The sequence below is a fragment of the Mycolicibacterium sp. CBM1 genome, assembly GCF_054073305.1.
Window position 1 is genome coordinate 167261 of sequence record NZ_JBSXPP010000005.1, and the last position, 55812, is coordinate 223072.

A 55812-nucleotide genomic window follows, 5' to 3' on the forward strand; every position below is an offset into this window, starting at 1 on the left:
AGTTTCGTCCGCGGTGCGAGCGCCTGCACAGCCTGAGTCGACGGGAACCGCGCAGCCACGGTCCAGTCGTAATGGACTGCACGGTCGCCGTCGATCCAGCCGATGTTGTTGGTGCCTTCCGGCGCACCGGGAATCGTTCCGGCACACCCAAAACTGCCCAACCCCCAGATGCCGCAGTTCTGTCCGGTCGGTGCGACGAACCAGACACCGCCTGGCTGCACGAATCGCCCAGCTTCGGCGTTGTCGTAGTAGCGGATGTCGGGGAACGGATTCGACGCTGACTCCGCTGCGCCAGGGGTGTCGACGGGTTCCGCCCACGCCGATGGCACACCGTGCAGCGTCATCGCCACTGCGATCAACGTCGCGCCGACGCTCCTCCAGCAGAACTTCATCGCGCCTTCCCTTGCTGAGATTTGCTGCGGGCCTATGTGATACGTGGTGTGATGCCGTAACAGCTGGCATTGCCCAGGTCCAGGGTGTTCTGGCAGAGCACCTTGCCCTGATAGATGATTCGCACGGTGACCCACCGACCCGGCGCTGCGGTTGAACGCCAGTCTGCGCGCACCTGGCTGCCGGTCGGCGGGGCGGCCCGCACGGCCGGCACCACCGCCTCGACCCGCCACGGAAGTGACGCCTGCAATGCCCACAGTCGACCCGTGGCATCTTGGTACTCGATGTCGGCAATCTGGACATCGTCAGAGGCAACCTCGTAGGTGACCAGGTCCACGGCACCGGCGATCGGGGGGTACGCGAGCAGACCCGCGACCGGCAGCAAGGCGGAACCGATCCGCGCGAACGTGTTCACGAGCCCACCAGAATCGCGACCACCAACACGTAACCTGTCTGCTCCTCGACCAGGAGGCTGGTCCCGATGGCGGTGTAGGCGCAGTCCGGGATGGCCCTGTATCCCTCCAGCAGAGCACCTTTGATCGCGTCGGCGGCGGTGTGCCCGGCTCCCTGCAGTGCGATCGCCTTGTCGGTCTGGATGCCAAGATCCTTCAGGATTGCCCTCGGATGCGTGTCGTCTGCCGGAATGTCGAAGCTGCTGTGACTCAGATAGGCCTGGGTCGAACGGTTTACAACGTCCGCCGCGTGGGCAACGGTGTCGTTGTGGCGCAACGGACCACAGGATGAGGCGCTGCGCGCTACCGCGACTGCCTGATCGAATTCGGTTGCGGCGCCGGCCACCGCCGCAGGCGCCGCGAGGGCTCCGGCAAGGACGGCGATGCTGACTTTGACCGCCGACAGCACTCCGCGTCGACGTCGACGTACCACGGCGGGTTTCCCCCGATCCTCAGCGACAGACATGAGACCGATTGATCTTGCTGCCCCAGTGCTGCATCCGTAAGTAGGAGGGCCCGGTGAACCACGTCGGTTGCCGTGCTTTGAGCCCGTTGGCGACGTTGGACATTTGCTGCCACAGACCATAGAAGCTGTCGCCCTGATAAAGCGGGAAGTACAAGTCGCCGGCATGGTTGAGACTTTGCGTGAGTGTTTGGGCGCGCGGGGTGAGGAACTGCAGCGACTGGTCGAGGTTCCCGACGACGATGGCGGTTTGCTCGGGCACGCCGGGTCCGTCGAAGTTGCCGTTGTTGCGCACCACCGCGTCGTTCAGCCCGGCGATCTGGCGCTTGATGATCTCGTATTGCGCCGTATACCACTGACACATCTCGCGCTCGGCGTTGATCTCCACCACAGTGACCTGATCGCGCGTCTCGTCGAATGGGAAGGGCCACATCGGCTGCCACGCATCGGGCACCGGAGTCACCACCGCCAACGGCTGGGGCCGCTCGAACTGAGCAATTGCATCATCATCCTGCGCGGGATCGGCAGCGGCAGCGCCGCCGGTGCTCAGGGCGGCACATGTCGCGACGAGGACGGCCACGGCAGCGCGAACACCGCACCGTCGGTCCGGGGTCACGCGCTACCTGCCCAACGCGGCGTCCACACCGCCGACGTCGGTGATCTGCCAGCCGTTCCTGCTGTCGATCGTGACGTTGTAGGTGGCCGTCGACTGCAGCCCTTCGGGCGCTTGCATCGTTTTGGTGAGAACGCTGACGAACGCATCGACGGTGTAGATGCCGCCGGCGCTCGAACGCACCTTGGCAGCCAGCGGTCGCGCCGTCGACTTCCACTGCAGCGGAGCCAACACCTGCTCCATGGAGTCGGCGGCCTTGGCCAGCTTGTCCTTCAACTCCGGTGAGGTCCCGTTGACCAGCTTGGTCTTCCACCCGGCGAAATCCTGATAGTTCATGTCAGCGGCGTTGACGGCGTAGTCGATGGCCACTGTCTCGGCACGGTCCCGGTTGGCCGCTTCCCGCGCGTTCGCGTCGAGCTGGCCCTCGGCATCGACGTACAGCCAGCCCAGCACAGCCGTAGCGGTGATGAGCAGGACCATCGCCGCACCGATGATCAACCCGCGCAGCGAGATCGCGATCTGCCGAGGCTTCTTGACAGGAGTGGACTCGGTCTCTGCGGCTTCCTGCGAGTCGGCTGCATCGTCCGTCGCGGACGGATCTTTCTCGGTGGCGACATCGGTGTCGACTACGGACATGGCATTTCCTCTTTCGGGTTCTGAGTCGGGTTGCGGGACGGCGCCGATCTAGCGACCGGGAATGGTGACATGAAGTGTGATCGCCCCCTCTTCGGGTGTGCCCGCCAACGCATTGGACAGAATCTGCGCGGTGTCGAAGTTCATGAGCGCGCCGCCAATTCCGCTGAACTGGGGCAAAAGCGCTTGTGATATGACCTTGATGTCGCTGCCCCGGTCGTCCAGGAACTTCTGAATCCGATCCAGGTATTTCTGGAACAGCTGCATGTTCTGCGGGTTGTTCCAGGCGACCGTCTTCATCATCCCTTTCCATACCCGGGCAAGGTCGAGGCCGGCTGTCCGCACGGGTCCGCCCGCGTCGGCGAGCTTGGGTCCGACCCACCCCGCGTTCTGGAGAAGTGTCTGAAAGTTCGCCAGCACCTCCGCGCCCCTACCGTTCAGGCCGCTCAACATGTTTCGGGTGAGCACGCTGGCGCGGGACAGGTTCGGCAGGACCTCGCCTGGTTCCGGCAGTGCGGCGTCCGCCTCGTTCAGGATCCGCTTGAGCTGCTGGGGATCCATCTGGTCGAGGACCCGGACAACCGTGGTGGCGAACTGCGAAATCGACGGTGGGGCAATGACCGACTGTGTCGCGATGTGCTGGCCGTCGGTGAAGAACGGCGCCTGCGTGCTCCGTGGCCTGAAGCCGATGAAGGCTTCGCCCAGTGCCGACAAGTTCTCTAGGCGTACCTCACTGTCGACCGGGATCTTCTGACTGCCTTCGAGATAGAAGTCGACGGTGGCGGCGTCTATCGATGCCGACACCGCGGTGACCTTGCCGATGACGGCGCCGCGCAACAACACACTGGACCCGACGACCAGGCCTTTGACATCTGGGACGTCCATCGACAGGTTGATCCGATGATCGGGCGGGCTCACGCGCAGACCGAAGGATCCGATATATGCCGATGCGACGGCGATGATGGCCGCAAAGGCACCGAACGACAGGACGTTCTTGACGGTCCTCACGGCATCGCCCCCAAGATCCGCAGGACATCCTGGACGTTGTTGATCATCTCGGCACCGTCGGGCCCCTTGATGGAGGTGATGTTGATCGCCGGGTTCTTGTCGGCCGGGAGGAAGTACTTGGTGAACAGTCGTCGCCAGCCCTCGGCTTCGTCCTCGACACCCCACTTCGTGTGCTGGACCGCACCGACCGCGTCAGCAAGTGAATTGAGCATCGGCACCAGCCAGTAGCCGCCGCTGTAGATACTTCCGATCGACGGAAGCACGGTTCCGATGTAGCCCGCCACCTGGGTGGCTCGGTCGAAGCCCAACATGCCGGCCGGGGAGAACCAGTAGCTGTAGATCGGCAGGTGATTGTGCGTCACCTGCCCGGTTCCCGAAGCGCCCTGCAACCAGAGGTCGACTGTGTCCATGTTGTTGGACAGATCCGACAGATCGACGGCCACTCGGCTGACCAGCTGACGCAATTGTTGACGATCCGCGGGAGTGACCCTGTTGACACCGATGATGCTGTTCTGCATCCGTTGAATCGATCCGCTGCCGACGAAGTTCGCCAGGTTGGCGATGGTGTCTTCCAGTTGCGGAGGCGAGGTCGTGTGGTCGAGCGGAACCCGTCCGCCAGGAACCAATCCCGGCGCCGGCCCCTCATCCGCGGGCGGTCGCTCCAGGGCGAGGTAGATATCGCCCAGAACCGTCGATTGCTGCAGGGTTGCGCGAGTGTTCGACGGGACAACTACCGTGGGGTCGATCTGAGCGGTGACGTCGACATGGTCTCCCCTGAGTCCGACCGAGGTCACCGTGCCGATCGTGGTCCCGCCCTGGACCACCTTGGCTCGCTCGGGCAGATTGAGGATGTTCTCGAACTCGATGACGATCGGATAGCCGCCGCGGCCAATGCCGCCCGGTTGTGGCAACGAGTTCACCGTGATCGACGCGCACGACGTGATCGTCAGGGCGGTGCAGATGCCCACGATTACGGTTGCCACGCGAGCGCCCCTCATGAGCGGCTCGCTTGCTGGAGCACGTACTGCAGCAGCGCCACGTCCACCGCGTACGGTTGGCCGTGCACGTCTGCGCAGCTGCCTGGCATCGACGCGTTCATCACACCGCACAGCGCCAACCCGTCAGGTGCTCGGACCCGGAACATCGGCGGGCGGTAGGCGATGTTGAAGATGTTGAACTGACGGTTGTTGTACTCATTGGCCAGCGAATTGATCCACCAGGGAACGCCGTCGAACAGCCCCGCCAGCGCGTTGGCGTGCGGAGTGACCTTCCGGACTGCGGCACTGACCGAGTCCAGGGTTATCTGCGTCTCGTCCCCCAGCCTGGTCTCCAGCACCGCAACCGACTCCAGAAGTGGCCCGAGGGTATCGACGTCGTCGCCGGCGAGACGTGCAGTGCCGTCGAAGGCGACGGCGAGGTCACTCGTCGTAGAGGGCAGGTCCGTCAAGATCTCCTTCATCGGACCCCTGGCATCGACCAGGGCCGTAGTCAGGTCGGCGACGTTGCGAGTGATCGAGCCGAGATCGCTGATGGCCTGGTCCGGGCTTGCGGCCAGCTGGGAGGTCACCGTGAGGAGATTCCCGACCCGCTCGCCGTTGTTGTGCACCAACCGATCCACGCCCTTGACGGTGTCTGCGATGTTCGTCGAGCCGCTTTCGTTGATCGCGTTGAGCAGGGTGTCGGCCGAACCGATCACCTCCGAGAGCGTCTTCGGTGAGAACGAGCGGTCCAAGGCGATGCAGTTCGCCGCATTCAGGCGTGGTCCGTCGTGGTAGTTGCCCACCAGCTCCAAGGACCGGTCCGCCAGGATCGACGGCGAGCGCACGACCGCCTTGACATCTGCGGGAAGGGCGCGCTGCTCTGTGATCGAGAACCCGACGCGCACCTGCGCCGCCCCGGGCGATATGGACGTGATCTTCCCTATCGGATAACCCATTTGGGTGACCGGGTTGCCGACGTACAGGCCGACCGTGTCGGACAGGAACGCGCAGAAGTCCGCCCGTTGGCTGTGCTGGCTGGAACACGCCGAACCGGCACCGCCGACGACAATCGCTGTGATCGCGGTGATCGCCCCAGTGCTGATCACACGTCGGGACAAAGTCGTGGTCATCAGCAGGGACTCCCCGGAAGCGGGATGCACAGGTCGGTGGCCAGCAGTTCGGGCCGTGCGTTTTGTGCGTTCAGGACGCGCTCGATCTTGTCCCGCACCCGGCGCAGCCGGGGAACGATCCGGCTGTTGTTGTCGGCCCAGCGCCGCACCCGGTCCTGCCACTCGCGGACCTTGAGAATGAAGTCTTCGCGGTGATTGACCCAGAATCGTCCGTACGGCACCAGGAACGCATCGGCGATGTCCCCCATGCCCTTGAGCGCCCCGGCAAAACCCTTGCCGTACAACACCAGCGTCTGCTCGAGGATCGCCAGCTTGTCGACCAGCTCGGTCAGCTTGCCCCGATAGTTGCTCAGGGCCTCGATGTACTCGTCGGACAGATCGAGGATCTGCGAGATCTGCCCCCGCTGCCTATCAATCGTTTCGGTCAGCGTGGTGCCGGCATCGACCACGGCGGTTAACGCATCCAGATTGGTGCCGGTCAATCCGGCCTGCAGTTCGTCGAGGGACTCGCGGATCGGCCTGGGGTTCACCCCGTCGGTGACCTTGGTGGAATCGGCTAGCGCACGCATCAAGTTGTAGGGCATCACCGTGCGCTCGCGGGGAATGACCTGCTGCCCCAACGGTTTGTCGCCGAGCGAGATCAGGTTCACGTAGTAGCCGCCGACGACGGTCAGCATGCGCACCTCGATCTGCGATTGATCTCCGACGAAGGCTTCCTTGTCGACAGTTGCGCGTACCTTGACCTGATCGGCCTCCAACGACAGGTCCTTCACCTTGCCCACCGTGACCCCCGCGATTCGCACGTCCTCGCCGGCTTTGATCGAGGCCACGTCGTCGGTGTAGAAAGCAATCGTCGTGCGCCCTGGGGGATTGACGTAGACGGCGGCGGCCGTTACGGCGAGCACCGTCAACAGGACCAGGGCGCTGACCCCCCAGAACATCGGATTGTGGAATCTGCTCATGGGTTGCACAGGATCACCCGCTGTCCGTTGAGTAGGACGTCCATGGTCTCGGGCAGCTGAGCGCGCCCCCGAGAGCAGGGCAGCGGGGTGTCCGGGCTTTCCGCGGGCTCGATATTGTCCCAGATCACCGGAACCCGCTTGAAGGCATCGCTGTAGTCGTCGAACACCGTAATGGCCCGATCCAGCCCTTTGTCCATGTCCGCCGCACCGGCGCGGAATCCGGCGTTCTCGAGGAGGCGAACTGCAGCGGAGGTGAACGCCGGACCGTAGAGCTCCGATTTGCGGAACTCATCAAGCACCGAAAGTGCCGAATCCACCGGCCTGTTCAGCCAGTCGAGGACCTGAACGAGGTCACGGGAATGACCACCGAAGGAGGTGGCGACGTCGTTCAGGTTCTGCATCAACGTGGACACCACCTGCTGGCGATCGGACACAAACTCGGTGAGTTTCCGAATGCTGTCGAGCATCGGTCCGAGCCCGCCTCCATCGCCCTGGAGGAATGATGCGACATTGTCGGTGAAGACGTCGATGTCCTTCGGACTGAGTGTGGCAAGGACCGGCTGTAATCCATTGAACAGTCTGGTGATATCGAACGACGGCCGCGTCATGCTCAGCGGGATGTGACTCACCAGCGAGTCTCCCGGGTCGGTATCCTCGGCGGCCTTGGAGACATCGACATACCGCAGTCCGGTGAGCGCCTGGTACTTGATGGCCAACCGGGTTTTGGGAACCACCGCGTAGCGCCTGTCCAACGTCAGGTCCACCTCGGCGACACTCTGACCGGCCGTCCGCACCAGCCGCACGGACGCCACTTTCCCGACCCGCAGACCCCGGATCCGGACGTCGGCGTCGACGTGCAGACCGGAGACGTCGGTGAACTCGGCGGTGTACGAGCGGGTCTCGCTGGCGACCGGCTGTCGCAGGACGTTCACGGTCACCACGAAAACCACGGATGTGAGCGCAGCGACCAGGGCGAAGCGCCACAGCGCGGACCAGGGTTTGATCATGGTCCCCCCATCGCGTTGACCGGAGCCTGCACGCCGGGAATCTGGTCGAGCACGATGTGCACCTGCAGTGCGCGCTGATCCGGGGAACCCGCGTAGAGCTTCTCGAGACGGGTGCGCAGTTCGGTCAACATATCGGTGACGCCTGCGGGTGTCACCAAACCCGGAATCGTGTCGGTGATGGTCTGAACCAGGTTGACCGCGGGACCGAGATCTCCACTATGTGAGGAGAGCAGTTTGCCGAGTGCGCCGAAGAACGACCCCGACATGACGTCAAGAGTGACCAGCGTGCGGTCTTTCCAGAACTGTTCGGTGACGGGTTGTCCGGGCTCAGCCACGAAGTCTTGGCCGGGCAGAGCGGCCTTTCCCGACACCCCGAACGTCACGTACTGCGAGTTGACGGCGTTGGCGGAGACGGTGGCGTTGTCGACGAACGACGGGAATGCCACGCTGATGCCCGCGGCGTTCCTCAGCAGTTGTTCGGTACTGACACTCTGCACGTGGGACAGCGTCGTCGCGGCGATCAGCGATGATTCGATCAACGGGTTGAGTCCGTCGGTGTAGCTGGTGGCCTTGTTGACGACATCGACCAACTGCGGTGTGATGACGCCGTTGGTGACCTGTCCCAGTTGCGACAGCATCGCCGGCAGTGTGAAGTTGCCGACCGGCAGCGTGCTGATGACGACACCGCTGCGCAGCGGTTGCCCACCCTCGCCGGGAATGATGTTTATGCCCGTGACGCCGAAGTAGTTGGCGGGGCGGAAGTCGACGCTGAAGGTGTCGGTGAGGTCCTTGTTGGGCGCCGACTCCAGATCGGCGTCGAGGTGCACGTTGCCGCCGGGTTTTACCGATACCTCGGTGACCTTGCCGACTGGCACACCGTGCATCAGTAGCGGAGTGCCCGCCGCGACCCCCTGTCCGACGTAGGGCAAGTCCATCACGATGGAAATCCGGCCACTCGGGGCCTTGGCGAACGGGTTGGCGAGGACCAGCAGCAGAATCCCCAGCAAGCCCAGCACGACGCCGACACCGATGATTGTCAGCCTGCGATTCTCGGCGTCTGCCGTCATTCGGAACAACACTGCGGCCCCTACCCCGTGAACACGAACTCTGGTCGCAAGCCCCACAGCACGATGGTCGTGGTCAAATCCAGGACCATGATCGTCACGAGGCTCGCTCGGATGGCTCGACCGGACGCTTCACCGACGCCGACAGGGCCTCCGGAAGCGAAAAAGCCGTAATAGCAGTGGATCAGCGTGACCGCGGTGCAGTAGATGCTGGCCTTGAGCAGCGCGGCACCGATGTCGGGAAAGGTGAGGAACTGGACAAAGTAGTGGTCATATGTGCCCGCCGGCTGGCCGTAGAACGTGGTGATGACCGTGACCGAGGTGTAGAAGCTGACAATGAGGGTCAGCAAGAATCCCGGTACCACGCATAGCAATCCACCGATGACGCGGGTACCGACCACGAAGGGAATGGCTCGTAAGCCCATCGCCTCGGTGGCGTCGATCTCGTCGGCGATCCGCATGGACCCGATCTCGGCGGTCATTCGGCAGCCCGCCTGGGAGGCGAACGCGACTCCGGCAACCAGGGGCGCCATCTCGCGCACGTTGCCCCACCCGCCGATGATGCCGGCAAGGGCGCCCAAACCAATGAGATCGAGCGTGGCGAACGCCTCGATCGCGACGATGGCGCCGACCGTGATACCGAGAATGGCCAGCACGCTGATGACACCGCCGTCGACGACGATCGATCCCCGGCCCCAGGCCAGGTTGTTCATGACCTGCAGCGTTTCGCGCCGATACCGGCGGACCGTGATGGGAAGCAGCCACACCGTCTGCGCGATGAACGTCGCCCACTGCCCGGCCACCCGGAACGGTTCAAGCAGCCGTCGCATCCGCACCACTAGGAAGCTGAAAGGTGCTGAAGGAACTGCTGATCCGCGCTGCACCGAGGCGGCCACTAGGCGACCGCCATCGGGAAGAACATGGCCTGCAACTGCGTGATCACCAAGTTGACCACCACGATCAAGATGACATTCAGCACCACCGATGCGTTGACAGCGTCGGCCACACCGCGTGGTCCCCCCTTGGCCTCCATCCCCCGCTGCGACGACAGGACAGCGACGATCGCGGCGAAAACCAGGCCCTTGCCCATGGTGAACCACAGGTCGACCATCTTGGCGAACGAACCGAACGACAGCCAAAAGCTCCCGGGGGTAACGTCATTGACGACAGTGGCGATGAGGAAGGCCGCACCCACCCCCATCGCGATCACGATGACCACCAGAATGGGGGTGATCAGGATTAGTGCCAGAAACCTCGGCACCACCAGCCGGCGGACAGGATCGATCCCGAGTGTCCGCAGCGCATCGAGTTCCTCCCGGATCGCTCTGGCCCCGAAATCCGATGCGATCGCCGCGGCCGCCGCACCGCCCATCAGAAGACCGGCGGTCACCGGGGCGCCCTGCCGAAGCACTGCCACCCCTGTCGCCGACCCGACGAGCGAATTGGCACCTACCTGGTTTACGAGGCCGGACAGCTGTACGGCGACCATCGCTCCGAACGGAATGGCCATCAGGATCGCGGGCAGTGCCGTCACCCGCAGCAGGGTCCAGGCCTGGACGATCGTCTCGCCGAACGGCAACCGCAGCGTCAGCGTGTCGGTGACGGCATACCTGAACACCGCCCCCGCCAGCAGCACACCCCGGCCCGTCGTGGCCGCACTGCGTACCGGAATGGCGATGATCCGCGAGGCGGCCCTTGCCGCAGACGACAGGGCCGCGGCCGCGGCGGAGCGGGAGCGCGCGCCGCGGGGACCGGACGCCACCGGCATCACCGCCACGTGCTCGACCGGCTTCAGTTCAGGCACTGACGCGAATGGCCTGGGTCGGGCAACGCTTGGCGGCGAGAACCACCGCGCTGTGCAGGCTTGCGTCAGCCAGGTCGGTGCTCAGGCGCGCCTGCTCGTCGTCATCCTCGAGCAAGAACACCTCAGGCGCCACACCGACGCAGACGCCGTGACCTTCGCAACGGGTGTAGTCGATTTCGATCTTCATTCGGCTGTCTTCCTCAAGACTCCGGCGTGAACGTGGCCGGGAGCGCCCCGATGGAAGCCGTTTCGGTTCCATGGAATTCGTACTTCGCAGCGCCCGGATCGACGAGCGTGATGTCCGGCAGGCGGCGTAGCAGCTCCTCGACGGCGACGCGCAATTCCATCCGGGCGGTCGGGGCCCCGGGACACGTGTGGATGCCGAAGCCGAAGGTGAGGTGCCGGTTCTTGCGACCGAACTTGCGGTCCACATCGAACTCCTGGGGATTGTCATACACCTTCGGATCCCGGTTCGCCGCAGCCCAGCACTGCTGGATGAAGCTGTCCTTGGGGATCTGCACACCGCCCAGTTCGACGTCACGAGTGGCTCGCTTGTAGAGACCGAAGAAGGGCGTGTGCAGCCGCAGGGTCTCCTCGACGGCGTTGGGGATCAGGTCGGGGTTCTCCTTGAGCCGTTCGACCAGTTCCGGCCGCCTGAGCACCTCATACAACAGGCTGCCGAGCACGGCGACGCTGGTGCCGTGCCCGGCAATGAGGAACGAGTTCATGATTTGGCCGATTTCCAGCGGCCCCAACGGTTGACCGTTCAGCTCAGAATTGGCCAGATCGGTGAGGAAGTCATCCTTCGGGTTCTCCTTGCGCGCCAGTACCTCACCGGCACCGAACATCGCGAAGTCCATGAACGCCTTAGCGCCCTCTTCGGGATCCTCGAAGGCCGCGACAAGCCGCAGCGTCATCTCCCGCACGGTGGCCCGCTTGTCCAGATCGAATCCCATGATGCGGCACAGCGCGTAGAGAGGAACCTCCTCGCAGAATTCGGCTACCAGATCACACGAACCCTTCGCCGCAAAGCCGTCGATCAGGCGGTTGATGTCTTCACGGATCCCTTCCTCAACGCGTCCAGCCGTATCGGCGTTGAACGCCTTGACAATCAGCTCCCGCCACATCGTGTGTTCCGGCGGGTCGAACTCGAGCGGGGGGAAGGGCGGACGATCGGCGACGGGGAGCACCGCCGACGGGGAGTAAGAGAAGGCTTCCCAGTCGCTGTGGATGTGCTTGACGATGTCGTAGTCGAGCGCCAGGTAGAAGCCTCCCAACTCATCGCTGTGCGGCACCGGGCATCCCGCTGCACGAGCGCGTTCGAAGAGATCCAGGGCCTCGTCGGGAGTAGAGGTATAGCTGCTGTAACCCGACAGTTCGTCTTTGAGGTCCTTATCGACCAATTCGGACATCGTTGTCTCCCTTTCGTTGTGGGTCGCGGTGAGCACACACGCACGTCGCGTCCGCAATGCCGGCTGAGCCACATCGGAGTCGCGCGGGCTCTTGTCGATGCCCGTCGCCAGGCGCTCCGCAGTGGGTTGAGTCACATACTAGGCATAGCGTTGACCGAGAATCAATGACTTAGAGTCGAGCGCTTTCGCCGCGGGGTCTCGACTCCCCGTCGCGCCACTTCCGAAATCTCCACATGGTGCGGGGATGCGCCCGAATCAACCCGGGGCGGCCCGCCATCGCCCACCGGATCGCGGACGCGCCATTTCCTTGACATGAAGTCAATGAACCGCTGTAATGGCGAGGACGCGCGTGAGGGCGTCGAGACAAGTTGAGCCGTTGCTCGGTCCACCGCATCGGTGACGGACACACCTGAGTGCGGGGATCCCCATGACACAACTCCTCCATCGCGACAACGCGAAGGCGACCGACACCATCGAACTCATCGTTCGCGAGGTCATTCCGGTGGCCGAGGATTGCATCGTCCTGGTGCTGGAAAAGACTGACAGCGGCGAACTCCCGGACTGGACTCCCGGCGCCCACATCGATCTGGTCCTGGGTGACGACCTCACCCGACAGTACTCCCTGTGCGGTGACCCCGCGGACAGATCCCGTTGGCGTCTCGGTGTTCTTCGGGAACCCGAGAGCCGCGGCGGTTCACGCTTCATCCACGACACGGTGCGTGAAGGTTCCACTTTGACAGTCCGGGGTCCACGGAACCACTTCCCCCTGGTCACGGCCGACCACTACCTATTTGTCGCCGGCGGCATCGGGATCACGCCGATCCTCACCATGGTCGCGGCCGCCGAATCCCAAGGCTCACAGTGGCGTTTGTTGTATGGCGGACGCCGCCGCGAGTCGATGGCCTTCGTCGAGGAACTCGCGGTGTACGGAGACAGGGTGCGAATCTGCCCGCAGGACGAATGCGGACTGCTCGACTTGGCGGCCTACCTCGACGATGCCCCCGCAGATGCGGCCGTGTACTGCTGTGGCCCCGAGCCGTTGATCGCCGCGACCGAGGCGATCTGCAGTGCCAAGGGACTTCCGTTTCACGCTGAGCGGTTCTCCCCCAAGCCTGAGGCGGCCGGCGTGGTGAACGAAGAGTTCGAGGTCGTGTGCGCGGAATCAGGAGTCACCGTTACGGTAGCCGCGAATTCGACCATCCTGGCCGAGGTTCGCAAGGTGGGAGTCGAAGTTCTCAGCTCCTGCTCCGAGGGAACTTGCGGCACTTGCGAAGTCGACGTGCTCGAAGGCGTCCCAGACCACCGGGATTCCGTGTTGACGCCTGAGGAACGAAAGAGCGGCGAGTCGATGATGATCTGCGTGTCCCGATGCGTGGGCAAACGGATCGTTCTCGACATCTGAGGTGTTCCCGACCATCGGCTACCCAGCGACCGATGCCGTGTGGAGGTTCGACCCACCCGTGGGCGGGCCGAACCTCCACACGAACGTCAAAGCATGTCGGGCTCGACGACTCCGGGTTCGATGCCGAGCAGGTGCCGTCCGGCCTGCTCGTAGCTGATCTGCGGGTTGAAGATCACGTGCCGAGAACCGGTCGCAAAATCACGCCAATAGCGTTGCGCTGCAGCAGTGGTCGCAAATCCGGAAGATCCGCCGAGATCCATCAGCCGCTCTATCGCGTCATGAAGAAGACGGATGACCAACGCTCCTGCGCCGCGAGCTTCGGTACGTTCCTCGATCGACTGAACCCGCCCTTCGGCGGCGGCCTGGTCGATCCGGAAACACGAACCGTCGACCATTCGCTTAGCGGCCTGGATCAGCGTCGCGGCCTCACCGATCGCCGCGTGGTAGGCCGACGAGTCGCTCTTGTGGGCGTACACGCTGTAGAGGATGGGACTGCCGCTCTTGCCTGCCACGACCTCAAGCAGTCCTTCGGCGCAACCGACCAGGACTCCGAGCGCCTTGGCCCGCAGAATCGGGTAATTGACCCAGTAGTCGCTCGCCACCCGATCCGCCTCGGCGACGGTCGCCGGCGGCGCCACCGCGATATCCGAGAAGGCAGCGATCATGGTTGCCGGGACGCGGACGTCATTGGCGACCACCGTGTCTGATCCAGTGCCCTTCATTCCGGCAACCTGCCAAGTGTGGTCGATCTGCACATCCGACATCGGCATGACCGCGAGAACCGGGAGCTGATCCGGCGAGAGTGCCGGGACCATGGTCCAGGCGGCGTGGTGGGAGCCGGTGGCATAGCTCCAACGCCCGGTGAGTCGGAAGGAGTCACCGTCAGCTACCAGGTGCCCAATTCCGTTCTGCGGTGAACAGATTAGCGGCACTCCATCTGCGAACATCTGCTCCTGGATTCCGGCCGGCAACTTGGAGGCGAACCAGAGACAGGAGTTGTAGATGGTGTAGACCCACGCTGTTGACGGGCAACCCTTAGCCAGTTCCGCGGCGACGGCGGCCATCGATCGACTGGACTGCGCCAGACCGCCCACTCGCGAGGGGCCGGCCATGGCGAACACACCGATCTCGGTCAGTGTGTCGATGACCTCCTTGCTCAACTCGCTGTTGGCTTCATGTTCGTCGGCCTTGCTCTGGAGTAGCGGGCGGACGGCTTTGGCGCGGGCGACGAGCTCTCCTGCCAAATCTTCTCGAAAACCCGTCAGCGAGGCAGCGTCCGGTTTAATGGCCTGGTCGATCGACATCACTCAAATACCTTTCTTGGTGGGAATCCAGGGGCGACCCGGCACACGACGTTGGAGTCACGTCGCCGCCAGTTGTCGAAGAGAGCTGCGATGGAAGACGATCGGTTCGACCGCCGTGTCGAGACCGTCGGGAAGGTGTAACTCGTTCACCCGCAAAAGCGCGATCACGTGATCACCGGCCGGGATCTGCTCCTCCAGCGTCACATCGAGCCAGAGCGCCGAGCCGACAACGAAAAGCACTCCGTTCGAACGTGTTTCGGTGATCACGCCGGAGAATCGGTCGCCATCCTTGGCGGCGAGCACACGGACGATCTGATGGTGCTCAGCACTGAGCAAGCTGATGCCGAGGCGGGACTGCTGCGCCAACCTGGGCCACGTGGTCGACGTGTTCTGTACGCAGAACGCCACCAGCGGCGGCTCGAGGGACACCGGCATGAATGTGCTGGCGGCCATTCCGATTCGCTCGACGCCGGTGTCAGCACAGATGGCCACAATCGAAGACGGAGCGTGTGCGAAGGCGCGCCGCAAGGTACCGCTGTCAACGCGCCGGTCGCTGTCGTGCGCTCCCATTCAGCCTCCCGAGTCGGGCGAGTGCGTCAGACCAGGCCACGACTTCGCAGCCTCGCGCCTCCGACTTCAGCTCTCAGCCGGTGTCGCAGGTCACAGCTTAATCATCGTTGACTGTATGTCAATGACTTTGAGTCGACAAATGGCAGAGGTGGCATCCAGGCGTGAATGCCGGGCGGGCTGTCCGGGAGGCTGCGTCGGACCGGAGGCCGGTCGGGTATGCCTAGGCGTCGCCGTGCAACTGGGCGATCGCCTTCTCCACCGGCGCTTCCAACGTCGGGTCGAGTTGAGCGGCGCCGCGCAGTGCCACAACGGTCTGCTCGAACAGCACGTCGGCGAGCGCCGTGACGTCGAACGGGTGGCCGTTCTCGTGCCAGAAGGCCGCAACCGCATCGACTGCTGCAGTGGCCGCACCGAGCATCATGCGCAACGCCGGCTTCTCCGGATCCAGACCGAGCACGACACAACCGCGGGCGATCTGTTGCCATCGCTGCTCTTCGAAGAACGACCACGCTTCCGGGTCGGCTCCCCGGCCACCGAGTACCAAGCGGGTTGCCAGTCCGCGGTGGCGCGCCAGGTAGGCGAACTGGTTGTAATAGCGCTGCCGCATCTGGATTCCGGGTGGTAACGCGGGGTCGGCCTGATGGGCGGCCTCGAACTCGCGCGCCGCATCCTCCATCGCCGCGAGGTACAGCCCGCGCTTGTTCTTGAAGTAATGGAATAGCAGGCCGTGTGCAACCCCGGCCGTGGCGGCGATGTCGCTGACGGCGACGGCGTCGTAGTGCTGGGCCGAGAAGGCCTCCACGGCGACGTCGAGAATCTTGCGACGGGTCTCTTCTGCCTGAATCTTTCGGGCCGACGGTTCCTCTTTGGCGCCCACGATCACCTCTCCGCCTCGGACCCGCACCGTTTGCGGTCAATCCTGGTTAGCAGCCCAACCGCCTCTCATCAAATCACAATCTCTCGACTTCGAGTCATTGACTACAAATCAATCGAGCCTTAGTGTGAGCCTGCGCACGTCGAAGGGGTGCATGAGTGGGCATCGCAGCGGAAGCCGCCGCACACCGACTCGCCTTCCCGGATGGGTCCAGCTCCCGGTGTGTGCGCCCGACGCACCAGCAATCACCTTGGAGACCACGATGACAGTCCGACCTCGTCTCGCGCACTTCGTCCTGCAAACAACCCAACTGCCAGCGATGCGCGACTGGTACTTGAAAGTGCTTGGTGCTCATGCTGTCTACGAGAACGCCTCGATGTGCTTCTTGACTTTCGACGAGGAACATCACCGGGTGGCATTGTTGGGCCTCCCGCCGGGCGTGCTCGCCGAGCGCACACCGCTGACGACAGGGATGGCGCACTCGGCGTTCACCTTTCCGGCCCTGGGTGATCTGCTCGACAAGTACTTGGAGTTGAAAGCCGTAGGTATCGAGCCGCGGGTGCCGGTGCAACACGGACTGACCACGTCGTTGTACTACCGCGACCCCGACGGGAACATGGTCGAACTACAGATCGACAACTTCGCGACTCCGGACGAGGCAACCGCCTACATGAACGGCCCCGAGTACACAGAGGATCCGATCGGCCCCAGCTTCGATGCCGAAGAACTGAACAAGCAGTTCCGCGCCGGCACTCCGGAATCGGAGCTCATCACCCGGACTTGGGCCAAGAGCACCAAGCAGGTCAACCCCTTCGAACTTCTCACCACGGCCTGAGCAAGGAGCTGACGAGACCCATGCGCTTGATCAATCTCGATGGCCGACTGGCCCTGGAACGCAACGGGCTGGCGATCGACGTCGAGGGCACCAGCGGAGGACAGTTCTCGAATGAATTTCAGGACGCGTTGGACCGCTGGGATGAGTTCCGCTGCTGGGCGGGCACTCTCGGCAAAGCCGAAGGCCGGTCTTTCCAGCCGTCCGACCTGAGGGCACCTGTGGGCACGCCCCGGCAGATCTTCGCCATCGGCCTGAACTATCGCAGCCACGCCGAGGAATCCGGGCTGGACATTCCGGACAGCCCGATGGTGTTCACCAAGTTCGCCTCCTCGATCACGGGGCCGTACGACGACATCGTGATGCCACCGGGGTCGGTGGACTGGGAAGCCGAACTCGTCGCCGTGATCGGGCGGCGGGCCGAGGGCGTATCGGTGGCTCGGGCCTGGGACCACGTCGCGGGGCTGACTGCGGGTCAGGACCTCTCCGAGCGCGACCTGCAGGTGAAACCGCCGGCCCCACAACAATTCAGCCTCGCCAAGTCCTACCCCGGGTTCGCGCCCCTGGGTCCGGCATTGGTGACTCCCGACGAGTTCATCAACCCTGACGACCTCGACATCCGCTGTTCGATCGACGACCAGCAGGTACAGCAGGCCCGCACCGGTGACCTCATCTTCACTGTGCCGGCCCTGGTCTCGTACCTGTCGGGGATCCTCCCTCTGCTTCCCGGTGACCTGATCTTCACCGGCACCCCGTCCGGTATCGGGTTCGCGCTCACTCCCCCTCGCTATCTGCGCCATGGTGAACACCTACAGACCTACATCGAAGGGATCGGCACCATGCGGCACCGGATGGTCGCCGCCGGAGAATGCGGATGACCGCCAACCCTGAGATCCGCGACCGCGCGGTGCTCTGGGAACCCCCACCGCGGATGCTGAACGACAGTCGCATGGCCCGCTACGCCCGAGCACTCGTCGATCGGGGAACTGTCCAATCGTGCGACTACCACGACCTGTGGCGGTGGTCGACCACTGATCTCTCCGGCTTCTGGCGGTCGATCTGGGACCAGTTCGACATCCTCGCCGACGGCGACCCGTCCCGCGTGCTCGTCGACGAGTCGATGCCGGGAGCGAGGTGGTTTCCCGACGTCGCGATCAACTATGCCGAGAACATGCTGCGGGGTGCCGCCGACCAAACCATCCTGACCGCCCTCTCCCAGACCCGTGATCCGATCACCATGACACGAGGGCAGCTCAGAGGGCAGGTCGCGCGCGCGGCCGCCGGGCTGCGGCGGCTGGGTGTCGAACCGGGCGATCGCGTCGCCGGCTATTTGCCCAACATTCCCGAGGCCTTGATCGCGATGCTTGCCACCACGAGTATCGGCGCGATCTGGGCGGTGTGCGCACCCGAGTTGGGCGTGGATAGTGTGCTCGACCGCGTGAGGCAGTTGGACCCCAAGGTGTTCATCGCCGTGGACGGATATCGGTATGGCGCCAAGGATATCGATCGTTCGGAGCAGGTCGCGGCGATCCGGGACGCACTGCCGACGGTGATCGCCACTGTCGGCGTGCGCTATCTGGGCGCGGGACCCGCTGATGCGATCTCGTGGGACGACCTGCTCGCGGAGCCGGCGAAGCCGGAGTTCCACCGAGTGCCATTCGATCATCCGCTGTGGGTGCTGTTCTCCTCTGGCACCACAGGACTGCCCAAGGCCATCGTGCAGTCCCACGGCGGAATCACGCTGGAGTTGCAGAAGGCACTGGGCCTACATTCCGACCTCGGCGCCGACGACACGTACTTCGTGTACTGCACGACGACGTGGGTGATGTGGAACATCCAGGTCTCTGCCCTGTTGCTGGGCGCCGCGATCGTGCTCTTCGACGGCGACCCGGCATCTCCGGCGCCGGATAACCTGTGGCACATCGTCGAACAGTGCCGGGTGACCGTATTCGGCGCAGGCGCAGCGTTTCTCATGGGCTGCCGAAAGGCGGGGATGAGGCCCGGCGAGCGCTTCGACCTCTCCAAACTGCGGGCCATGACGTCGACCGGATCCCCGCTACCTGCGGAGGGATTCAGCTGGATCTACGAGTCCGTGGGCCCGGACATCTACCTGCAGTCCACCAGTGGCGGAACCGACGTCTGCACCTCCTTTGTCGGCGGAACGCCGTTGCTGCCGGTTCGCGCCGGTGAGATCACCGCCCCTGCGCTGGGCGTCTTGGCCCGCGCGCTCGATCCCGCCGGCAATCCCGTCGTCGAGGAACTCGGAGAGCTCGTCATCTCCGCACCCATGCCGTCGATGCCCGTGTGCTTCTGGAACGATCCGGGCGGCGACAGATATCGCTCCGCATACTTCGACCATTACCCTGGCCAGTGGCGGCACGGCGACTGGGTCACCTTCAACGTCCGCGGCGGCTGCGTGATCAGCGGCCGATCCGACGGCACGCTCAACCGCGGCGGCATTCGCCTGGGCACCAGCGAGTTCTACTCCGCGCTCGAAGATCTTCCGGAGGTCCAGGACAGCCTCGTCGTGCACCTCGATGATCCATCTGGAGGCATGGGGTCACTGCTGCTCTTCGTCCAGCTTCCCGGCGGCACAGCTCTGGACGACGAGCTGCGGGGGCGAATCAACACCCGCCTGCGCCAGCGTCTTTCGCCGCGACACATTCCCGACGACATCATCGCGATACCGGAGGTCCCCTACAACCTGACCGGCAAGAAGCTCGAAGTCCCGGTCAAGCGGCTGCTCATGGGCGCAGCCCGCGACACGGTGGTGTCCGACGGTGCGGTCCGCAGTCCTCGCGCACTGGACATCTTCGAAGAACTCGCCCGGCGTTTCACTCCGGCGCATTCGTGATCCGCCCGTCTTCCACAGAGAGGCAAGAAACATGTCAGACACCAAGATCCCCGTCCTCATCGTCGGGGGCGGCTCATCGGGTCTGATGACCTCGATCATGTTGTCGTCCTATGGGATCGACCACATCCTCATCGAGCGACACGAGGGTACGTCGATTCTGCCGAAAGCCCACTACCTCAATCAGCGGGCGATGGAAGTCTTTCGCCAGTTCGAGCTGGCCGACGACGTCTACGCGCTCGGGTCTCCGGTCGAGAACATGTCCTCCGTCGTCTGGCAGACCACCCTCGCCGGTGACGGACCGTTGCAGCGCAAGACCTTCCACAAGATGGACTGCTTCGGCGGCGGCGCCCTCACCGCGCAGTACTCGCAGGACAGTGCGTGCCCGTCGACGAATCTTCCGCAGCTGCGCCTGGAGCCCATCATGCGCCAGCACGCGGAGAAACGCGCCGCGGGCAGAGTGCTGTTCAACCATGAACTCACCGAGATGACCCAGGATGACGACGCCGTCACCGCCACTATCCTCAACCGCGCAACGGGTGAGACCTTCACCGTGACCGCCGACTACCTCGTCGGCGCCGACGGCGGAAAGACCGTCGGCCCGATGATCGGGGCGACGATGATCGGCGCCCACGACCTCCTCGACATCGTCACCGCTCACTTGAAAGCAGATCTGTCCCAGTGGTGGGAGGACGATGTCCTGATCGCCCACTTCATCAATCCCGAGGCGGGGTCGTACCCGTCCGGAGGGAACATGGTGCAGATGGGCCCGACCTGGGGCAGACACTCCGAAGAGTGGGCATTCCACTTCGCGTTCCTGCCCACAGACGACTCTGATCTCGATGAAGGAGCGATCTCGGTCAAGATTCGGGAGCTTCTCGGCGTGGGCGACATACCCCTCGAGATCCTGCAAATCAGCCACTGGTCGGTGCAGGGCTCGGTCGCCGACAGGTATTCGCAGGGAAGGGTTTTCCTCGTCGGGGACTCCGTCCACCGGCACCCGCCCACCACCGGCCTAGGCATGAACACCTGTGTACAGGATGCCCAGAACCTGGCATGGAAGCTCGCTGCCGTGATCAAGGGGCATGCCGGACCCGCGCTGCTCGACAGCTACGGAGTGGAACGCCAGCCGGCCGGGATGCGGATCGTCGACTGGGCCCTGTTCACCATGCAGAACCATTTCGTAGTCGACGCGGGCATCGGACTGCTGCCCGTACCCGTTCCGCCGGAGATGCATCGCGGGGTGTTCGAGATATTCTTCTCCGACACACCTATGGGGGCGTCTCGACGGGCGCGTTTCGACGAGGTCGTCAAGACGCAGCGCACCGAGTTCCAGGCCCATGATCTTGAGATCGGCATCTGCTACCCCGCCGGCGCTTTCGTGCCCGACGGGTCGGCCTCCCCTCCGGTCGATCCGATGGGCTCGACCTATCATCCGACCACACGGCCCGGCCACCGGTTGCCCCACGCCTGGCTGGAACACGCCGGAAGCCGCGTCTCCACTCACGACCTGACTGGCAACGACGGTCGGTTCGTCTTGATCACCGGCCCGCAGGGACAGGCATGGGCGGACGCGGCCGCCGAAGTGGCGGACCGATTAGGGGTAGCCATCTCGGTTGCCTCGATCGGACACGAGTACCACGACATAGACGGTCAGTGGGAACGCGTCAGTGAACTCGGTTCTGATGGAGCGATTCTGGTGCGTCCCGACAACATCGTGGCCTGGCGGGGCCCATCTCCCGTCCCCGCCGCCGCTGAAGTGCTTGCCGGCGCCTTGGGCGCTGTCCTGTACCGCTGACATCAGCGGTGAAACCCCAACCCATTGGAGAGGAAACGATGACCCACCCGAATCTCAAGCCGGATTTCGACGAACCCATCGGACTGTTCGGCAGTGATCCCCAGGCTGTCGCCGAAATCGCCGAGATGGAGAAGACGCTCGAGCGCGTCTACAACAACGAGTGGCTGAAAACCTACGACGCCCCGCTGGAGTACTACGCCGACGGCCCCGATGTGAGTTTCATCGACATCCTCTCGCCCGGAGAGTATTTCGGTGATGACGTGCGGAAGTGGTTCAACTACATCAGCCCGCAGTTCGTCGGCGACTTTGGTCTGATCAACATGCGGGTCTACGCAAAGAACGACGTCGGATTCGTGTACATGAACCAGACGTACGCGGGCAAACTCGAAGATGGTTCGGAGTTCGTGTGGAAGATGCGTCAGACCGACGTCGTCGAGAAGATTGACGGCGAATGGAAGATCCTGCACACCCACCTGTCGTTCGCGGCGGTACCGGAGGCCAAGCACCCCGACCGCTGGCAGGTCGACCGCGAGTACCCGAAGCGTCCGCCGGCCTGGGAGGTCAGTGAGACGCTAGCCGGGGGTTAGAGACGGTCCTGCCGCACCGACCCGTCGAGAGCCACACCAGAAACGCGTTCGCCATCGAGCGTCGCGCCGAAGTGACCAACGGGGGCTAGCAGACTCCTAGGCGCCGAACACCGGCAGCGGTTCGCGGGACTTGGCCAGCAGGTCGGTGACGACGGGGCCGAGCTCGGCGGGATCCCAGCGGGCACCCTTGTCGACCTCGGCGCCGCGGGCCCAGCCCTCGGCCACCCGGATGATGCCGCCTTCCACTTCGAAGACCCGTCCGGTGACATCCTTGGATTCGACACTGCCGAGCCAGACCACCAACGGTGCGACGTTCTCCGGCGCCATGGCGTCGAAATCCTTGTCCTGGGTGGACATCATGTCGGCGAACACGGTCTCGGTCATCCGGGTGCGCGCCGACGGGGCGATCGCGTTGACCGTCACGCCGTAGCGGCCCATCTCGGCGGCGGCGACCAGCGTCAGCGCGGCGATACCGGCCTTGGCGGCGCTGTAGTTACCCTGCCCGACGCTGCCCTGCAGCCCCGCACCGGAGCTGGTGTTGATGATCCGGGCGTCCACCGCCTTTCCCTCCTTGGACAGCCCGCGCCAGTAGGCGCCGGCGTGCCGGGTGGTGGCGAAGTGGCCTTTGAGGTGCACAGCGACGACGGCGTCGAACTCCTCCTCGCTGGTGTTGGCTATCATCCGGTCCCGCACGATGCCGGCATTGTTGACCAGGACGTCGAGCCCGCCGAAGGTGTCGACGGCGGCCTGGATCAGCGCGGCGGCCTGCGCCCAGTCGGCGACGTTGGAGCCGTTGGCGACGGCCTGCCCGCCGGCGGCGACGATCTCGTCGACGACGCCCTGGGCGGCACTACCGCCGCCTGCCGGAGAACCGTCGAGGCCGACGCCGATGTCGTTGACCACCACACGCGCGCCTCCGGCGGCAAACGCCAGGGCGTGTGCGCGCCCGATGCCACCACCGGCACCGGTCACGATGACCACCCGACCGTCGAGCAAACCCATTCCCGTTCTCCCTTACTTGCTCACTTGTTGGCACTCGAGGCGGACAGATAGGCCGGCGGCTCGCCGCCGCCATGAACCGCCATCTTGGCCCCGCTGATGTACGAGGCGGCATCGGACGCGAGAAAGGCTGCCGCCCAGCCGATGTCGACTGGTTTGGCCAGCCGACCCAGCGGCACGGTGGCCGCGACCGCCGCCTGGGATTGGGCGTCACCGTAGAAGAGTTCGGCCTGTTCGGTTTCCACCATCCCGACCACGAGAGCGTTCACCCGAACCTTGGGCGCCCATTCCACCGCCAGCGTGGTGGTCAGACTTTCCACTCCGGCCTTGGCCGCGCTGTAGGCCGCGGTGCCCGGTGACGGCCGCCCCGCGCTGACACTGGAGATCGACACAATGGACCCGCCGGTCGACTGGTTCTGCATGACGGCGTTAGCGGCCTGCGAGACATGAAGCATGCCAAGCAGATTCAGCTCCACGATCTTCTGGTGGAACTTTGGCGAGGCGTCGGCGGCCAGCGCGTAGGGCGAGCCGCCGGCGTTGTTCACCACGACGTCGAGCCGGCCGTGGTCCGCCACGATCGTCTCGATCAGCGCGCCCACCGCCTGGGCGTCGCGCACGTCGCAGCTGTGGAACTCGTAGGGCAGGCCCTCGACGGGCCGTCGCGCGCAGGTGACGACGGTGGCGCCCTGGCCGGCGAAGACCGCGCTGATCCCGGCACCCACCCCGCGCACGCCCCCGGTCACCAGGACAACCCGTCCCCGTAGGCCCAGGTCCAGCTCCCCGGGAGTGTCAGCCGCGTCGGTCACTGTGCTAGCGTACCAAGCAAGTGCTTGCTTAGGTATTCACCCCGTTCAGGAAGTGGCCCAGGAACTCTGATGACCATCACCACCAGCACCGTCGAACCCGGCATCGTCGCCGTCACGGTGAACTACCCGCCCGTCAACGCGATCCCGTCGCGCGGTTGGTTCGAGCTCGCCGACGCCATCACCGCCGCGGGCCGCGACATGGCCACGCACGTGGTGGTGCTGCGCGCCGAGGGCCGCGGGTTCAACGCGGGCGTCGACATCAAGGAGATGCAGAACACCGAGGGGTTCACCGCCCTGATCGACGCCAATCGGGGCTGCTTCGAAGCCTTCCGGGCCGTCTACGAGTGCGCGGTGCCAGTCGTCGCCGCGGTCAACGGCTTCTGCGTGGGCGGCGGCATCGGGCTGGTCGGCAACGCCGACGTCATCGTCGCCTCCGATGACGCCACGTTCGGTCTGCCGGAGGTCGAGCGCGGCGCACTCGGTGCGGCCACCCACCTGTCCCGGCTGGTTCCCCAGCACATGATGCGCCGGCTGTTCTTCACCGCCGCGACCGTCAGCGCGGAGACGCTGCACCACTTCGGTTCGGTGCACGAGGTGGTGCCGCGGGCCGACCTCGGCGAAGCCGCCCTGCGCGTCGCCCGCGATATCGCATCCAAGGACACCCGGGTGATCCGGGCCGCAAAGGAGGCGTTGAACTTCATCGACATCCAGCCGGTCAACGCGCGATACCGGATGGAGCAGGGCTTCACGTTCGAGCTGAACCTGGCCGGTGTCTCCGATGAGCACCGCGACGCGTTCGCCGGGACATCGAAGGGTGAAAAGGCGTGATCCGGCGGGCAGGAGTGAAGCGACAGGGGACGAAGTGGTAGACAAGCGAACAACTCTCGACGAGGCCGTCTCGGCTGTCGAAAGCGGGATGACGATCGGCATCGGCGGCTGGGGCTCGCGACGCAAGCCCATGGCCTTCATCCGCGCACTGCTGCGCACCGACGTCACCGACCTGTCCGTCGTCACCTACGGTGGCCCCGATCTCGGGTTACTCTGCTCGGCCGGCAAGGTCAAGCGCGTCTACTACGGCTTCGTCTCCTTGGATTCGCCGCCGTTCTACGACCCGTGGTTCGCCAAGGCCCGCACCACCGGTGCGATCGAGTCGCGGGAGATGGACGAGGGCATGCTGCGCTGCGGCCTGCAAGCCGCCGCCCAGCGACTGCCGTTCCTGCCGACCCGGGCCGGGCTGGGCAGCGACGTCCGGGCGTTCTGGGGCGAGGAGCTCAAGACCGTCACCTCGCCGTATCCCACCGATAGGGGCTTTGAGGAGCTCGTGGCCATGCCGGCGCTGAACCTCGACGTCGCGCTGGTGCATATGAATCTCGGTGACGCCCAGGGTAATGCCGCCTACACCGGCATCGACCCGTACTTCGACGACCTGTTCCTGATGTCGGCGCGGACGCGGTTGCTCTCGGTGGAGAAGGTGGTGTCCACCGAGGAGCTGGTGAAATCCGTTCCAGTGCAGACCCTGTTGATCAACCGGATGATGGTCGACAGTGTCGTCGAGGCGCCGAACGGCGCGCACTTCACCACCGCCGAGCCGGACTACCGCCGCGACGAGAAGTTCCAGCGCCACTACGCCGAAGCCGCGGCATCCGAGGAGGGCTGGGCCCAGTTCGTCTCGACCTACCTGTCGGGCAGTGAAGCCGATTACCAGGCTGCCGTGCGGAAGTTCAAGGAGTCGACCGAGGAAGGCCGAGCATGATATCCGCGACACGCGCTGAGGTGTGCGCCGTCGCCTGCGCCGAGTTGTTCCGCGACGCAGGCGAAATCATGGTCAGCCCGATGGCCAATATGGTGTCGATCGGCGCCCGGCTGGCACGCCTGACCTTCTCGCCCGACATCCTGCTGACCGACGGCGAGGCTCGCATCCTCGCCGACACCCCGGCGATGGGTGCCACCGGAGCCATCGAAGGCTGGATGCCGTTCGGTCGCGTCTTCGAGACGCTCGCCTGGGGCCGGCGCCATGTGGTGATGGGTGCCAACCAGATCGACCGCTACGGCAACCAGAACCTGTCCGCGTTCGGGCCGCTGCAGCATCCGACGCGGCAGATGTTCGGCGTGCGCGGCGCGCCGGGCAACACCATCAACCACGCGACGAGCTACTGGGTGGGCAACCACTCCCCGCGGGTCTTCTGCGACACCGTCGACATCGTGTCCGGGATCGGTTGGGACAAAGTCGATCCGGACAATCCGGCGTACCGCTTCGTCAATGTCTTCCGGGTGGTGACCAACCTCGGCGTGTTCGACTTCAACGGTCCCGACCACACCATGCGGGCGCTGTCGCTGCACCCGGGTGTGAGCCCCGAAGACGTCGCCGAGAACACCTCGTTCGAGGTGCACGGCCTCACCGACGCCGAGACCAGCCGACTGCCCTCCGGCGAGGAGCAGAAGCTGATCCAAGAGGTGATCGACCCAAAGGGCCTCAGGGACCGAGAGGTGAAGTAGGGAGATGGCCGCGTCATTGAAGACCCCGCTCACCGAGCTCATCGGCATCGAACATCCCGTCGTGCAGACCGGGATGGGCTGGGTTGCCGGCGCCCGGCTGGTGTCGGCCACGTCCAATGCCGGCGGCCTGGGCATTCTCGCCTCGGCGACAATGACCATCGACGAGCTGTCCACCGCGATCGGCAAGGTCAAGGCCGCCACCGACCGTCCCTTCGGGGTGAACATCCGCGCCGACGCCGCCGATGCCGGGGATCGTGTGGACCTGATGATCCGCGAGGGCGTCAAGGTCGCTTCCTTCGCCCTGGCACCCAAGCAGGAACTGATCGCACGGCTCAAAGAGGCCGGCTCGGTCGTCATTCCGTCCGTCGGCGCGGCCAAGCACGCCCGCAAGGTGGCGAGCTGGGGCGCCGACGCGGTGATCGTGCAGGGCGGTGAAGGCGGCGGCCACACCGGACCGGTAGCCACCACCCTGCTGCTGCCCTCGGTACTCGATGCGGTGGACATCCCGGTGGTCGCCGCCGGCGGCTTCTTCGACGGGCGCGGCCTGGCCGCGGCGCTGTCCTACGGGGCCGCCGGGGTGGCCATGGGAACCCGTTTCCTGCTGACCTCGGACTCCACGGTGCCCGAGGAGATCAAGCAGCGCTACCTGCAGGCCGCCCTCGACGGGACCGTCGTCTCCACCCGGGTCGATGGCATGCCACATCGCGTCCTGCGCACCCAGCTGGTCGAGAAGCTCGAAAGCGGCTCGCCGATAAGAGGTTTCGCCGCCGCGGTGGGCAATGCCGCCAAGTTCAAGAAGATGTCGCAGATGAGCTGGCCGGCGATGATCCGCGACGGCCTGGCCATGCGCCACGGCAAGGACCTCACCTGGTCGCAGGTGCTGATGGCCGCGAACACCCCGATGCTGCTGAAGGCCGGCCTGGTCGAGGGCAACACCGAGGCCGGCGTGCTGGCCTCCGGACAGGTCGCCGGCATCATCGAGGATCTGCCGTCATGCGCCGAGCTGGTGCCGGCCATCGTCGCCGAGGCGATCGAACACCTCCAGAGCGCCGCCGCATTCGTCGAACAGGAGTAGGTTGGGCGGTGCACGACACCGCTCGAAAGCTCGCTCCTCGACGCCGGGAGACAGCATGGCTCTCGCACCGGACACCTGGCCGCGGCAGTTCCGCGACCTGATCCGACAGTCCAACAAGTACCTGCTCAATCCACTGATGCTGCGGCTGGCGGGCACCCGCTACTGGTACGCGTCGGTGGTCCACCACACCGGCCGCCGTTCGGGAAAGCAGTACGCCACCCCGGTGGTCGTCGACCGTATCGGCGACCGGTTCATCGTTCCGCTGCCCTACGGCACCCAGGTCGACTGGGTGCGTAACGTGTTGACCGCGGGACGCGCCGGCATCACCACCAAGGGCCAGACCTACGAGGTCCACTCCCCCGAGCTCATCGACGCGACCGAGGCCCTTCCCCTGTTGCCGCGGGAGCGACGCCGGACGTTCGAGCGGACCGGCATCGACCACTTCCTGCGGGCCACCATCACCGAATGAGGTCATCGGCTTCACTCTCGTCGACGACGACGAGCAGTTCCCGCCCGAGCAGACACAAACTTATGCCTAGAGGGTGGTTTTCGGCTGAGTTTGTGTCTGCTCGCGCAGAGAACTAGAGCCGCTCGATGATGGTGACGTTGGCGGTGCCGCCCCCCTCGCACATCGTCTGCAGTCCGTAGCGGCCGCCACGACGCTCGAGTTCGTTGAGCATCGTGGTGAACAGCTTGGCTCCGGTGGCGCCCAGCGGGTGACCGAGGGCGATCGCGCCGCCGTTGGGGTTGACCTTCTCCGGGTCGGCCTTGGTCTCCTTGAGCCAGGCCATGACCACCGGCGCGAACGCCTCGTTGATCTCGACGACGTCGATGTCGTCGATGGTCAGCCCGGCCTTCTCCAGCGCGTAGCGGGTCGCCGGGATGGGGCCGGTGAGCATGAACACCGGATCGGCGCCGCGGGCACTGATGTGGTGGATACGGGCGCGCGGGGTCAGCTTGTGATCGGCAACGGCCTGCTCTGAAGCCAGCAGCACCGCGCTGGCGCCGTCGGAGATCTGGCTGGCCATCGCCGCGGTCAGCCGCCCACCCTCGCGTAGCGGCTTGAGCCCGGCCATCTTCTCCAGGCTGGACTCCCGCGGCCCCTCGTCGGTGCGGAACTCCCCCACCGGCACGATCTCGTTCTCGAAGTGCCCGGCACGGATCGCGGCGAACGCCTTCTCGTGGCTGCGCAGGGAGAACTCCTCCATCTCCTCGCGGGACAGGTTCCACTTCTCGGCGATCATCTCCGCGCCACGGAACTGGGAGATCTCCTGATCGCCGTAACGGTGCAGCCAGTTCTCCGACTCGTTGGTCGGCGAGGTGAAGCCGAACTGCTCACCGACGATCATCGCCGACGAGATCGGGATGCGGCTCATGTTCTGCATGCCGCCGGCCAGGATCAGGTCCGCGGTGCCGGCCATGATCGCCTGCGCGCCAAAGGAGATTGCCTGCTGGCTCGACCCGCACTGCCGGTCGACGGTCACCCCGGGCACCTCTTCGGGGTAGCCGGCGGCCAGCCAGGTCAGCCGCCCGATGTTGCCGGCCTGCGGACCGATGGCGTCCAAGCAGCCGACCACCGCGTCGTCGACGGCGCCGGGATCGACGTCGACCCGGTCGAAGACTCCGCGGAAGGCCGCCACCCCGAGGTCGATCGGGTGCACACCGGCCAGCGAACCGTTGCGCTTTCCGACCGCGGTGCGTACGGCCTCGATGACGTATGCCTGTGAAGCGGGGGCCATGTCGATCTCCTTGTCAGTTGTTTGGCGCGGCTATGCCGCCCAGGACGATGGCGAGGTATTGGCGGCCGACCTCTTCGGCGCTGAGCGGTCCTCCAGGCTGATACCAACGTACGGAGACCCAGGTGGTGTCCCGGATGAACCGGTACACCACGTCGACGTCGATGTCGGGGCGGAAGTAGCCCTGCTCGACGCCGGAGTTGAGGAGGTCGTGCCACATCTTGCGCTGCTCTTTGTTGCGCGCATCGACGAAGTCGAACTGGGGTAACGAGGACAGTCGCTTGGCTTCGTCCTGGTAGATCACCACTTGGGCGTGCCGGTGCTCGATCGCCTCGAACGACGCCATGAATAGGCCTTTGAGCCGTTCGAGCGGATTGGGTTCGGATTCGACGATCTGCTGATAGCGCGCGAAGAGCCAGTCCAGGAAGCCACGCAGGACCTCCTCGACCATCTGCTCCTTGCTCTTGAAGTGGTGATAGAGGCTGCCAGACAGAATGCCCGCCGAGTCGGCGATGTCGCGCACGGTGGTCGCGCGCAGGCCGCGTTCGGCGAACATCGTCGCGGCGAGATCGAGAAGCTCGTCGCGACGGCTGACCGGCTGCTCTGTCATGGGTGCTGGCTCGATACTGAAATCACTTCTCCGGTCAGATAACTGGAGTAGTCACTGGCCAGGAAGGCGATGGTGGCCGCGATCTCCCATGGCTCGGCCGCACGGCCGAATGCCTCACCCTCGGAGAGCCGGTCGAGCAGATCCGCCGAGCTGACCTTCTCCAGGAACTTGTGCCGCGCGATACTCGGCGACACCGCGTTGATCCGCACGCCGAATTCGACGGCTTCGATTGCGCTGCAGCGGGTCAGTGCCATCACACCGGCCTTGGCCGCGGCGTAGTGCGACTGCGAGTGCTGCGCGCGCCAGCCCAACACGCTGGCGTTGTTGACGATCACCCCTCCGTGTCCGGCCTCGCGGAAGTAACGCAGCGCGGCGCGGGTCGCCCGCATCACCGAGGTCAGGGTGACGTTGAGGACGCGGTCCCACTCCTCGTCGGCCATGTCGACGACCGGTGTTTGTCCGCCGAGTCCGGCGTTGTTCACCAGGACGTCAAGGCGTCCCATCCGGGCGGTGGTGGAGGCGATCAGCGCGTCGACCTGCGCGGTGGACGTGACGTCGCACACCACGGCTTCGACCCGCCCGAGGCCCAATTCGGCCAGCTGGTCCCGGGTTTCGCCGAGCCGGCGTTCATGGTGGTCGGAGATGACCACATCGGCGCCTTCGGCCAACGCGCGGCGCGCCGTGGCCGAGCCGATGCCGGTGCCGGCGGCCGCCGTCACGACGACGACCTTGCCGGTCAGCAGGCCGTGCCCGTCGATCTCCTTGGGGGCTTCGGTCAATGACGCCACTAGCCCTTCACCTCTCGCGGCAGGCCGAGCACGCGCTCGGCGATGATGTTGCGCTGGATCTCGTTGGAGCCGCCATAGATTGTGTCAGCCCGGGAGAACAGGAACAGGCGCTGCCACTCATCGAAGTCGCCGTCGGCCATCACCAGCCCGGACTTGCCCTCGATCTCCATGGCCAGCTCGCCGAGGTCGCGGTGCCAGTTGGCCCACAGCAGCTTCGACACGTTATCCATCCCCGGCTGCTCGACGTCCATGGTCGCGAGCGCATAGGAGCGCATGGTCTGCAGGCCCACCCACGCCCGGGTGAGCCGCTCGCGGATCAGCGGGTCGTCGATGGCTCCGTTGGCCTTGGCCAACTCGACGATGCCGGAAAGCTCACGGGCATAACGGATCTGCTGGCCGAGCGTGGAAACGCCCCGTTCGAAGGTGAGCGTCCCCATCGCCACCCGCCAACCGTCGCCTGGCTCGCCCACGACCAGATCGGCGTCGGTGCGGGCGTCGGTGAAGAACACCTCGTTGAACTCCGAATCGCCGGTCAACTGGATGATCGGGCGAATCTCGACGCCCGGCTGGTCCAGCGGCACCAGCAGGTACGACAGGCCGGCGTGGCGCTTGGAGCCCTTCTCGGTGCGCGCGACCACGAAGCACCACTGTGCCCAGTGCGCCAGCGACGTCCACACCTTCTGCCCGTTGAGCACCCACTTGTCGCCGTCGAGCACGGCTGTGGTGGCGACGTTGGCCAGGTCGCTGCCGGCGCCGGGTTCGGAGTAGCCCTGTGACCACAGTTCGGTGACGTCAAGGATGCGCGGCAGGAACCGCTGCTGCTGCTCGGGAGTGCCGAACGCGATCAGCGTCGGTCCGAGGAGTTCCTCGCCCAGGTGGTTGACCTTGTCGGGTGCGTCGGCCTTGGCGTACTCCTCGTAGAAGGCCACTCGGTGCGCCACCGACAGCCCACGGCCGCCGTGTTCCACCGGCCAGCCCAGACAGGTCAGCCCGGCGGCAGCCAGGTGACGGTTCCACGCCAGTCGCTCTTCGAAGGCCTCGTGCTCGCGACCCGGGCCGCCGAGGCCCTTGAGCGCGGCGTATTCACCGACCAGATTGTCGGCCAGCCACTCGCGGACCTCAGCCCGGAACTCCTCGACCGTTATCACCCTTGTAGGCTAACCTACCAAGCACTTGCTTTGTTAGCGCGGTGGCGATGTCCGCCCGTCTGACACTTCCAGAGGAGCCTCGATGACGAGCCAGCCGAGAACAACACCGGCGGTGTTGGACCGGATGGCCGTCGAGTACGCCGACCATCAGGCAGTGGTCACCGCCGAGCGCAGCTTCACCTTCGCCGAACTGCGTGACGAGGTACGCCGCACAGCCGCGGCGATGATCGGGTTCGGGGTGGCCGCCGGTGACCGCGTCGCCATCTGGTCGCCCAACACCTGGCATTGGGTGATCGCCTGCCTGGCCACGCATTACGCGGGTGCGGTGATGGTGCCGCTGAACACCCGCTACACCGCTGCCGAGGCCACCGACATCCTGGCCCGCACCGAGGCGCCGCTACTGTTCGGGATGGGCCGCTTCCTGGGCGCCGACCGCGTCGCCGACCTCGACCGTGCCGCGCTGCCCGCCCTGCGCCACATCGTCCGCATCCCGGTCGACGCCGACGACACCGGCCCGGCCGACAGCTGGGACGACTTCCTGGCTGGGCCGCGGGCACCGCTGTCCGAGGTCGACGCCCGCGCCGCGGCGGTGCGCCCCGACGACGTCTCCGACATCCTGTTCACCTCGGGCACCACCGGGCGCAGCAAAGGCGTGCTGTGCGCGCACCGGCAGTCGCTGGACGCCCCGGCCGCGTGGGCGGCGTGCGGCGAGCTCACCAGCGCCGACCGTTACCTGTGCATCAACCCGTTCTTCCACAATTTCGGCTACAAGGCCGGCATTCTCGCCTGCCTGCAGACCGGCGCAACCCTGCTCCCGCAACTGACCTTCGACCCCGAGCAGGCGATGCGGGTGGTCGCCGAACAGCGCATCACCGTGCTGCCCGGCCCGCCGACGATCTTCCAGACCCTGCTGGATCACCCCGCCCGCGCCGACTACGACCTGAGTTCGCTGCGGTTCGCGGTCACCGGCGCGGCAACGGTCCCGGTGGTGCTCATCGAGCGGATGCAGGCCGAGCTCGACTTCGACATCGTGCTCACGGCCTACGGCCTGACGGAGGCAAGCGGTTTCGGCACCATGTGTCGGGCCGACGACGACGCGGTCACGGTGGCGACCACCTGCGGGCGGCCGATCGCCGACTTCGAGCTGCGGATCGACTCGCCCGATTCCGGCGGCGCCGGCGAGGTGCTGCTGCGTGGGCCCAACGTGATGCTCGGCTACCTCGACGATCCGGCGGCCACCGATGCGGCGATCGACGCCGACGGCTGGCTGCACACCGGTGACGTCGGCACCGTGGACGAGGCAGGCAACCTGCGCATCACCGACCGGCTCAAGGACATGTACATCTGCGGTGGCTTCAACGTCTACCCCGCCGAGATCGAACAGGTGCTGGCCCGCCTGGACGGTGTCGCCGACGCCGCCGTCATCGGCGTGCCCGACGAGCGCCTCGGCGAGGTCGGCAAGGCGTTCATCGTGCGCCGCCCCGACAGCGACCTCGACGAGCAGGCGGTCATCGACTACACCCGACAGCACCTGGCCAACTTCAAGACACCCCGCTCGGTGGTCTTCGTGGCAACCCTGCCGCGCAACCCTGGCGGGAAAGTAGTCAAACCCACACTGCGAGAGATGGTTTGATGGATCTCAGTTACGACGACGCCACCGAAGCCTTCCGCGAGGAAGTGCGGACCTTCCTGGCGGACAACAAGGACTCGTTCCCGACGAAGTCCTACGACACCGCAGAGGGGTTCGCCCAGCACCGGCATTGGGACCGCGTGCTGTTCGACTCCGGCCTGTCGGTGATCACCTGGCCGGAGCGCTACGGCGGCCGCGACGCGAGTCTGCTGCAGTGGGTGGTCTACGAAGAGGAGTACTTCCGGGCCGGCGCGCCGGGGCGGGCCAGCGCCAACGGCACGTCGATGCTGGCGCCCACCCTGTTCGCGCACGGAACCGAAGAACAGCTCGACCGTGTCCTACCGAAAATGGCCAGCGGCGAGGAGATCTGGGCCCAGGCGTGGTCGGAACCGGAGTCCGGTAGCGACCTGGCGTCGCTGCGTTCGACGGCCACCCAGACCGACGGCGGCTGGCTGCTCAACGGCCAGAAGATCTGGAGCAGCCGGGCACCGTTCGGCGACCGCGCCTTCGGCCTGTTCCGCTCCGACCCCACCGCCGAGCGCCACCGCGGCCTGACCTACTTCATGTTCGACCTCAAGGCACCCGGGGTGACAGTGCGGCCGATCGCCCAACTGGGCGGCGACACCGGCTTTGGAGAGGTGTTCTGCGACAACGTGTTCGTCCCCGACAACGACGTCATCGGCAGCGTGCACGAAGGCTGGCGGGCCGCGATGAGCACGACCAGCAACGAACGCGGCATGTCGCTGCGCAGCCCGGCCCGATTTCTGGCGCCGGCCGAACGGCTCGCCACCGAGTGGCGGAACCGGGGTGCGGATCCGGCCTTCGCCGACCGGGTGGCCGACGCCTGGATTAAGGCCCAGGCCTATCGGCTGCACACCTTCGGCACGGTGACCCGGGTGGCCGCTGGCGGCGAGCTCGGTGCGGAGTCGTCGGTGACCAAGGTGTTCTGGTCGGATCTCGACGTGGCACTGCACCAGACCGCCTTGGAGCTGCGCGGCGCGGATGCCGAGCTCGCCGACTCCTGGAACGACGGCCTGCTGTTCGCCCTCGGCGGTCCGATCTACGCCGGCACCAACGAGATTCAGCGCAACATCATCGCCGAGCGGCTGCTCGGACTGCCCAGAGAACCGTCCGCGAACGCCGGGAAGAGCAAATGAGATTCGCACTCGACGAACAGCAGCGCGACTTCGCGGCCAGTATCGACGCCGCGTTGAGCGCCGCGGACGTCCCCGCCGCCGTCCGCGCCTGGGCACAGGGCGACACCGCACTCGGACGCAAGATCTGGTCGACGCTGACCGACCTGGGCGTCACGGCGCTGGTGGTGCCGGAGCAGTACGACGGGATCGGCGCCCACCCGATCGACCTGGTGGTCGCGATGGAGCGCCTCGGGCGCTGGTGCGTGCCAGGCCCGTTGACCGAATCCATCGCGGTGGCACCGGTTCTGCTCGCCGGAGAGGACCACGGGGCGGAGCGGTCGGCCGCCCTGGCCTCCGGGGAGCTGATCGCGACGGTGGCCCTGCCGCCGTCGGTGCCGCGCGCGGTGAGTGCCGACTTCGCCGGTGTGACGCTGCTGGCCCGCGACGGCCAGGTCGGCGACGCCACCGCCGGGGCCGGCCACGAATCCGTCGACCCCACCCGCACGCTCTTCGACATCACGGCCAGCGGGGACACCCGCCCGGCCGACGTCGAGCGGGCCTTCGAGTTCGGCGCACTGGCCACCGCGGCGCAACTGGTCGGCGCGGGCCAGGCCATGCTGGACATGTCGGTCGACTACGCCAAGCAGCGCAGCCAGTTCGGCCGCGTCATCGGCAGCTATCAGGCCATCAAGCACAAGCTCGCCGACGTCCACATCGCCGTCGAGCTGGCCCGCCCGCTGGTCTACGGGGCGGCGCTGTCGCTGGCTGACGGCTCGCCGGACATCGCGCGTGACGTCAGTGCCGCCAAGGCCGCCGCCTCCGACGCGGCCCTGCTGGCCGCGCGGTCATCGCTGCAGACCCACGGCGCCATCGGGTTCACCTCCGAGCACGACCTGTCGCTGTGGCTGCTGCGGGTCCAAGCGCTGCACTCCGCGTGGGGCGACCCGACCACACACCGGCGACGCGTGCTGGAGGCACTGGCATGACCTCCCTCGACGAACGGCAGATGCTGCGCGACACCGTTTCCGCGCTGGTCGACAAGCACGCGTCGGCGGCGGCGGTGCGCGCGGCGATGCAGTCCCCATGCGGGTATGACGAGGCGTTGTGGACCATGCTGTGCGAACAGGTCGGGGTGGCCGCCCTCGTCGTCCCCGAGGACCTCGGCGGGGCCGGCGGCGAATTGGCCGATGCCGCAGCTGTTCTCGAAGAGCTGGGCCGCGCCCTGGTACCCACGCCGCTGCTCGGCACCACGCTGGCCGAGCTGGCACTGCTGGCCGCCGTCGAAACTGGAGACGACCCCGACACCGGCATCCTCGAGCAGCTCGCCACCGGAGCGGTGATCGGCGCGGTGGTGTTCGACCCCGGCTACGTGGTCAACGGTGACATCGCCGACGTGGTGGTCGGCTGCGAGAACGGCGCGCTGACCCGCTGGACCGACGTCACCGCCGAGGCGGTCCCGACGATGGACCCGACCCGCCGGCTGGCGCGTCTGACCGCCGGGACGACCGCGGTGATCGGCACCGATCCCGGGTTGGCCGACCTCGCGGCGATCCTGCTCGCCGCCGAACAGATCGGCGCCGCCACCCGCTGCCTGGAACTGACCGTCGACTACACCAAGGACCGGGTGCAGTTCGGCCGTCCGATCGGCAGCTTCCAGGCGCTCAAGCACCGGATGGCCGACCTGTACGTCGCCGTGCAGTCCGCACGCACCCTGGTCGGTGACGCCGTCGCCCAGCCCGGCCCGACGGCCGCGGCGATGGCCCGGCTGGCGGCCAGCGAGGCGTTCAGCAAGGTCGCCGGCGAGGCCGTCCAGATGCACGGCGGCATCGCGATCACCTGGGAGCACGACATCCAGCTGTACTTCAAGCGCGCGCACGCCAGCGCCCAGCTGTTCGGGCCGCCGCGCGACCAACTGCGCCGGCTCGAAACCGAGGTGTTCTAACCTGAGTTCGGTGAAGGCCAGCTCGCTCGACCTGCCCCGTCCGATTGGTTATGTGCTCGGTGGGGGTGGCAGCCTCGGCGCGGTCCAGGTCGGCATGTTGCAGGCGCTCAGCGAGCGCGACCTGGGTCCCGACCTGGTCGCCGGCACTTCGGTGGGGTCGATCAACGGGGCGGTGCTCGCCTCGGACCCACTCGGAGCTGCCAACCGGCTCTCTCACGCCTGGGCGCGGATGACCCGGGAGAAGGTATTCCCCGGCGGGCTGGTCGCGCAGGCGCTGATGTTGCAGCGGGTCAAGACCCACCTGTTCCCCAACACGGGGCTGGCCGCCGTCATCGCCGATTTCCTGGGTCCGACGACGGACTTCGCCGATCTGGTCCTGCCGTTCGCCGCCGTCACCGTCGACGTCGCCACCGCGCAGCCGCACGTGCTGCGGGAGGGTCCGCTGCTGCCGGCGCTGCTGGCCAGCGCTGCCATTCCCGGCATCTACCCACCCGTCGACCTCGGCGGCCTGCGCCTCTACGACGGCGGGGTGGTGGCCAACGTCCCGATGCGCCAGGCCGTCGCGATGGGCGCCCGCTCGCTAGTGGTGCTGGACTGCTTCTTCCCCGGCCAGCTGCCGAGTTCGACCGACACCATCGCCGACATCCTCCTGTACACCGCGCTGGTAACCATGCACTCGCAGTCGGTGTCCGAGGCGACGCTGGTGGGGGAGAGCATTCCGGTGGTATACCTGCCCGGACCGGCGCCCCGGCTGGTCTCGCCGCTGGACTTCAGCCACACCGCCGAGCTGATCGAAGACGCCTACCTGGCGGCGCGACAGTTCCTCGAGGAGCTTCGGGTCGACGGGCCCGGGCTCTACCGCCAGCGGCCGCCGGAGAAAGGTGCTCTAGCGTGACCCCGGTGAACGATCGTGTCGCGGCGCGGGCTGGAATCCCACCGTTCTACGTGATGGACGTGTGGCTGGCCGCCGCCGAGCGACAGCGCATCCACGGCGATCTGGTGAACCTCTCGGCCGGGCAGCCCAGTGTCGGTGCCCCCGAGCCGGTGCGGGCGGCCGCGGCGGCGGCGCTGGAAGCCAATCAGCTGGGCTACACCGTCGCCCTGGGCATCCCGGAGCTGCGCGAGGCGATCGCCACCTCCTATGCCGACCGGTACGGCCTGGCCGTCGACGCCGACGACGTGGTGGTGACCACCGGCTCGTCGGGCGGTTTCCTGCTGGCCTTCCTGGCCTGCTTCGACCCCGGCGACCGGGTGGCGATCGCCAGCCCCGGCTATCCCTGCTATCGCAACATCCTCTCGGCGCTGGGCTGTGAGGTGGTGGAGCTCGCGTGCGGGCCACAGACCCGATTCCAGCCGACCGTGCAGATGCTCGCCGAACTGGACCCGCCGGTGCAGGGCGTGATCGTGGCCAGCCCGGCCAACCCGACCGGCACAGTGATCGGAGCCGACGAGCTCGCGGCGATCGCGTCGTGGTGCGACGAGACCGGGGCCAGGCTGATCAGCGACGAGGTGTACCACGGTCTGGTCTACCCGGGCGCGCCGGAGACGTCGTGCGCGTGGCAGACGTCTCGCAATGCCGTTGTAGCGAACAGCTTTTCGAAATACTTCGCGATGACGGGCTGGCGGCTGGGCTGGCTACTGGTGCCCCGCAAGCTGCGCCGGGCGGTGGACCGCCTGACCGGTAACTTCACCATCTGCCCGCCGGTGTTGCCGCAGTATGCAGCGGTGGCGGCGTTCACCCCAGAGGCCGTCGCCGAGGCGCAGGGTCACCTGCACCAGTACACCGCCAACCGGGAGACGCTGCTGAGCGGTCTGCGCCAGCTCGGCATCACCCGGCTAGCCCCCACCGACGGCGCGTTCTACGTCTACGCCGACGTGTCCGACTTCACCTCGGACTCGTTGTCGTTCTGCGAGAAGCTGCTCGCGGACACGGGATTGGCGATCGCGCCCGGCATCGACTTCGACACCGTGCACGGCGGATCGTTCGTGCGACTGTCTTTCGCGGGGCCTGCCGGTGACATCGACGAAGCGCTGCACCGGCTCGGCCCGTGGCTGGGCGCCTGAGCCTTCGGGATCAGCATCGACTGTGCGTCCATGGCGTCGACTGTGCGCCCACGGCAGCATTTCAGGAGACCGACAACCCAGGACGCACACTCGAAGCCGCCAACGCACAGTGAACTGCGGCTCAGCGGGCGCTCCACCCGCCGTCCATGGTGTAGGACGCGCCCGTCACCATCGCCGCGGCGGGTGAGGCCAGCCAGGCCACCAGGCTGGCGACTTCTTCGGGCTCGACCAGTCGCTTGATCGCGCTCTCGCTGAGCAGGATCTTCTCGACGACGTCCTGCTCGCCGATGCCGTGGGCGCGCGCCTGATCGGTAATCTGCTTGCTGACCAACGGCGTTCGCACATAACCGGGATTCACACAGTTGCTGGTCACCCCGTGCGTACATCCGGGGCAGCGCGGCACGGATCAACAGGAACGGCGCTTCGGCCATGAGCGCAAGCAGCATCTGGTATCGGCGTGCACCTGAACCTTGAGGTAAGTGATGGAGAAGGTGACCACCAGGTAGTACATGATGTTCTCCGCGACCCGAAGGCCCATCGCGGTGAAAACTCCACGCGGATAACGCTTCAGCACCTCGAATAGTCCGTAGGAGGTGGCCTTGACCTGTTCGGCCTCCCGCTGCGCCTCGACGAAGATCGGTGCATCGGTGACCTTGGTCCGCACGTAGTACCCAACGAGCACCACGACCGCCGAGAGCCAGAACGCCACCCGCCAGCCCCACGACAGGAACGCGGCCTCGGTCAGCGTCCCGGTCAGCGTCAGCAGCACCACCGTCGCGAGCATGTTGCCCACCGGGACTCCGGCCTGAGGCCAGCTCGCCCAGAATCCGCGATCGCGGTTGGGACTGTGCTCGGCGACCAGCAGCACCGCGCCACCCCACTCGCCACCGACCGCGAACCCCTGGATGAAGCGCAGCACGACCAACAACGCGGGCGCCCAGTAGCCGATCTGACCGAACGTCGGCAGGCAGCCCATCAGGGAGGTCGAGACGCCCACCAGCACCAGGCTGAACTGCAGCAGTTTCTTTCGTCCGTGCTTGTCGCCGAAATGGCCGAACACCACGCCACCCAGCGGGCGTGCCGCGAATCCGACCGCGTAAGTGATGAACGCGGCGAGGATCGCATCTAGGCCACGACGACCCGGCGCAGCCCGCTTGCCACGTTCGTCACGCTCATCGCTGCCCCCTCCTCGGCATCTAGTGCCCCTCGACTGCCCACCTGTGATGGCGGCCACACCCAACTGAGTATTGGCGCACGTCACGCCGGGGCGCAATGCCGAAATGCGCAGGATCGGTCTGCGAGAATGCAGATTGCGACGTGGGGTTCCGTCTCCCGGCGGAAGGTCGAGGCAGCTCGCCGGAACCGGCGCGCGCTGAGCCTAAATATTGCGGTGGAGCGCGGGAGCTGGTGGGCTCATCGCATGCCCTTCATCGACCACGACCGCGGCCGCGCCTATTACCGGCACTGGGCCGCGCCCCGGCCGCGAGCCGCCGTCATCTTCTTGCACGGCTTCGGCGAGCACACCGGGGTTTACCACCGATTGGGATTCTCGCTCAACGCCGCCGACATCGACCTGTGGGCCGTCGACCAGTTCGGTCACGGGCTGTCGCCGGGCGAGCGCGGGGATTTCGGCAGGATCGAGGACAGCTCGGCACTGGCAGACACACTGACCGAGCTGGCCGAGCAGGCGACACCGGATATACCCCTGATCGCACAGGGCCATTCCTTCGGAGCGGTGGTCACCCTGTTCCGGCTGCTGGCCAACCCCGAACGATATGCGGCGGCGGTGGTTTCGGGCGCGCCCTTGGTTCCGGTGCCCGAGCTTCTCGGCGGGGACTCGGTCGACCTCGACCCGAGCTGGCTTTCTGGCGACCCGTTCTATCTGGACGCCATGGAGAACGATCCGCTGGCGTTCGTCGACTCCGACGCGACGTCGCTGACCCGCGAGCTCGACCGCGCGTGGGACCACTTCGGTGCTGAGTTACCGAAGCTGACCGTGCCCACGCTGGCCATTCACGGCGAGCTCGACCCGATCGCACCCGTGAGTGCGCTGCGGGCCTACGCCGACGAGATCGAGGCGTTGCGGTTGCTGGAGTTCGCCGGCGCGCACCACGACATCCTCAATGAGACGGCGCACCGCGAGGTCGCGGCGGCGATCGTCGGCTACGTCGACGATGTGACGTAACGCTGCCGAGCGAGCCGGCTACAGCCAGGTGTCGGTAGTGGTGGTCGTCAGGAACGCCTCGAGGTCGTCGCGCCACTGGGCTGGGGTGTTCTTGTCCGGCTCGATACCGGTGTACTCACCCCGATAGAACAGCAGCGGGCGCGGCTTGACCTTCGGCACTTCCGAAAGGGATTGCACCGCACCGAAAACCACGAAGTGGTCGCCGCCGTCGTGCACCGAGGCCACCGTGCAGTCGATATGGGCCAGCGATCCGTCCAGCACAGGAGAACCCAGCGGCGAGAGGGTCCATTCGACGCCGGCGAACTTGTCGGGTTCCCTGGAACCGAATCGGGCGCATACCTCGCGCTGCTGTTCGGTCAGCACGTTGACACAGAACTTGCCGCTGGCCTCGATCGCCTGCCACGACCGCGACACCTTGGTGGGGCAGAACAACACCAGCGGCGGGTCGAGCGACAGCGCCGCGAACGACTGGCAGGCGAAGCCGACCGGCACTTCGTCGTGCACGGTGGTGATGATGGTGATCCCCGTGCAGAACTGGCCCAGCACGTGGCGGAACGTGCGGGGGTCGATCTCCGCGGCAGCCATCGGCTACTTGAATCCGACGGAGAAGTCGTGGCCCCACAGACTGACCGCGGTGCTCTCCCGCGCAACCCAGCCGTTGTCCTCGACCTGCAAACCCTCACAACCGAATTCGATATCGAAGCCACCGGGAGTCTTCATATAGAACGACAGCATCTTGTCGTTGGTGTGCCGGCCCAGCGTCGCCGACATCTTGACCTTGCGGCGGTATGCGCGGTCCAGACAGAGGCCGACGTCGTCGGAGTTCTCCACTTCGACCATTAGGTGCACGATGCCGGTCGGGTTCGGCATCGGCATGAAGGCCAGCGCGTGGTGGCGCGGGTTGCAGCCGTAGAACCGCAGCCAGACCGGGTCGCCGTCGGCCGGGCGTCCCGCAATCTGCGGGGGCAGGCTCATCGAATCGCGCAACCGGAAGCCCAGCACGTCCTGGTAAAACGCCTGTGCCGCAGCGTCATCGTCGCAGGTGAGCACGACGTGGCCCAGGCCCTGTTCGCCGGTCACGAACTTGTGGCCGTACGGGCTGACGAACCGGCGGCCCAGATACTGCGCCCCGTGGAACGCCTCCAGCACGTTGCCGGCCGGGTCGGAGAAACGGATGAGTCCCTCGACGCGCCGTTCGGACTTGTCCTCACGGGTGCCCTCGGCGAAGTCGACGCCCGCCTTGGCCAAGCTCTCGCGCAGGCTCTGCAGCGCCGCGGCGTCGGCGACTTCCCAGCCGGAAACCAGCAGCCGGTCCTTTTCACCGGGCACGATCACCAACCGGGCCGCGAACTCGTCCATGCGCAGATACAGCGCATCGGGGTTGGCCCCGTCGCCCTCCACCATGCCGAGCACTTTGAGCGCGAACTCTCGCCAGGCCGCCATGTCAGTGGCCTCGATCCGCATGTAGCCCAGCGCTTTCAGCGTCATGCCCCACCTCCGAGGAAATCAACGGTCAACTTGTTGAACTCGTCGAATTTCTCCAACTGAGCCCAGTGTCCACACTGTCCGAACACGTGCAGCTGTACACGCGGAATCTGCTTGAGCGCGACCAGGGCTCCGTCAAGCGGGTTGACCCTGTCCTCGCGGCCCCAGATCAGCAGTACCCGCTGACGCAGCTTGTACACGTCGCGCCACATCATGCCGAGCTCGAAATCGGCTCCGGCGAACGACTTTCCCATCGCCCGCGCGGCAGCCAGCGACTCGGGGGTACTGGCGATCGCGAACCGCTCCTCGACCAGTTCCGGGGTGATCAGCTTCTGGTCGTAGACCATGACGCGCAGGAACTTCTCCATGTTCTCCCGCGTCGGGTCGGCGGTGAACCGACCCAGCAGCTTGACCCCTTCGGTGGGGTCGGGCGCGAACAGGTTGACGCTCAGCCCGCCAGGGCCCATCAGGACCAGACGCCCCGCGCGGTCGGGGTTGTCCAGCGCGAAGCGCACCGCGGTCCCACCACCGAGTGAGTTGCCGACCAGGGCGGCGCGCTCGATCTTCAGATGGTCGAACAGATTGAGCAGAGCCGTTGCGCTGTAACGGTTGTACTGCTCGTGCTCGGTGCGCTTGTCGGAGTGGCCGTAGCCGGGCTGGTCGACGGCCAGCACGTGGAAGTGCTTGGCCAGCACCGGGATGTTTTTGGCGAAATTGGACCAGCTCGACGCGCCCGGACCCCCGCCGTGCAGCAGCACCACAGTCTGGGAGTGGCCGATACCGGCCTCGTGGTAGTGCAGCCGCATCGCGGATTCACCCGAACCGACCTCCGCGTAACGTGAGGTCGACTGATGAGTCAGCTCCTGCTGCTGTTCGGCTTCCTGGATGAAGGACGTCATCGATGTGGGCCGGTTACACCATCGTGTCGCCGAGCGGCAGCCCGAACTCCTGGTTGCCGAACATTACGTAGGCACGCTCGGCGTCGTTGGCGGCGTGCACCCGGCCGGCATGCGCGTCACGCCAGAACCGTTGCAGCGCAGTCTCGGTCTGCAGAGCCGTGGCGCCGGCGGCCTCGAAGAGCCGGTCGATGGCCAAGATGGCGCGCTGGCTGGCGCGGACCTGGTCGCGACGGGCCCTGGCGCGCAACTCCAGCGGGACCTCCTTGCCGGCACAGAGCAGGGCGTACTCGTCGGCGAGGTTGCCCGACAGCTGCCGCCAGGCGGCGTCGATGTCGCTGGCCGCCTCGGCGATGCGCACCTTGGCGAACGGGTCGTCCTTGGCCTTCTCACCGGCATAGGCGGCGCGCAGCCGCTTGCCCTGATGCTCGACGTGCGCGTCGTAGGCGCCGTAGGCCATGCCGACGATCGGAGTCGAGATGGTGGTCGGATGCATGGTGCCCCAAGGCATCTTGTAGACCGGGGCGGTATTGGCCTTCAGGCCGGGTGCGGTTCCGTCGCTCATCTGCTTGAACGACTGGAAGCGGTGGCGCGGCACGAAGACGTCCTTGATCTCCAGCGTCTTGGAGCCGGTGCCCTTCAGCCCGACCACATACCAGTCGTCGACGATCGTGTAGTCGCTGATCGGGATGAGGAAGCTGCCGAAGTCCACCGGACGGCCGTCCTTGATCACCGGGCCGCCGACGAAGGTCCAGCTGGCATGATCGCAGCCGGACGACCAGCGCCACGCACCGTTGACGATGTAACCGTCGCCGGCCTCGGTGACGACACCGGCACCCATCGGGGCGTATGACGAGGAGATCCGCACCGCGGGATCGTCACCCCAGACGTCCTCCTGGGCCTGCTGCTCGAACTGGGCCAGGTGCCAGTTGTGGACGCCGAGGATGCCGGTTGCCCACCCGGTGGAGCCGCAGGCACTGGCCACTCGGCGCACCGCCTCGAAGAACAGTGTCGGGTCGGCCTGCAGGCCGCCCCACTGCTCGGGCTGTACCAGCTTGAAGAATCCGACCTCTTCGAGTTCGGCAACGGTCGCGTCCGGGACGCGGCGCAGATCCTCGGTCTCCTGGGCGCGCCCGCGAATCGTCGGGAGCAGCTCGTCGATGCCGGCTAGAACCGTCTGCGCGTCACGCTGTTGAATGGACGTCACTGCAAGCCTCCCAGAATCTGCGTTACCGAACCCAAGACTAGAACACGTTACGATTTGTGTCGAGCAGCGGAAGCCTGCGGCTGGTAGCGGTATGCAATGCCGTTTCTGTAACCTGTTCTAGTTCGCATGAAGGAAGGCTAAGCAAGGTGACGCAGGTTCCGCCGGATGAGCCACTGGGCAGCCATGTGCTCGAGCTGGAAGTTCTCGACGTGGTCGAGGAGACCGCCGACGCGCGCTCGCTGGTGTTCGGCGTACCTGCTGGCGCAGACATCCCCGCCGAGCGGCTGCGCTACGCGCCGGGCCAGTTCCTGACGTTGCGCATCCCCAGTGATCGCACCGGGTCGGTGGCCCGCTGCTACTCACTGTGCAGCTCGCCGCACACCGACGACGCGCTGACCGTCACCGTCAAGCGCACCGTCGACGGCTACGCGTCGAACTGGTTGTGCGACCACGCCCACAAGGGCATGAAGATCCACGTGCTGGCCCCCTCGGGCACCTTCGTGCCGGCCAGCCTGGACGACGACTTCCTGCTGATCGGGGCGGGCAGCGGCATCACCCCCATGCTAGCCATCTGCAAGTCGGCCTTATCGGAGGCAAGTGGCCAGGTCACCTTGGTCTACGCCAACCGCGACGAGCGTTCGGTCATCTTCGCCGGGGCGCTGCGCGATCTCGCCGCCAAGTACCCCGACCGCTTCACGGTGGTGCACTGGCTGGAATCGGTGCAGGGCCTGCCGAGCGCGCCCGCGCTGAGCAAGTTGATGGCCCCCTACACCGACCGGCAGGCGTTCATTTGCGGTCCCGGCCCGTTCATGGCGGCGGCCCAAGCGGCCCTGTCAGCACTGTCCGTGCCGGCCAAGCAGGTGCACGTCGAAGTGTTCCGTTCCCTGGACACCGACCCGTTCGCGGCGGTGACGATCACCGACGACGGCGACGAGGCGCCCGCGACGGCCGTCGTCGAACTCGACGGCCAGACCCACACCGTGTCGTGGCCACGCAGCGCGACGCTGCTCGACGTGCTGCTGGACAAGGGTCTGGAGGTGCCGTTCTCCTGCCGCGAGGGGCACTGCGGGGCGTGCGCGGTGGTCAAGCGCAGCGGCGAGGTGCGGATGGACGTCAACGATGTCCTCGAGCCCGACGACATCGCCGAGGGACTGATCCTGGCCTGCCAGGCCAGGCCGGACTCCGACGCGGTCGAGGTCACCTACGACGAGTAGGCCAAGTCGCGTCCGTTCACGACAAGACTGGACTACCGCGGCAGTCCGAGCAGGCGTTCACCGGCCATCGTGAGCAGAATCTGCTCGGTGCCGCCGGCAATGGTCAGGCATCGGGTGTTGAGGAAGTCGTGCACGAAACCGTTCGCGCCGTCGCTGACCAGCCCGCCCGATTCACTGAGTTCCATCCGGAACTCCGCCAGCTCCTGCCGGTGCCGAACCCCGATCAGCTTGCGGGCGCTGGCTTGTGCGCTGGTGTCCTGACCGCTCACCGCCAGCTGCGCGATGCGCTGATCGAGCAGGGCGCCCGCCTGCGCAGACAGGATCAGTGCCCCCATCCGGTCCTGCAGCGCGGTGTCGAGTTCGCGCGCGGCCACCGCCCGCAGCATCTCCTCCATCGGGTTGCCCAGCGCGGTGCCCTGAGCCATGGCCACCCGCTCGTTGGCCAGCGTGGTGCGCGCCAATCGCCAGCCGTCGTTGACCTGACCGACCACCATCTCGTCGGGCACGAAGACGTCGTCGAAGAAAACCTCGTTGAACAGCTCGTCGCCGGTGATCTCCCGCAGCGGCCGGATCACGATGCCCGGCGAGCGCATGTCGACCAGGAAGTAGGTGATGCCCTTGTGCTTCGCCGCCTCGGGATCGGTGCGTGCCAGGCAGACACCCCAGTGCGCCTTCTGCGCGGCCGACGTCCACACCTTCTGTCCGGTGAGCTTCCAACCCCCTTCGGCCCGAACAGCTTTAGTGCGCAGCGACGCCAAATCCGAGCCGGCGCCGGGCTCGCTGAACAACTGGCACCAGATCAGCTCGCCGCGCAGGGTGGCCGGCACGAACCGGGTGATCTGCTCGGGTGTACCACCCTCGAGGATGGTCGGCACCGCCCACCACCCGATCACCAGATCCGGGCGCGCCACCCCGGCGGCGGCCAGCTCGGCGTCGATGAGCAGCTGCTCGGCCGGGGAGGCCTGGCGACCGTACGGTTTGGGCCAGTGCGGCGCGAGCAAGCCGCTGTCCGCCAGTGCGGGCTGACGCCGCTCGGCGGGCAGGGTCGCGACCTGGGCCACGGCCGCGGCGATCTCGGGCTGCAGATGGGCCACCGAATCCAGGTCGATATGCAGCTCACGACGCACTCCGGCCTGGGTCAGCGCAGCGACCCGGCGCAGCCACGCCGGGCGCCCGCCGAGGAACCGGCCGATGCTGTAGGCGCGGCGCAGGTACAGATGCGCGTCGTGCTCCCAGGTGATGCCGATACCGCCGAGGACCTGGATGCAGTCCTTGGCGTTGGCACTGGCCGAATCGATGCCGATGGCGGCGGCGATCGCGGCGGCGACGGCGAGTTGCTGGTCGTCCTCTCCCGATGCCGCGACCGCGGCGTCGGCCGCGGCGACGGCGGCCTGCTGAGAGCGCAGCAGCATCTCGGCGCACATGTGCTTGATGGCCTGGAAGCTGCCGATCGGCTTGCCGAACTGCTCGCGCACCTTGGCGTATTCGACGGCGGTGTCCAGCGTCCAGCGCGCCAGGCCGGCGGTCTCGGCGGCCAGCACGGTGGCAGCCAGGTCCTCGAACCTGCGGCGTGAGATCGCCAGCGTGGTCGCCGGCGCGGACTCCAGCGTCACTCGGGCCAGCGGCCGGGAGAAATCGGTGGCATCGAGCAGCTCAAGGCGCACCCCGTCGGCGGCGGCGTCGACCAGGACGACGTTCTCGCCCACCGGCAGTAGCAGCATGCCGGCGGCGTCGGCGCCCATTACGAAGTCGACGGTGCCCGACACCCGGCCGTTGTGCTCATCGAGATTCCCGACCAGCGCCACCCCGGCGGTGGTCTGGCCCGCGGCCAACGCGTCGAGCAGTTCGGGATCGGAGACGACCAGGGTGGCCAGCGCGGTCGTCGCCACCGGCCCGGGGATCAGCGCCCGAGCAGCCTCCTCGACCATCGCGCACAGGTCGGAGACGGTGCCGCCGGCCCCGCCTGCCTCCTCGGCGACCGCGACGCCGAACAACCCGAGCTCCGCTAGGCCGCGGTACAACGGCCGCCAGGCGTCCGGTGCCCCTTGTTCGACGTCACGGACCGCTGCCGGGGCACCGGCGGAGGCCGCCCAGCTGTGGACCAGCTCGCGGGCGGCAAACTGTTCGTCGGTGATGGTCGCAGACACCGTTGGCTCCTAGGTTTGGCACAGAAGGGCTGCTGAAAAGCGCGCACGCCCACTAGAACGTGTTCTAATAGTGCCAGCGATCCAGCGTCAAGTCGACTGGCATCGCAGCAGCACACACGGCTGTAGTGGGGGATCGAGAGGTGCGCGACGCACTGTAGCGATGCGTATCGTTTCCTCCAGTACACCCACGGAAGGAGCTGACCGTCCCATGTCATCGCCAGCGCAGAAGTCATCGCCCGGCGGTACGGGGTCGCAGCCACGTGAGGTTCTGCCGGTATCGGTGCTGGCCGAATCCGAGCTCGGATCCGAAGCACAGCGCGAACGCCGCAAGCGCATCCTCGACGCCACGATGGCCATCGCCTCCAAGGGCGGCTACGAGGCCGTGCAGATGCGAGCGGTCGCCGACCGTGCTGACGTCGCCGTCGGCACCCTCTACCGGTACTTCCCCTCCAAGGTGCACCTGCTGGTCTCGGCGCTGGCCCGCGAGTTCGAGCGCATCGACGGCAAGACCGATCGCGCGGCGGTCGCCGGCGGCACACCGTTCCAGCGGCTGAACTTCATGGTGAGCAAGCTCAACCGGGCCATGCAGCGCAACCCGCTGCTGACCGAGGCGATGACGCGCGCCTACGTGTTCGCCGACGCGTCCGCGGCTGGTGAGGTTGATCACGTGGAGAAGATCATCGACAGCATGTTCGCCCGCGCGATGAGCGACGGTGAACCGACCGAAGACCAGTACCACATCGCTCGCGTGATTTCCGACGTGTGGCTGTCGAATCTGCTGGCGTGGCTGACGCGTCGCGCCTCGGCAACCGATGTCAGCAAACGTCTCGACCTTGCGGTGCGACTGCTCATCGGCGACGAGGGCGAGCCCGGCCCCGCGTAGGGTCGGTGCCGTGGGTGAGCTTGAAGACGACTTGCGCCAAGCGCTGACCGACGCTGCCCGGGTCGGCCGACTTCTGGTGGCCTCGGACTTCGACGGCACTATCGCACCGATCGTCGCCAATCCGGCCGACGCCCGTCCGCTGCCGGCTGCCGCCGCCGCGCTGGCCGAATTGGCGGCGCTGCCGGCCACCAGCGCCGCGTTGATCTCCGGGCGCGCGCTGCGCGATCTGCGGGTGTTGTCGGGCGCCCCGGCCGGCGTGCACCTGGTCGGCAGCCATGGCTCGGAATTCGACGCCGACTTCCTCGACGCCGTCGACGACAAGGCGCGTGCGCTGCTCGCCGACCTGGAACAGACCATGGCCGCGCTGGCGCAGCGCTACCCGGGCACCACGATCGAGACCAAGCCCGTCAGCGTCGCGTTCCACGTCCGCAACGCCTCCCCCGAGCACGCCGAGCAGGCACTGGCCACCGCGCTGGACGCCGTGCGGGGCTGGGATGTTCACGTCACCGAGGGCAAGGCGGTGCGCGAGTTCGCGGTGATCGACACCGACAAGGGCGAAGCATTGACGCTGCTGCGCCGGCGCGACGAGGCCGACGTGGTCGTGTTCTTCGGCGACGACGTCACCGACGAGAAGGGGTTCGCCAGGTTGCAGAGCGGCGACGTCGGCGTCAAGGTCGGTTCGGGCGACACCCGCGCGACCTACCGGGTGCAGACCCCCGACGACATCGCGGCGGCCCTGCAATTCGTCTGCGACGAACGCCGGCACTTCCGGAGCTAGCCGGCTCAGCCCGGTGCGCCGGCGGTGCGACCCCGCACCAATTCGGTGGGCAGCATGTCGACGACGGGCATGCCGTCGCGCGGCGGGTTGTGCAGCAGCCGCCCGGCCCGCTTGCCCTTCTCCAGGCTGGGCTGCGACACCGTCGTCAAACCTCTGCTCAGCGCGTCGGGGATACCGTCGAACCCGGTGACCGTCATCTGTCCTGGAACGTAAATGCCATGTGCGCGTAGATAATCCATCGCCGACAATGCGAGCACGTCGGTGGTGCACATCAACGCGGTGATGCGTGGATTGGCCTGCAACGCCAGCTCGGCGGCCACTGCTCCCGAGGCCGGCAGATGCTGGTAGCTCTCCACGATGGTCAGCGACTCGGGCGGGAGGCCGGCGGCGGCCATCGCGTCGCCCACACCGGCGATGCGCTCGGTCTGCACGTGGAACTGCGACGCGGACAACCGATCTGCGGTGACCAGTCCGGCCGCCTGACCGGCGACCTCCCGCTCGGCGCCCAGCCGCATGGCCAGCAGGCCGATCTCCCGGTGGCCGAGACCGAGGACGTAGTCGGCGATCTCGCGCATCGCGTTGCGGTCGTCGATGCAGACTCGGGAGGCACCCGGGACGTCCTTGGGCTGGTCGACGACGACGATCGGGACGTGCCGCTGCAGCACGGTCTGCAGGTACGGGTCGTCGTCCGCGGCGGCGTAGACCACGAAGCCGTCCACTCCCGCGGCGAGTACCGCATTGGTGCCGTCGGACAGGCTGCGCCCCGGTCCGGCGGCGACCAACAACAGCCCCTGACCGGACTCTTCACACGATTCGGCAAGTCCGGCAACGAAATTCAGCGCCGCGGGATCGCTGAACGCATACGTCAGCGGCTCGGTGATGACCAGCCCCACCGCACCGGCCCGGCGGGTGCGCAGCGAGCGGGCCACCGGATCCGGGCCGGGGTAGCCCAGCCGCTTGGCGGTGGCCAACACCCGGTCGCGCAGATCGGCCGACAGCTGGTCGGGGCGGTTGTAGGCGTTGGAGATCGTGGTGCGCGAAACCTTGAGTTCGGCGGCCAACGAGGCCAGTGTCGCCCTCCGCCGCGGCGTCGGACTTCTGGACATGCTCTGTGAGGCTAGCGCATCGGCTTGCGCTAACTGGGGAGTGATGGCCTACAGTCTAATGGAAACGGTTTTCATTTGTGTTAGCTCGGTGGGTATGGAGAGGGGCGATCGTGCGCAGTACCGCGGTCCGGACGGTCATCGGTATCTCGGCGCTGGCCCTTGCGGCGGGCCTCACCGCGTGTGGCGGCGACACGACGCCGGGCGCAACCCCCGGCGGGCCGCCGACGGTGGTGGCCTCCACCGATGTCTGGGGCAGCGTCGCCAAGGCCGTCGCCGGCGATCACGCGAAGGTCACCTCGATCATCACCAGTGCATCGGCGGACCCGCACTCCTTCGAAGCCAGCCCCGCGGACGCGGCCACCATCGCCGACGCCTCGCTGGTCGTCTACAACGGTGGCGGCTACGACCACTGGGTCGACGACGTGCTGGCCACCCACCAGGGCGTCGCCTCGATCGACGCCTTCTCGCTGCTGCAACCTCCCCCCGGTGAGCCCCAGCCGGCCAACGAGCACGTCTTCTATGACCTCGACACCGCCAAGGCGGTCGCCGCCAAGATCGCCGACCGGCTCAGCCAGGACGACCCCCAGCACGCCGCCGACTTTCGGGCCAACGCCGCAGCCTTCGAACGCGACGCCGACGCCATCGCCCAGACCGAGCGGGCGATCCGCACCACCCACCCGGGTGCCGCCGTCGTCGCCACCGAACCCGTCGCGCACTACCTGCTCGTCGCGGCCGGGCTCACCGACAAGACACCGCCGGGGTTCGCCAGCTCCGTCGAACAGGACACCGACCCGGCCCCCGTCGACGTCGCCGCCATGCTCGATCTGATCAAGTCCCGCCAGATCGCCGCCGTGGTGTTCAACGACCAGACCATCACCGAGGTGACTAAGCAGGTCCAGGCGGCCGCGCAGGGCGCCCGGGTGCCCGTCGTCGGCGTCACCGAGACCCTGCCCGACGGCAGCGACTATCTGAGCTGGCAGCGCGATACCGCGGGCCGGTTAAGCGCCGCGCTGCAGCAGAACCGATAATCACTGCTTGTGGCTGACGAGATCGTCTGCTTGTCCGGCGCCCGGTTGGCCTTCGGTGACCGGGTGCTGTGGGACCATCTCGACCTCAAGGTGGCCGCCGGTGAGTTCATCGCCATCCTGGGCCCCAACGGAACCGGCAAGACGTCGCTGTTCAAGGTCCTGCTGGGCCAGCTGGCGTTGAGTGCGGGCACCGCCACCATCCAGGGCCGCCCGGTCGAGGCGGGCAGCGAGCGGATCGGTTACGTCCCGCAGCACCGCGCGGTGGACCGGGGGCTGAGCCTGCGTGGCCGCGACCTGGTCCGCTTGGGTGTGGACGGCCACCGCTGGGGTGTCGCGTCGCTGAGACCGGCCGAGCGGTCCCGCCGCCACGATGTCGTCCAGCGGGCACTGGCCCAGGTACATGCGCTCAAGCTGGCCAAGGTGCCTGTCGGCGTCATGTCGGGCGGCGAGTTGCAGCGGGTGCGTATCGCGCAGGCGCTGGCCAGCGACCCGGTGCTGCTGTTGTGCGACGAGCCGCTGCTGAACCTGGATCCGGCCAGTGCCCGGCTGGTCGCCCAGCTCATCGACCGGCGCCGCCGCTCGGGTACGGCGGTGATGTTCGTGACCCACGAGGTCAATCCGGTGGTCCCCTACGTCGACCGAGTGCTCTACCTGGTCAACGGTCGCTTCCGGATCGGCACCGTGGCCGAGGTGATGACCTCGGAGACCCTGTCCGAGCTCTACCAGGCCGATATCCAAGTGGTGCAGGTCGGCGACCGCTACGTCGTCGTGGGCGAGCACTTCGACCACTCCGGGCATACCCGCGGGCACACCCATGAATGAGCGTTTCGCCCACCTGCTGGGCAACCTGTTCTCCTTCCAGATCACCGCCGACCTGCTCGGCCGGGATTTCGTCCAGCAAGCGCTGATCGCCGCCGCCCTGCTGGCGCTGGTCGCGGGCCTGATCGGGCCGTTCATCGTGATGCGGCAGATGTCGTTCGCCGTGCACGGCTCCAGCGAGCTCTCCCTGACCGGCGCGGCGTTCGCGCTGCTGGCCGGTTTCAACGTCGGGCTCGGCGGGCTGGTCGGCAGCGCGCTGGCCGCCATCCTGTTCGGCGTCCTGGGCCAGCGCGCCCGGGAGCGGGATTCCGCGATCGGGGTGGTGTTGGCCTTCGGTCTCGGCCTGGCCGTGCTGTTCATCCACCTCTATCCGGGCCGGGCCGGCACCAGCTTCGCGCTGCTGACCGGTCAGATCGTCGGCGTCGGCTACTCCGGGCTCGTGCTCCTGGTCGCGGTGACGGTGCTGGTGGTCGTCGTGCTGGCGGTCAGTTACCGCCCCCTGCTGTTCGCCACCGCCGACCCCGAGGTGGCAGCCGCACGCGGGGTCCCGGTGCGCGCACTGGGCATCGTGTTCGCCGCCCTCGTCGGCGTGGTAGCCGCCCAGGGCGTACAGATCGTCGGCGCGCTGCTGGTGATGTCGCTGCTGATCACCCCCGCTGCGGCGGCGGCCCGGGTGTTCAGCGCACCGGCCGCCGTGATCGCCGCGTCTGTGGTCTTCGCCGAAGTCACCGCGGTGCTGGGCATCGTGTTGTCCCTGGCGCCCGGCGTCCCGGTGTCGGTGTTCGTCACGACGATCTCGTTCGTCATCTACCTGATCTGCTGGGCCATCAGCCGGCGCCAGCACGACCCAGCGGCGGCCTGAGCTTCCGCCCACCCCCTAGGCTGGTTCGGTGCCGTCCGTGGACTTGAACGCAGACCTGGGCGAAGGCTTCGGCGTGTGGGGATTCGGCGACGACGCCGCCATGCTCGACATCGTCACCAGCGCCAATCTCGCTTGCGGGTTCCATGCCGGCAACCCGGCCGGGCTGACCCGCACCAGCCGTGCCGCCGCCGAACGCGGTGTGCGGGTCGGGGCCCAGGTGAGCTACCTCGACCTCGCCGGTTTCGGGCGCCGGTTCATCGACGTCGCGCCCGAGGAGCTGACCGCCGAGGTGATCTATCAGATCGGCGCGCTGCAGGCCCTGGCCCGCGCCGCCGGAACCCGCGTCGGTTACGTCAAACCGCATGGCGCGCTGTACAACACCATCGTCACTCACCGCGCGCAGGCCCGCGCGGTCGCCGAGGCGGTGCACTCTGTCGACCCGGGCCTGCCCGTGCTGGGCCTGGCCGGCTCGGTGTTTTTCGCCGAAGCGCAGCGCCTGGGCCTGCGCACCGTCGCCGAGGCGTTCGCCGACCGCGCCTACCGCCCCGACGGGCAGTTGGTATCGCGCCGCGAACCCGGAGCCGTCCTGCACGACCCCGACCAGATCGCCGAGCGGGTGATCCAGATGGTGCACACCGGCCAGGTGGCCGCCGTCGACGGGTCGGTGATCGACATCCGGGTGGAATCGGTCTGCGTGCACGGTGATTCGCCCGGCGCGGTGGGCATCGCCACCGCGGTCCGGCAACGTCTGCTGGCCGGCGGTGTCGACCTGGTGGCGTTCGCTTGATGCGGCTCAAACTCGGCCGGCCCAACCTCGCCGCGTACCGCGAGCGTTTCGACGTGCCGGACGCCGACCCGGACGCGGCACTGACGATCACCTGGCTCGGGGTGTCCACGCTGCTTGTCGACGACGGCACCTCGGCGCTGATGACCGACGGGTTCTTCTCCCGCCCCGGCCTGCTCGACGTCGGGCTGCGCCGGCTGGCGCCGTCGATTCCCCGAATCGACTACTGCCTCAACCGCGCCAAGGTGAACCGGTTGGCCGCGGTGCTGCCGGTGCACACCCACTACGACCACGCCATGGATTCCGCGGTGGTCGCGGCCCGCACCGCCGCCCGGTTGGTCGGCGGCGAATCCGTCGCCAACATCGGTCGCGGCCACGGCCTGGCCGCCGACGACATCGTCGTCGCCGTCCCCGGCGAGGAACTGACCTTGGGGCCGTTCGGGGTGACGCTGATCGAATCCCACCACTGCCCGCCCGACCGCTTCCCCGGGGTGATCACCGAGCCGATCACTCCGCCGGTGAAGGTATCGGCCTACCGCTGCGGCGAGGCATGGTCGACGCTGATCCAGCACACGCCCAGTCAGCGCCGCCTACTCATCCAGGGCAGTGCCGGCTTCGTTCCCGGCGCGCTGGCCGGCCGCCGGGCCGACATCGCCTACCTCGGTGTCGGACAACTCGGGGTGCAACCCGAGGACTACATCGTCGACTACTGGGATCAGACTGTGATGACTGTCGGAGCCGAACGAGTGGTGCTGATCCACTGGGACGACTTCTTCCGCCCGCTCACCGAGCCGCTACGGGCCCTGCCCTACGCCGGCGACGACCTGAATACCTCGATGCGGGTGTTGTCCCGGCTGGCCGAACGCGACGGCGTCGCCCTGCACCTGCCGACGGTGTGGCACCGCAGCGACCCGTGGGCCTGATCGCAGCGTGAACACCGCCCTCGCCATCTCTGTCGTCGCGCTGGCCCTCGTCCTGATCTTCGCCATCGCGCGGCCGGCCGGACTGTCGGAGGCCGTGCTCGCGGTGCCTGCGGCGGCTCTGGTCATCGCCATCGGCGCGGTCTCCACCACCGACGCCACCGCCGAAGTGACCCGCATGCTGCCGGTGGTCGGGTTCCTGGCCGCAGTGCTGGTGCTGGCCAGCCTCTGTGACGACGAGGGGCTGTTCCAGGCCGCCGGCACGTGGATGGCGCGGACCAGCAGCGGGCGGCCGCGTCGCCTGCTCGGGCAGGTGTTCCTGCTGGCTGCGGCAACGACGGCGATCCTCAGCCTGGACGCCACCGTGGTGTTGCTGACGCCCGTCGTGCTGGCGACCGTGCGAGCGATGCGGGTGCCGGCCCGCGCGCACCTGTACGCCACCGCGCACCTGTCCAACACCGCCTCGCTGCTGCTGCCGGTGTCCAACCTGACCAACCTGCTGGCGTTCAGTGCGGCCGGGCTCTCGTTCACCCGGTTCAGCGTGTTGATGGCGGTGCCCTGGCTGGCGGCGGTGGCTGTCGAGTACGCGGTGCTGCGGCTGGTGTTCCGCCGTGACCTGTCCGACGTGCCCGCCGAGGATCCGGAGCCGACACCCGGTGACAAACCGGTGTTCGTTCTCGTCGTGCTAGGGCTGACGCTGGCCGGATTCGCGGTGACGTCGTTCGCGGGCCTGTCCCCCGCATGGGCCGCGCTCGCCGGTGCGGTCGTGCTCGGTGTGCGGTCATTGGCGCAGCGGCGCAGCACGATCGGTGGGATCGTGCGGTCGGCCAACATCGGCTTCCTGGTCTTCGTGCTGGCGCTGGCCGTCGTGGTCAAGGCGGTGATGGTCAACGGGTTGGACACCGCTGCACGCGAGGTACTGCCCACCGGCG

57 protein-coding genes and 2 pseudogenes (2 of these 59 only partly in view) are annotated in these 55812 nt (G+C 66.8%); 27 read left to right on the forward strand and 32 right to left on the reverse strand.

Annotated elements, in window-relative coordinates:
- The 15 genes from ACXDF8_RS08875 to ACXDF8_RS08945 all read right to left on the reverse strand — a co-directional run.
- Positions 1 to 392, reverse strand: the 5' portion of a protein-coding gene (locus ACXDF8_RS08875) for a hypothetical protein (RefSeq protein ID WP_457222880.1). It extends 184 nt beyond the left edge of the window; only the first 392 of its 576 coding nucleotides appear in the window; the start codon lies at positions 390 to 392; its stop codon lies beyond the left edge, outside the window.
- Positions 393 to 424: 32 nt separating this feature from the next.
- On the reverse strand, positions 425 to 805 hold the full coding sequence (locus ACXDF8_RS08880; protein ID WP_457222881.1) for a hypothetical protein: 381 nt from the start codon (positions 803 to 805) through the stop codon (positions 425 to 427).
- Entirely contained in the window at positions 802 to 1251 is a 450-nt protein-coding gene (locus ACXDF8_RS08885) for a hypothetical protein (RefSeq protein WP_457222882.1), read from the reverse strand. Before ACXDF8_RS08885 ends, ACXDF8_RS08880 begins: the two co-directional genes overlap by 4 nt.
- A 43-nt stretch (positions 1252 to 1294) precedes the next feature.
- On the reverse strand, positions 1295 to 1885 hold the full coding sequence (locus ACXDF8_RS08890) for a hypothetical protein (RefSeq protein ID WP_457222883.1): 591 nt from the start codon (positions 1883 to 1885) through the stop codon (positions 1295 to 1297).
- 39 nt (positions 1886 to 1924) lie between these two features.
- Positions 1925 to 2554 (reverse strand): hypothetical protein, encoded by a 630-nt coding sequence (locus ACXDF8_RS08895; RefSeq protein ID WP_457222884.1) that lies wholly within the window; start codon positions 2552 to 2554, stop codon positions 1925 to 1927.
- 48 nt (positions 2555 to 2602) lie between these two features.
- Entirely contained in the window at positions 2603 to 3559 is a 957-nt protein-coding gene (locus ACXDF8_RS08900) for an MlaD family protein (RefSeq protein ID WP_457222885.1), read from the reverse strand.
- Entirely contained in the window at positions 3556 to 4557 is a 1002-nt protein-coding gene (locus ACXDF8_RS08905) for an MlaD family protein (RefSeq protein ID WP_457222886.1), read from the reverse strand. The genes ACXDF8_RS08900 and ACXDF8_RS08905 overlap by 4 nt, the downstream gene beginning before the upstream one ends.
- Positions 4554 to 5699: an MlaD family protein gene (locus tag ACXDF8_RS08910; RefSeq protein ID WP_457222887.1), complete on the reverse strand. Its 1146-nt coding sequence runs from the start codon at positions 5697 to 5699 to the stop codon at positions 4554 to 4556. Before ACXDF8_RS08910 ends, ACXDF8_RS08905 begins: the two co-directional genes overlap by 4 nt.
- Positions 5669 to 6631 (reverse strand): MlaD family protein, encoded by a 963-nt coding sequence (locus tag ACXDF8_RS08915; RefSeq protein ID WP_457222888.1) that lies wholly within the window; start codon positions 6629 to 6631, stop codon positions 5669 to 5671. Before ACXDF8_RS08915 ends, ACXDF8_RS08910 begins: the two co-directional genes overlap by 31 nt.
- The gene (locus ACXDF8_RS08920; protein ID WP_457222889.1) at positions 6628 to 7638 is read right to left on the reverse strand and encodes an MlaD family protein; all 1011 of its coding nucleotides are present in this window, start codon (positions 7636 to 7638) and stop codon (positions 6628 to 6630) included. The genes ACXDF8_RS08915 and ACXDF8_RS08920 overlap by 4 nt, the downstream gene beginning before the upstream one ends.
- A complete protein-coding gene (locus ACXDF8_RS08925) occupies positions 7635 to 8705 on the reverse strand; it encodes an MlaD family protein (RefSeq protein ID WP_457222890.1) in 1071 nt (356 codons plus the stop codon). The genes ACXDF8_RS08920 and ACXDF8_RS08925 overlap by 4 nt, the downstream gene beginning before the upstream one ends.
- Positions 8706 to 8725: 20 nt before the next feature.
- On the reverse strand, positions 8726 to 9532 hold the full coding sequence (locus ACXDF8_RS08930; protein WP_457222891.1) for an MlaE family ABC transporter permease: 807 nt from the start codon (positions 9530 to 9532) through the stop codon (positions 8726 to 8728).
- A 65-nt stretch (positions 9533 to 9597) separates the two neighbouring features.
- On the reverse strand, positions 9598 to 10470 hold the full coding sequence (locus tag ACXDF8_RS08935) for an MlaE family ABC transporter permease (protein ID WP_457223053.1): 873 nt from the start codon (positions 10468 to 10470) through the stop codon (positions 9598 to 9600).
- A 28-nt stretch (positions 10471 to 10498) separates the two neighbouring features.
- Complete coding sequence (locus ACXDF8_RS08940) at positions 10499 to 10693, reverse strand: ferredoxin (protein WP_457222892.1); 195 nt, start codon at positions 10691 to 10693, stop codon at positions 10499 to 10501.
- 13 nt (positions 10694 to 10706) lie between these two features.
- The gene (locus ACXDF8_RS08945) at positions 10707 to 11954 is read right to left on the reverse strand and encodes a cytochrome P450 (protein ID WP_457222893.1); all 1248 of its coding nucleotides are present in this window, start codon (positions 11952 to 11954) and stop codon (positions 10707 to 10709) included.
- 391 nt (positions 11955 to 12345) lie between these two features.
- On the opposite strand from ACXDF8_RS08945, the gene ACXDF8_RS08950 reads away from it, so the two are divergent.
- A complete protein-coding gene (locus ACXDF8_RS08950; protein ID WP_457222894.1) occupies positions 12346 to 13320 on the forward strand; it encodes a PDR/VanB family oxidoreductase in 975 nt (324 codons plus the stop codon).
- Positions 13321 to 13406: 86 nt separating this feature from the next.
- On the opposite strand, the gene ACXDF8_RS08955 is transcribed toward ACXDF8_RS08950, so the two are convergent.
- From ACXDF8_RS08955 to ACXDF8_RS08965, 3 genes are all read right to left on the reverse strand, one after another.
- Positions 13407 to 14624 (reverse strand): acyl-CoA dehydrogenase family protein, encoded by a 1218-nt coding sequence (locus tag ACXDF8_RS08955; protein WP_457222895.1) that lies wholly within the window; start codon positions 14622 to 14624, stop codon positions 13407 to 13409.
- A 57-nt stretch (positions 14625 to 14681) separates the two neighbouring features.
- Positions 14682 to 15194 (reverse strand): flavin reductase family protein, encoded by a 513-nt coding sequence (locus ACXDF8_RS08960; RefSeq protein ID WP_457222896.1) that lies wholly within the window; start codon positions 15192 to 15194, stop codon positions 14682 to 14684.
- Positions 15195 to 15414: 220 nt separating this feature from the next.
- The gene (locus ACXDF8_RS08965; RefSeq protein WP_457222897.1) at positions 15415 to 16098 is read right to left on the reverse strand and encodes a TetR/AcrR family transcriptional regulator; all 684 of its coding nucleotides are present in this window, start codon (positions 16096 to 16098) and stop codon (positions 15415 to 15417) included.
- 232 nt (positions 16099 to 16330) lie between these two features.
- On the opposite strand from ACXDF8_RS08965, the gene ACXDF8_RS08970 reads away from it, so the two are divergent.
- The 5 genes from ACXDF8_RS08970 to ACXDF8_RS08990 are packed head-to-tail and all read left to right on the forward strand — an operon-like array spanning position 16331 to position 22136.
- Positions 16331 to 16903 (forward strand): VOC family protein, encoded by a 573-nt coding sequence (locus ACXDF8_RS08970; RefSeq protein WP_457222898.1) that lies wholly within the window; start codon positions 16331 to 16333, stop codon positions 16901 to 16903.
- 20 nt (positions 16904 to 16923) lie between these two features.
- Complete coding sequence (locus tag ACXDF8_RS08975; protein ID WP_457222899.1) at positions 16924 to 17778, forward strand: fumarylacetoacetate hydrolase family protein; 855 nt, start codon at positions 16924 to 16926, stop codon at positions 17776 to 17778.
- A complete protein-coding gene (locus tag ACXDF8_RS08980) occupies positions 17775 to 19754 on the forward strand; it encodes an acetoacetate--CoA ligase (RefSeq protein ID WP_457222900.1) in 1980 nt (659 codons plus the stop codon). The genes ACXDF8_RS08975 and ACXDF8_RS08980 overlap by 4 nt, the downstream gene beginning before the upstream one ends.
- Before the next feature lie 31 nt (positions 19755 to 19785).
- Positions 19786 to 21549, forward strand: a complete 1764-nt coding sequence (locus tag ACXDF8_RS08985) for an FAD-dependent monooxygenase (protein WP_457222901.1) — start codon at positions 19786 to 19788, stop codon at positions 21547 to 21549.
- A 38-nt stretch (positions 21550 to 21587) separates the two neighbouring features.
- Positions 21588 to 22136, forward strand: coding sequence for a YybH family protein (locus tag ACXDF8_RS08990; protein WP_457222902.1), 549 nt, complete (start codon positions 21588 to 21590; stop codon positions 22134 to 22136).
- 96 nt (positions 22137 to 22232) lie between these two features.
- On the opposite strand, the gene ACXDF8_RS08995 is transcribed toward ACXDF8_RS08990, so the two are convergent.
- Both ACXDF8_RS08995 and ACXDF8_RS09000 read right to left on the reverse strand, forming a co-directional pair.
- A complete protein-coding gene (locus ACXDF8_RS08995) occupies positions 22233 to 23138 on the reverse strand; it encodes an SDR family oxidoreductase (protein WP_457222903.1) in 906 nt (301 codons plus the stop codon).
- Between the two features lie 20 nt (positions 23139 to 23158).
- Entirely contained in the window at positions 23159 to 23941 is a 783-nt protein-coding gene (locus ACXDF8_RS09000; protein WP_457222904.1) for an SDR family oxidoreductase, read from the reverse strand.
- A 69-nt stretch (positions 23942 to 24010) separates the two neighbouring features.
- Between ACXDF8_RS09000 and echA20 the strand changes: the two genes are divergently transcribed.
- From echA20 to ACXDF8_RS09025, 5 genes are read left to right on the forward strand one after another with little or no spacing between them, the layout of a single operon-like run.
- The gene (gene echA20, locus ACXDF8_RS09005) at positions 24011 to 24769 is read left to right on the forward strand and encodes a (7aS)-7a-methyl-1,5-dioxo-2,3,5,6,7,7a-hexahydro-1H-indene-carboxyl-CoA hydrolase (protein ID WP_457222905.1); all 759 of its coding nucleotides are present in this window, start codon (positions 24011 to 24013) and stop codon (positions 24767 to 24769) included.
- Positions 24770 to 24803: 34 nt separating this feature from the next.
- Entirely contained in the window at positions 24804 to 25694 is an 891-nt protein-coding gene (gene ipdA / locus ACXDF8_RS09010) for a cholesterol ring-cleaving hydrolase subunit IpdA (RefSeq protein ID WP_457222906.1), read from the forward strand.
- Positions 25691 to 26437, forward strand: coding sequence for a cholesterol ring-cleaving hydrolase subunit IpdB (gene ipdB, locus ACXDF8_RS09015; protein ID WP_457222907.1), 747 nt, complete (start codon positions 25691 to 25693; stop codon positions 26435 to 26437). The genes ipdA and ipdB overlap by 4 nt, the downstream gene beginning before the upstream one ends.
- A gap of 4 nt (positions 26438 to 26441) precedes the next feature.
- Positions 26442 to 27512 (forward strand): (3aS,4S,5R,7aS)-5-hydroxy-7a-methyl-1-oxo-octahydro-1H-indene-4-carboxyl-CoA dehydrogenase, encoded by a 1071-nt coding sequence (gene ipdC / locus ACXDF8_RS09020; protein ID WP_457222908.1) that lies wholly within the window; start codon positions 26442 to 26444, stop codon positions 27510 to 27512.
- Between the two features lie 55 nt (positions 27513 to 27567).
- On the forward strand, positions 27568 to 27981 hold the full coding sequence (locus ACXDF8_RS09025; protein ID WP_457222909.1) for a nitroreductase/quinone reductase family protein: 414 nt from the start codon (positions 27568 to 27570) through the stop codon (positions 27979 to 27981).
- A 112-nt stretch (positions 27982 to 28093) separates the two neighbouring features.
- Here ACXDF8_RS09025 and fadA6 read toward each other — a convergent pair whose 3' ends face one another.
- Genes fadA6 through ipdE1 form a run of 4 tightly spaced genes read right to left on the reverse strand, consistent with a single transcriptional unit; the run spans position 28094 to position 31794 of the window.
- Positions 28094 to 29251 (reverse strand): steroid 3-ketoacyl-CoA thiolase FadA6, encoded by a 1158-nt coding sequence (gene fadA6, locus ACXDF8_RS09030; RefSeq protein ID WP_457222910.1) that lies wholly within the window; start codon positions 29249 to 29251, stop codon positions 28094 to 28096.
- A gap of 13 nt (positions 29252 to 29264) precedes the next feature.
- Entirely contained in the window at positions 29265 to 29858 is a 594-nt protein-coding gene (gene kstR2 / locus ACXDF8_RS09035; RefSeq protein ID WP_457222911.1) for a TetR family transcriptional regulator KstR2, read from the reverse strand.
- On the reverse strand, positions 29855 to 30646 hold the full coding sequence (gene ipdF, locus ACXDF8_RS09040) for a (5R,7aS)-5-hydroxy-7a-methyl-1-oxo-2,3,5,6,7,7a-hexahydro-1H-indene-carboxyl-CoA reductase (RefSeq protein ID WP_457222912.1): 792 nt from the start codon (positions 30644 to 30646) through the stop codon (positions 29855 to 29857). Before ipdF ends, kstR2 begins: the two co-directional genes overlap by 4 nt.
- The gene (ipdE1, locus tag ACXDF8_RS09045; RefSeq protein ID WP_457222913.1) at positions 30646 to 31794 is read right to left on the reverse strand and encodes an acyl-CoA dehydrogenase IpdE1; all 1149 of its coding nucleotides are present in this window, start codon (positions 31792 to 31794) and stop codon (positions 30646 to 30648) included. Before ipdE1 ends, ipdF begins: the two co-directional genes overlap by 1 nt.
- A gap of 82 nt (positions 31795 to 31876) precedes the next feature.
- Between ipdE1 and fadD3 the strand changes: the two genes are divergently transcribed.
- From fadD3 to ACXDF8_RS09075, 6 genes are read left to right on the forward strand one after another with little or no spacing between them, the layout of a single operon-like run.
- Positions 31877 to 33427 carry a 3-((3aS,4S,7aS)-7a-methyl-1,5-dioxo-octahydro-1H-inden-4-yl)propanoate--CoA ligase FadD3 gene (gene fadD3, locus ACXDF8_RS09050; RefSeq protein WP_457222914.1) on the forward strand — a complete coding sequence of 517 codons (1551 nt, stop codon included), beginning with the start codon at positions 31877 to 31879 and terminating at the stop codon, positions 33425 to 33427.
- The gene (locus tag ACXDF8_RS09055; RefSeq protein ID WP_457222915.1) at positions 33427 to 34581 is read left to right on the forward strand and encodes an acyl-CoA dehydrogenase family protein; all 1155 of its coding nucleotides are present in this window, start codon (positions 33427 to 33429) and stop codon (positions 34579 to 34581) included. Before fadD3 ends, ACXDF8_RS09055 begins: the two co-directional genes overlap by 1 nt.
- A complete protein-coding gene (locus ACXDF8_RS09060; RefSeq protein WP_457222916.1) occupies positions 34578 to 35546 on the forward strand; it encodes an acyl-CoA dehydrogenase family protein in 969 nt (322 codons plus the stop codon). The genes ACXDF8_RS09055 and ACXDF8_RS09060 overlap by 4 nt, the downstream gene beginning before the upstream one ends.
- The gene (gene ipdE2 / locus ACXDF8_RS09065) at positions 35543 to 36502 is read left to right on the forward strand and encodes an acyl-CoA dehydrogenase IpdE2 (protein WP_457222917.1); all 960 of its coding nucleotides are present in this window, start codon (positions 35543 to 35545) and stop codon (positions 36500 to 36502) included. The genes ACXDF8_RS09060 and ipdE2 overlap by 4 nt, the downstream gene beginning before the upstream one ends.
- Positions 36503 to 36512: 10 nt before the next feature.
- Positions 36513 to 37397, forward strand: a complete 885-nt coding sequence (locus ACXDF8_RS09070; RefSeq protein WP_457222918.1) for a patatin-like phospholipase family protein — start codon at positions 36513 to 36515, stop codon at positions 37395 to 37397.
- A gap of 5 nt (positions 37398 to 37402) precedes the next feature.
- Complete coding sequence (locus ACXDF8_RS09075; protein ID WP_457222919.1) at positions 37403 to 38566, forward strand: pyridoxal phosphate-dependent aminotransferase; 1164 nt, start codon at positions 37403 to 37405, stop codon at positions 38564 to 38566.
- A 121-nt stretch (positions 38567 to 38687) separates the two neighbouring features.
- Here the strand turns inward: ACXDF8_RS09075 and ACXDF8_RS09080 are convergent.
- Both ACXDF8_RS09080 and ACXDF8_RS09085 read right to left on the reverse strand, forming a co-directional pair.
- A pseudogene (locus ACXDF8_RS09080) lies at positions 38688 to 39021 on the reverse strand (SDR family oxidoreductase); the annotation flags it as partial.
- Positions 39003 to 39695, reverse strand: a pseudogene (locus ACXDF8_RS09085) (MFS transporter); the annotation flags it as partial. The pseudogenes ACXDF8_RS09080 and ACXDF8_RS09085, both read right to left, overlap by 19 nt.
- 291 nt (positions 39696 to 39986) lie before the next feature.
- Between ACXDF8_RS09085 and ACXDF8_RS09090 the strand changes: the two are divergent.
- Complete coding sequence (locus ACXDF8_RS09090; protein ID WP_457222920.1) at positions 39987 to 40751, forward strand: alpha/beta fold hydrolase; 765 nt, start codon at positions 39987 to 39989, stop codon at positions 40749 to 40751.
- An 18-nt stretch (positions 40752 to 40769) separates the two neighbouring features.
- Here the strand turns inward: ACXDF8_RS09090 and hsaB are convergent, their stop codons facing one another.
- The 4 genes from hsaB to hsaA are packed head-to-tail and all read right to left on the reverse strand — an operon-like array spanning position 40770 to position 44339.
- Entirely contained in the window at positions 40770 to 41336 is a 567-nt protein-coding gene (gene hsaB, locus ACXDF8_RS09095) for a 3-hydroxy-9,10-secoandrosta-1,3,5(10)-triene-9,17-dione monooxygenase reductase subunit (RefSeq protein ID WP_457222921.1), read from the reverse strand.
- A 3-nt stretch (positions 41337 to 41339) separates the two neighbouring features.
- Positions 41340 to 42239 (reverse strand): iron-dependent extradiol dioxygenase HsaC, encoded by a 900-nt coding sequence (gene hsaC, locus ACXDF8_RS09100; protein ID WP_457222922.1) that lies wholly within the window; start codon positions 42237 to 42239, stop codon positions 41340 to 41342.
- Positions 42236 to 43135, reverse strand: a complete 900-nt coding sequence (hsaD, locus tag ACXDF8_RS09105; protein ID WP_457222923.1) for a 4,5:9,10-diseco-3-hydroxy-5,9,17-trioxoandrosta-1(10),2-diene-4-oate hydrolase — start codon at positions 43133 to 43135, stop codon at positions 42236 to 42238. Before hsaD ends, hsaC begins: the two co-directional genes overlap by 4 nt.
- A gap of 13 nt (positions 43136 to 43148) precedes the next feature.
- Positions 43149 to 44339: a 3-hydroxy-9,10-secoandrosta-1,3,5(10)-triene-9,17-dione monooxygenase oxygenase subunit gene (gene hsaA / locus ACXDF8_RS09110; protein WP_457222924.1), complete on the reverse strand. Its 1191-nt coding sequence runs from the start codon at positions 44337 to 44339 to the stop codon at positions 43149 to 43151.
- Between the two features lie 146 nt (positions 44340 to 44485).
- Between hsaA and ACXDF8_RS09115 the strand changes: the two genes are divergently transcribed.
- Entirely contained in the window at positions 44486 to 45553 is a 1068-nt protein-coding gene (locus ACXDF8_RS09115) for a 2Fe-2S iron-sulfur cluster-binding protein (RefSeq protein WP_457222925.1), read from the forward strand.
- 32 nt (positions 45554 to 45585) lie between these two features.
- Here the strand turns inward: ACXDF8_RS09115 and ACXDF8_RS09120 are convergent, their stop codons facing one another.
- Entirely contained in the window at positions 45586 to 47700 is a 2115-nt protein-coding gene (locus ACXDF8_RS09120) for an acyl-CoA dehydrogenase family protein (protein WP_457222926.1), read from the reverse strand.
- Between the two features lie 208 nt (positions 47701 to 47908).
- On the opposite strand from ACXDF8_RS09120, the gene kstR reads away from it, so the two are divergent.
- Both kstR and otsB read left to right on the forward strand, forming a co-directional pair.
- Positions 47909 to 48583 carry a cholesterol catabolism transcriptional regulator KstR gene (kstR, locus tag ACXDF8_RS09125; protein WP_457222927.1) on the forward strand — a complete coding sequence of 225 codons (675 nt, stop codon included), beginning with the start codon at positions 47909 to 47911 and terminating at the stop codon, positions 48581 to 48583.
- Positions 48584 to 48593: 10 nt separating this feature from the next.
- A complete protein-coding gene (otsB, locus tag ACXDF8_RS09130; RefSeq protein WP_457222928.1) occupies positions 48594 to 49361 on the forward strand; it encodes a trehalose-phosphatase in 768 nt (255 codons plus the stop codon).
- Positions 49362 to 49366: 5 nt separating this feature from the next.
- Here otsB and ACXDF8_RS09135 read toward each other — a convergent pair whose 3' ends face one another.
- Entirely contained in the window at positions 49367 to 50467 is a 1101-nt protein-coding gene (locus tag ACXDF8_RS09135) for an Rv3575c family transcriptional regulator (protein ID WP_457222929.1), read from the reverse strand.
- Positions 50468 to 50577: 110 nt separating this feature from the next.
- Between ACXDF8_RS09135 and ACXDF8_RS09140 the strand changes: the two genes are divergently transcribed.
- The 6 genes in view from ACXDF8_RS09140 to ACXDF8_RS09165 are tightly spaced (at most 28 nt apart) and all read left to right on the forward strand, a layout consistent with a single transcriptional unit that may run on beyond the window.
- The gene (locus tag ACXDF8_RS09140) at positions 50578 to 51495 is read left to right on the forward strand and encodes a metal ABC transporter solute-binding protein, Zn/Mn family (protein ID WP_457222930.1); all 918 of its coding nucleotides are present in this window, start codon (positions 50578 to 50580) and stop codon (positions 51493 to 51495) included.
- 9 nt (positions 51496 to 51504) lie between these two features.
- Entirely contained in the window at positions 51505 to 52317 is an 813-nt protein-coding gene (locus tag ACXDF8_RS09145) for a metal ABC transporter ATP-binding protein (RefSeq protein WP_457222931.1), read from the forward strand.
- Positions 52310 to 53176 carry a metal ABC transporter permease gene (locus ACXDF8_RS09150; RefSeq protein ID WP_457222932.1) on the forward strand — a complete coding sequence of 289 codons (867 nt, stop codon included), beginning with the start codon at positions 52310 to 52312 and terminating at the stop codon, positions 53174 to 53176. Before ACXDF8_RS09145 ends, ACXDF8_RS09150 begins: the two co-directional genes overlap by 8 nt.
- Before the next feature lie 28 nt (positions 53177 to 53204).
- Positions 53205 to 53963 (forward strand): LamB/YcsF family protein, encoded by a 759-nt coding sequence (locus ACXDF8_RS09155; RefSeq protein WP_457222933.1) that lies wholly within the window; start codon positions 53205 to 53207, stop codon positions 53961 to 53963.
- The gene (locus ACXDF8_RS09160) at positions 53963 to 54883 is read left to right on the forward strand and encodes an MBL fold metallo-hydrolase (RefSeq protein ID WP_457222934.1); all 921 of its coding nucleotides are present in this window, start codon (positions 53963 to 53965) and stop codon (positions 54881 to 54883) included. Before ACXDF8_RS09155 ends, ACXDF8_RS09160 begins: the two co-directional genes overlap by 1 nt.
- 7 nt (positions 54884 to 54890) lie before the next feature.
- Positions 54891 to 55812, forward strand: the 5' portion of a protein-coding gene (locus tag ACXDF8_RS09165) for an SLC13 family permease (RefSeq protein ID WP_457222935.1). It continues 329 nt past the right edge of the window; the window shows 922 of its 1251 coding nt (coding positions 1-922); the start codon lies at positions 54891 to 54893; the stop codon falls past the right edge of the window.

Coding starts and splice junctions, on each gene's coding strand:
- ACXDF8_RS09055 (WP_457222915.1), top strand. CDS start 33,427: ATGGATCTCAGTTACGACGACGCCACCGAAGCCTTCCGCGAGGAAGTG.
- ACXDF8_RS08955 (WP_457222895.1), bottom strand. CDS start 14,624: ATGTCGATCGACCAGGCCATTAAACCGGACGCTGCCTCGCTGACGGGT.
- ACXDF8_RS08970 (WP_457222898.1), top strand. CDS start 16,331: ATGACAGTCCGACCTCGTCTCGCGCACTTCGTCCTGCAAACAACCCAA.
- ACXDF8_RS09150 (WP_457222932.1), top strand. CDS start 52,310: ATGAATGAGCGTTTCGCCCACCTGCTGGGCAACCTGTTCTCCTTCCAG.
- ACXDF8_RS08920 (WP_457222889.1), bottom strand. CDS start 7,638: ATGATCAAACCCTGGTCCGCGCTGTGGCGCTTCGCCCTGGTCGCTGCG.
- ACXDF8_RS08940 (WP_457222892.1), bottom strand. CDS start 10,693: ATGAAGATCGAAATCGACTACACCCGTTGCGAAGGTCACGGCGTCTGC.
- hsaB (WP_457222921.1), bottom strand. CDS start 41,336: ATGGCTGCCGCGGAGATCGACCCCCGCACGTTCCGCCACGTGCTGGGC.
- ACXDF8_RS08950 (WP_457222894.1), top strand. CDS start 12,346: ATGACACAACTCCTCCATCGCGACAACGCGAAGGCGACCGACACCATC.
- hsaC (WP_457222922.1), bottom strand. CDS start 42,239: ATGACGCTGAAAGCGCTGGGCTACATGCGGATCGAGGCCACTGACATG.
- ACXDF8_RS09090 (WP_457222920.1), top strand. CDS start 39,987: ATGCCCTTCATCGACCACGACCGCGGCCGCGCCTATTACCGGCACTGG.
- ACXDF8_RS09135 (WP_457222929.1), bottom strand. CDS start 50,467: ATGTCCAGAAGTCCGACGCCGCGGCGGAGGGCGACACTGGCCTCGTTG.
- ACXDF8_RS08935 (WP_457223053.1), bottom strand. CDS start 10,470: ATGCCGGTGGCGTCCGGTCCCCGCGGCGCGCGCTCCCGCTCCGCCGCG.
- ACXDF8_RS09025 (WP_457222909.1), top strand. CDS start 27,568: ATGGCTCTCGCACCGGACACCTGGCCGCGGCAGTTCCGCGACCTGATC.
- ACXDF8_RS08905 (WP_457222886.1), bottom strand. CDS start 4,557: ATGAGGGGCGCTCGCGTGGCAACCGTAATCGTGGGCATCTGCACCGCC.
- ACXDF8_RS09060 (WP_457222916.1), top strand. CDS start 34,578: ATGAGATTCGCACTCGACGAACAGCAGCGCGACTTCGCGGCCAGTATC.
- fadD3 (WP_457222914.1), top strand. CDS start 31,877: ATGACGAGCCAGCCGAGAACAACACCGGCGGTGTTGGACCGGATGGCC.
- hsaD (WP_457222923.1), bottom strand. CDS start 43,135: ATGACGTCCTTCATCCAGGAAGCCGAACAGCAGCAGGAGCTGACTCAT.
- fadA6 (WP_457222910.1), bottom strand. CDS start 29,251: ATGGCCCCCGCTTCACAGGCATACGTCATCGAGGCCGTACGCACCGCG.
- ACXDF8_RS08995 (WP_457222903.1), bottom strand. CDS start 23,138: ATGGGTTTGCTCGACGGTCGGGTGGTCATCGTGACCGGTGCCGGTGGT.
- ACXDF8_RS08980 (WP_457222900.1), top strand. CDS start 17,775: ATGACCGCCAACCCTGAGATCCGCGACCGCGCGGTGCTCTGGGAACCC.
- kstR2 (WP_457222911.1), bottom strand. CDS start 29,858: ATGACAGAGCAGCCGGTCAGCCGTCGCGACGAGCTTCTCGATCTCGCC.
- ipdE2 (WP_457222917.1), top strand. CDS start 35,543: ATGACCTCCCTCGACGAACGGCAGATGCTGCGCGACACCGTTTCCGCG.
- ipdC (WP_457222908.1), top strand. CDS start 26,442: ATGGCCGCGTCATTGAAGACCCCGCTCACCGAGCTCATCGGCATCGAA.
- ACXDF8_RS08930 (WP_457222891.1), bottom strand. CDS start 9,532: ATGCGACGGCTGCTTGAACCGTTCCGGGTGGCCGGGCAGTGGGCGACG.
- ACXDF8_RS08960 (WP_457222896.1), bottom strand. CDS start 15,194: ATGGGAGCGCACGACAGCGACCGGCGCGTTGACAGCGGTACCTTGCGG.
- ipdB (WP_457222907.1), top strand. CDS start 25,691: ATGATATCCGCGACACGCGCTGAGGTGTGCGCCGTCGCCTGCGCCGAG.
- ACXDF8_RS08990 (WP_457222902.1), top strand. CDS start 21,588: ATGACCCACCCGAATCTCAAGCCGGATTTCGACGAACCCATCGGACTG.
- ACXDF8_RS08915 (WP_457222888.1), bottom strand. CDS start 6,631: ATGAGCAGATTCCACAATCCGATGTTCTGGGGGGTCAGCGCCCTGGTC.
- kstR (WP_457222927.1), top strand. CDS start 47,909: ATGTCATCGCCAGCGCAGAAGTCATCGCCCGGCGGTACGGGGTCGCAG.
- ACXDF8_RS09160 (WP_457222934.1), top strand. CDS start 53,963: ATGCGGCTCAAACTCGGCCGGCCCAACCTCGCCGCGTACCGCGAGCGT.
- ACXDF8_RS08985 (WP_457222901.1), top strand. CDS start 19,786: ATGTCAGACACCAAGATCCCCGTCCTCATCGTCGGGGGCGGCTCATCG.
- ACXDF8_RS08975 (WP_457222899.1), top strand. CDS start 16,924: ATGCGCTTGATCAATCTCGATGGCCGACTGGCCCTGGAACGCAACGGG.
- echA20 (WP_457222905.1), top strand. CDS start 24,011: ATGACCATCACCACCAGCACCGTCGAACCCGGCATCGTCGCCGTCACG.
- ACXDF8_RS08925 (WP_457222890.1), bottom strand. CDS start 8,705: ATGACGGCAGACGCCGAGAATCGCAGGCTGACAATCATCGGTGTCGGC.
- ACXDF8_RS08895 (WP_457222884.1), bottom strand. CDS start 2,554: ATGTCCGTAGTCGACACCGATGTCGCCACCGAGAAAGATCCGTCCGCG.